The organism is Pseudomonas sp. MYb60 (assembly GCF_002979555.1).
Classification (GTDB): Bacteria; Pseudomonadota; Gammaproteobacteria; order Pseudomonadales; family Pseudomonadaceae; genus Aquipseudomonas.
This window is the reverse complement of sequence record NZ_PCOZ01000022.1, coordinates 1-57,671: the sequence shown is the minus strand read 5'-3', so window position 1 is coordinate 57,671 and position 57,671 is coordinate 1. Positions and strand designations below refer to the sequence as shown.

The following is a 57,671-nucleotide window of genomic DNA, read 5'->3' as shown; positions in this document are numbered from 1 at the left end:
GAAGCGGCGTACAGGGAAATGGTCATGGCAGTCTCATGGGTAATGGCACGGTTTGAACAGGCGACGATTATAGACGCGCCAGGCGCTTGTCTTTTAAATTTTCAGGATTACGCTAGGTGGCTCACTGCATAGGGAAAGCGCGATGACCGCCGAGCACGACACCGACACTCCTGAGCCGCGCCTGAACGGCACGGAAATCCGCATCCTGGGCTGCCTGATCGAAAAACAGGCGACCAACCCGGAAACCTACCCCCTGACCCTCAACGCACTGGTGCTGGCCTGCAACCAGAAGACCAGCCGCGAGCCGGTGATGAACCTCAGCCAGGGCCAGGTCGGCCAGAGCCTGCGGGCGCTGGAAGGCCAGGGTTTCACGCGCCTGGTGATGGGCAGCCGGGCCGACCGCTGGGAGCATCGCGTGGACAAGGCGCTGGAACTGGTGCCCGCCCAGGTGATCCTGACCGGATTGCTGTTTTTGCGCGGCCCGCAAACCGTCAATGAACTGCTGACCCGCAGCGGGCGCATGCACGATTTTGAAGACGCCGAGCAGGTCGTGCATCAGCTGGAGCGCCTGATCGCGCGCGGGCTGGCGTTGTTGGTGCCGCGTCAGGCTGGACAACGGGAAGATCGCTATACCCACGCGTTGGGGGATCCGGCGGAGATCGAGGCGATTATCGCAGCGCGTGGGAGCCCGGTTGAACGGGCGACGGCAGGTGTTTCAGTGGATCGCATCGAGGAGCTGGAAGCGCGGATTGCCGCCCTGGAAGAGCGGCTGACGCAGTTGGAACAGGCATAACGCAGTCAACGCTGGGCGCTGGCTGGCCGGCGATGGCGGTTTGACAGGCTAAACATCGGTGCCTGATAGACCGCCATCGGGTCAAGCGCCCTCCCACACTGGGTTCGTGCACGCATCAGGTGCGGGCGAAGGCGACTGCTCTCTCGAACTGCTCATGCGTGGGCCGCACTCCGGTGTAGAGCACGAACTGCTCAAGGGCCTGGATGGCTATCACTTCCAGCCCAGTGATCACCCGCTTACCCTTGGCCCTTCCGCGCACGATCAATGGCGTTTCAGCGGGGATCGCCACTACATCGAATACAGTGTCGGCAGCATCCACCACCTCTGCATCGAATGCCAATGCATCCGCCTCTGCCCCGCCGGTCATGCCGATGGGCGTCACGTTGATCACCATCTGCGGGCGCAACTCGGCCACTTCAGCCCGCCATTCATAGCCCAGGTTCTGCGCCAATGCCCGGCCCGCCGCCTCGTTGCGCGCAACGATCACGCCATTGGCATAGCCGCCATCACGCAACGCGCTGGCCACGGCCTTGGCCATGCCGCCGCTGCCGCGCAGGACGAAGGAAAAATCCTTCGGCACCTGGTGTGTTTTCAGCAATTGCTCGATGGCGATGTAGTCGGTGTTGTAGGCCTTGAGGTGGCCATTGGTGTTGACGATGGTGTTCAACGAGTCGATGGCCTGGACCGAATCGTCCAGTTCGTCCACCAAGGCAATCGCTGCTTCCTTGAACGGCATGGAAACCCCGCAACCCCGCACCCCGAGGGCGCGAATGCCGCCGATCGCGCCGGGCAAATCCTGGCTGCTGAAGGCTTTATAGTAGAAGTTCAGGCCCAACTGTTCGTACAGGTGGTTATGAAAACGCAGGCCAAAATTCCCGGGACGCGCCGACAGTGACATGCACAGTTGGGTGTCCTTGTTGGGGTGCATCTGCATGGATAACTCCTTGAAGTAAGCAAATCGGTACAGACCTTACACAACCTTTACCCAGCGGCTGTGCTGTTTTTCAGAAATACGTTGTCTTAAAAGTATCCCCGCGACAATCCTTGAGTCGATTTGATTGCAGACCACAAGCGCAGGGGCTAACCGAGGAATGACCATGATTCGTAAAATCCCCAAGATTGCCTTGCTGATCGGTGCACTCGCTATGGCAGGCCAGGCCTCCGCCCACGGTGGTGGTGGATGGGGTGGCCCGGCCGTCCTGGGTGCGTTGGTCGGCGCCGCTGTCGTAGGCTCCGTGGTAGCCAACCAACCCCGTGAAGTCTACGTGCAACAGCAGCCGGTGTATGTGCAGCCGCAACCGGTGTACGCCGCGCCGCCGCCGGTCTACTACGCACCGCCACCGCCGGTGTACGTGCAACAACAGGTCTACTACCGCCCGGCACCGGTGTATTACGGCCCGCCTCGCGGTTACTACGGCCCGCCCCACGGCTATTACGGTCGCGGCTGGTAACCCGGGCCGCACCGTCTGATACAGGCCTCGCTGACTCGCGAGGCCTTTTTTTTGCGGGAAAAAGACCGATTTTATCGCGTCAATGTCGTTTTGAGGACAATGGAGAAGTCGCAATCGCACATCATCAACACCAATGTCTACTTGCCCGAACCGCCCTTGCGCTGTCATGTTTGTGTCACGCGATGCTTCCACTATCGAATAACAATAAGGACGACTGACCATGCCCACGCAAAACCCGCACCGCACCGCTGGCCTGTGTACGTCCAGCAAGGTCTACAGTGCGCTGACCGAACTCAAGCACCTGGAAGGCCACCGCAGCGCCAAGTTCCTCGCCTTGCTGGCGGAAAACCTGGTGCGCAAAGGGTTGCTCAATGAACAGGAAGTAGTGGCGATGCTCGATCAAGTGGTGGACTGACGCTTGCGTCAATGTCCACTATCGACCCAGGTGATTTTTCCTACGCGCCTCGGCCCCGTAAGGTAACCCCCATAGCAATTGGAGGTCCTTATGCCTACTGTACACATCATGTCCGTCATCGGCAGCGCCGTTCCCGCCCCGCTTCGTGAGCTGGGTCTACTTGCCTGCTGGTACCTGGTCAGCGATGGCGAGCCCATCAGCGGCCCGCTCACCTCGTTGTCCGCCGCCGAGCAACAACTGCGTCAGGCGTCGACGTTCAGGCTGCACGCCTAAGCATCATGGCAGCTAAGCATCATGGCAGCGGCAACTTGACCCGCGGCTTGCTTTCCACAAACAGCGCCCAGCTGGAAATGAACAACGCGGCCACCAGCGGCCCGATCACAAATCCGTTGAGGCCGAACACCGACAACCCGCCCAAGGTCGAGATCAGGATCAGGTAGTCCGGCATTTTGGTGTCCTTGCCCACCAGGATCGGGCGCAGCACGTTGTCCACCAGGCCGATCACGAACACGCCGAACAAGCCCAGCACCACGCCCTGCCAGACCGAGCCGCTCAACAGGAAGTAGACGGCCACGGGCCCCCAGACAATACCCGCCCCCACCGCTGGCAACAGTGACAGAAACGCCATCAGCACCGCCCAGAGCAACGCGCTGGGGATGTCCAGGAACCAGAAAATCAAGCCGCCCAGCGCACCCTGGGTGACGGCGACGAGTACGTTGCCCTTGACCGTCGCACGCACCACCCGATTGAACTTGAGCTGCAGGCGACGCTTTTGCGGTTCGGCCAGCGGCACCGCCAGGCGCACCTTGCGCACCAGTTCCGGGCCGTCACGCAGCAGGAAAAACAGCAGGTACAGCATGATGAAAAAGCTCACCAGAAAATCGAACGTCCCCTGCCCAAAACTGAATGCTTGAGTGGCGAAAAACTGGCTGCCCTGCATCGCGCTCTTGACGATCTTTTCGCGCAGCCCTTCCAGGTTACCCATGCCAAAACGGTCCAGCAGGTGCTGGAAGTAAGGCGGCAGGAAGTTCTTGAATTGCTCGATGTAGGCCGCGACGTCCAGCTTGCCGCTTTCGACGTTCTTGTAGAGCGTCGCCCCCTCCTGCACCAGCAACGCGCTGGTGATGATCACCGGCAAGATCGCGATGATCAGGCACACCATCAAGGTGGTCAGGGACGTGAGGTTGCGGTTCCAGCCAAAACGCTGCTGCAAGCGGCGCTGCATCGGGGCAAAGATGATGCCGAGGATGACCGCCCAGAACACCGCGCCGTAGAACGGCAGCAATATCCAGATAAAGGCGACGGTCACCAGCGCCAGCAACAACAGCAGGGTCTTGAATTGCAGGTTGGTTTGGTTCATGTCCGGTCCATGTCAAAAAAGCAAAGGGCCCTCGTCGGCCCTGATGCTTAGTCCGCAGCCAAACCCGGGAGTGCCCTTGTTTATCGAACAAGCATAGACCGCTTCACTCAGACGCCCGCGCCTGGTCCCTGACGTTGTCGCTGATGTGCTCGTAGTCGTATTCCGGGGTGTGTACGCCGATGACCACAAGCCCTTCTTTCGCGTACTTGCTGGCCCACGCCTTTACATAGAGAAGGCTGCGACAGGGTTCAGATCCTGAACTGCCCGACCAACTGCCCCAACCGCTGCCCAAGCTCCGCCAGACTGCGAGACGTCTGCGCGCCGAGTTGGGTTTCATCGGCCACGCTGTCCACCGCCACGGCAATCTGATGCACGCTGCGGTTGATCTCTTCGGCCACGGCAGTCTGCTCTTCGGCAGCACTGGCAATTTGCGCGTTCATTGAGTTGATGGTGCCAATCAGTTGGGCCATGGTGTCCAGCGACGCGCCAGCCTGGTTGGCCTGGGCCGACGTGCCGTCGCCGGCATCGCTGGAACGGCGCATCGCCTCCACAGCGGCGAGCGTGCCTTTTTGCAGACGGTCGATCATGCCCTGGATTTCCTGGGTACTGGTCTGAGTGCGGCTGGCCAGGGCGCGGACTTCGTCGGCCACCACCGCAAAACCACGGCCGGCCTCCCCTGCCCGCGCGGCTTCGATCGCCGCGTTGAGTGCCAGCAGGTTGGTCTGCTCGGCAATGGAGCGGATCACCCCGAGCACACTGACAATCGACGACACGTCCTGCTGCAAGCTGTCCAGAGACACACCGCTGCTGCGGATATCGCTGACCAGCGCATGAATCTGCGCGATGCTGCCGTCGACCACGCGCTTGGCCGCCTGGCCTTCGGCGTCGGTCTGTTGCGCGGCGACGGCAGCGCCCTGGGCACTGCGCGCCACTTCGTGGGCAGCGGAAGACATCTGGTTGATCGCCGTCGCCACCTGATCGGTCTCTTGGCGCTGGCGCTCCATGGCGTGTTCGGAGCGCTGAGCCTGATCGGAAACCTGGCTGACCAGCCCGGTAAGCTGGCCGGTCATTTCAGTGATCTGGCGGACCAGACCGTGGATCTTGTCGACAAAGCGGTTGAATGCGCCGGCCAAATCGCCCAGCTCGTCCTGGCTGCTGATCACCAGGCGGCGGGTCAAATCGCCTTCACCGGCGGCAATGTCGTCAAGGTTGGCCTTCATCAGGTGCAAAGGCCGCAGGATGGCATTGGCCAGCAGCATGCCCACGGCAGCGATCACCAGCAGGACCACCGCGGCCACCCCAAGGATGCTCAACAACACCCCTTCCATGCGCGCCTGCACCTTGGCCTCGACCACCGCCACCTGGGCTTCGATGCCGTCCAGGTTCACCGAGGTGCCGATCACCATGTCCCATTTGGGCAAGTATTCGGTGTAGCCGAGCTTGGGCACCAACTCGGTTTGACCCGGCTGGGTCGAGCTGTATTGCAGGTAGTGCGTGCCATCCTTGCCGACCTTGACCAGGTCGCGGTTGACGTAGACGCCGTTGGGGTCGCGGTTGTCCTTGAAGCTTTTGCCCACGCCGTCAGGGCTATTGCCCTTGAACAGGCGGATGGTCTCGGAGTCATAGCCGAAGAAATAACCGTCCTTGCCGTAGCCCGTGTTGGACAGCAACTTGACCACTTGGGCACGTGCGGCGGTATCGCCAGGGGCAGCAGCGTCGTAGAGCGGCTTGATGGTGCTCATGGCCACTTCGACATAACTTTGCAGCGTGGCCTTGGCGTCGTTGAGCAGGCGCTGCCGGGTTTCTTCCACCTCATTGCGCGCCTGGCCCTGGAGCATCCACACCGTGGTCAGGCTGATGACCACGGCGAACAGCAATACCGGCACGATGGCCAGCGACAGGACTTTGGCCTTCAGACTCAGACGCATGGTTTTCTCTCTTATTGGTGGCGACTTGAGAGGTTAACGGCTGCGCAGGACGTTTCTGTAGTGGGCTGGCTTGCTGTTCAGGAGGCGCTACAAGGTCATCGCCGCCAACCAGCCAAACGCCAGCAACGGGATGTTGTAGTGCAGGAAGGTCGGTACCACTGTGTCCCAGATGTGGTGGTGCTGGCCGTCGATATTCAGGCCGGAGGTCGGGCCGAGGGTCGAATCGGATGCCGGAGAACCGGCATCCCCCAGGGCGCCCGCCGTACCGACGATGCACACGATGGCCACCGGGCTGAAACCCAGTTGCACACACAGCGGTACGAAAATCGCCGCGAGAATCGGTACCGTGGAAAACGACGAGCCGATGCCCATGGTCACCAGCAGGCCCACCAGCAACATCAGCAACGCCCCCACGCCACGGCTGTGTCCGATGAACGCCGCCGAGGTTTCCACCAGCGAACGCACGTCGCCGGTGGCCTTGAGGACTTCGGCAAAGCCTGAGGACGCGATCATGATGAAGCCGATCATCGCCATCATCTTCATGCCTTCGGTGAACAGGTCGTCGGTGTCGCTCCAGCGCACGATGCCCGACACCGAAAAAATCAGGAAGCCCGCCAGGGCGCCGATGATCATCGAGTCCAGCCACAACTGGATAATGAACGCCGAGGCAATCGCCAGTCCGGCCACCAGCAGGGTCAGGGGGTTGTATTGCACCGCCACTTGCTCGACCCGCTCGATTTTCTCCAGGTCATACACGCGTTTCTTGCGGTAGCTGACAAATACCGCCACCAGCAGGCCCACCACCATGCCCAGCGCCGGCAGGCTCATGGCATGGGTGACGTTGACGGCGCTGATGTCCACGCCGCTCTTGGCCACGTTGGCGAGCAGGATCTGGTTGAGGAAGATGTTGCCAAAGCCCACCGGCAGAAACATATACGGTGTGATCAAGCCGAAGGTCATCACGCAGGCGATCAGGCGGCGATCCAGTTGCAGCTTGGTCAGCACATACAGCAACGGCGGCACCAGCAGCGGGATGAACGCGATGTGGATCGGCAGGATGTTCTGCGAGGCAATCGCCACCACCCACAGCAGACCGATCAGCAGCCATTTGACGTGGCTGCCGCCGCTGGCTTCCTGGCGGTCGACCAGCAGCAGCGCCTTGTCCGCCAGGGCGTGAGCCAGGCCGGACTTGGCAATCGCCACCGCGAAAGCACCGAGCAAGGCGTAGGACAAGGCCACGGTCGCGCCCCCACCCAACCCGCCGTTGAAGGCAGTGAGCGTGGCTTCGATACCCAGGCCACCGGTAAGCCCGCCCACCAGCGCGCCGACAATGATGGCGATGACCACATGCACGCGGGACAGGCTGAGCACCAGCATGGTGCCGACCGCGGCAATGACTGCGTTAATCATGTTTACCTCAAGCAGAAACAATAAAAACAGGCATGCCCGCGCCCGGGCAGTCCATGGATGGTTGCCAGCGTGCAGGCTTGAAGGAGGTCTTATTAGAGGGCGCGCACTGTGCCGGACGCGGGTTCACATGTCAAAACCCCGGGACAGCCAAACAAGATTAAATTGAATGTTTGAACAATAAAGAACCCGGAAAATCGGCCGATAACCTGACTCTTTGTGGTTTTCAAGTAAGGATGCTCCTCGATGTCCCTCAGACAGCTCTCCATTCAATGGAAAATCACCCTGCTCGCCGGCCTATGCCTGCTGGGAATCGTGACCCTGCTGGTGGGTCTGTCGCTGTATCGCATGGCGCAGAGCTCGGAACAGGTCAAGGCCTCCAGCATGCAGATGCTCAACGAGAGCGCCCAGGCGCGTATCGAGGCGCAAGGCGAAGTGCAGGCACTGGGCATTCGGCGACAGTTCATGGACGCCTATCAATACGGCCACGGTTTTTCCCGCCAGGTGCTGTTTCTGCGCGAACAGGCCGAGAAGCGCTTTCTCGATGCCTTCGACACCCGTGAAGACCTGACTCGTCAGGTCAAGGCCGCACTTCAGGCCAACCCTGACCTGTTGGGCCTGTCCCTGGTGTTCGAAGCCAATGCCCTGGACGGCAAGGATGAGCTGTTCGCCGACCAGGGCGAACTGGGCAGCAACGATAAAGGCCGCTTTGCCCTGTATTGGTCACAACCAGCCCCGGGCACGCTGAGTTCGATGGCCCTGCCGGAAAGCGACATGTCCGACACGCGCGTCGGCCCCAGCGGAGAAAAGGCCAACACCTGGTTCACCTGCCCGCGCACCACCCTCAAGCCGTGTGTGATCGAGCCGTACTTTTACGTGATTGACGGGCACAACGTGCTGATGACCAGCATCGTCTTCCCCCTGATGGTCAACGGCAAAGTCATCGCGTCGTTGTCGGTAGACATCAACCTCAACAGCCTGCAGGCCGTGAGCCAACAGGCCAGCCAACAGTTGTATGACGGTCAGACCCAGGTCAGCATCCTCAGCCCTACCGGTTTGCTCGCCGGCTACAGCCCGGATGCCAGCAAGCTCAGCCAGCACCTGGAACAGGTCGATCCCGTCAGCGGCGCGCAATTGATCACAGCGCTGAACAGCAGCGCGCAAATCCGCAGCCTACGCGCCGGCCAGCAACTCAAGGTCCTGGCGCCGTTCGCGCCGATTCCGGATGGCAAGCCGTGGGGCGTATTGCTGAATGTGCCGGAAAAAGTCCTGGTAGGCCCGGCCGAAACCCTCAAGGCCAAACTGGACGCCGACAACACCCGCGGCACCCTGCTGGAACTGGGCTTGGGTCTGCTCGCAGCGGTACTCGGCCTGGTGCTGGTGTGGCTGATGGCACGCAGCGTGACCCGCCCAATCCTCGGCGTGGCGCACATGCTTGAAGACATCGCCAGCGGCGAAGGCGACCTGACCCGCCGCCTGGCCTATGACAAAAAAGACGAATTGGGCCAATTGGCCGGCTGGTTCAACCGCTTCCTCGACAAGCTGCAGCCGATCATCAGCGAAGTGAAGCGCTCGGTGCAGGATGCCCGTGGCACCGCCGACCAATCCGCCGCGATTGCCACCGAAACCAGTGCGGGCATGGAGCAGCAGTACCGCCAGGTCGACCAGGTGGCCACCGCCTCCCACGAAATGAGCGCGACCGCGCAAGACGTGGCGCGCAGCGCAGCCCAGGCCGCGCAAGCCGCACGCGATGCCGACCAGGCCACCCGCGACGGCCTGACCGTGATCGACCGCACCACCACCAACATCGGTCACCTGGCGGCCGACATGAGCACCGCCATGACCCAGGTTGAAGGCCTGGCCGCCAACAGCGAAAAAATCGGTTCGGTGCTGGAAGTCATCCGGGGCATCGCCGAGCAGACCAACCTGCTGGCCCTCAACGCCGCCATCGAAGCCGCCCGCGCGGGTGAGGCCGGCCGTGGGTTTGCAGTGGTGGCCGACGAAGTGCGCAACCTGGCGCGACGCACTCAGGAATCGGTGGAAGAAACCCGCGTGGTGATCGAACACTTGCAAGCCGGCACCACGGACGTAGTCGACGCCATGGGCAACAGCTATCGCCAGGCCCAGGGCAGCGTCGAGCAGGTCGGCCAGGCGGTCACCGCCCTGCGCCAGATTGGCGACGCGGTGACGGTGATCAGTGACATGAACCTGCAAATCGCCAGCGCCGCCGAAGAGCAGAGCGCGGTGGCCGAGGAAATCAACAACAACGTGGCGACGATTCGGGATGTGACCGAATCGTTGTCGGAACAAGCCAATGAATCGGCGCGGGTGAGCCAGGCGTTGAACAGCCTGGCGAACCAGCAGCAGGGCTTGATGGACCAGTTCCGCGTATAACCCGGTGCAGGGTCAGTGCCTGGGCAGCTCGATCAAGACTTTCAAGCCGCCCAGCTCGCTTTCCTGCAACTGCAACACCCCGCCCCACACCTCGACGATATCCCGCACGATCCCCAGCCCCAGGCCATGGCCGTCGATCTGCTCGTCCAGGCGCGTGCCTCGGCTGAAAACCTGGTCGCGCTGGGTTTCGGGAATGCCGGGGCCATCGTCTTCGACTGCCAATTGATAGCCGTGCGCCGTCTCGCCGATGCTCAGGCGCACGTCGGCGTCGGCCCATTTGCAGGCGTTATCGAGCAGATTGCCCAGCAGTTCCAGCAGGTCTTCACGGTCCCAAGGCAGTTGCAGGCCGGGGGCGGCATGGTAAGTGAGGTCCAGGTGCTCGCCGTGGATCATGTTGAGGGTGGCCAACAGCCCGGGCAGTTCCTTGTCACAGTCAAACAGCGCCCCCGGCAGGGTTTCACCGGCCAGACGGGCGCGGTTGAGCTCACGATTGAGGCGCTGCTGCACCTGCTCAAGCTGATCGCGAAAGAGTTTGCTCAACTCAGGATGATCCTTGAGTGCGTCGTTCGACGCAGCACTCAACAGCACCGCCAGCGGCGTCTTGAGGGCATGCCCAAGGTTGCCGAGGGCATTGCGCGAACGTTTGAGACTGTCTTCGGTGTGAGCAAGCAGGTGGTTGATCTGTGCCACCAGCGGCTCCAGTTCCAGCGGCACCTGAGTGTCGAGCTGCGAGCGCTGACCCTGTTGCAGTTGGGCGATCTGGTTGCGCGCGGTTTCCAGCGGGCGCAAGGCGCGGCGCACTGTGACCCGTTGCAGGATCAACACCAACAGCAACGCTGCCAGCCCCAGCACCAGACCGATCTGACGCATCAGGCGAAAGCTTTCCCGCACCGGTGTGTAGTCCTGGGCCACGCTGATGGAAATCGACTGGCCAAAGCGCTTGTAGTCCGAGCGCAACACCAGCAATTGCTGGCCTTCCGGGCCCAGTTGCAGGTTGCCCTTGATTCCGGCTTCGGGCAGTTTCGGCAATTCCTGGTCCCACAACGAGCGCGAGCGCCAGTGATTGTCGGCAAAATCGATGCGGAAGTAATGCCCGGAAAACGGCCGTTGATAGGCGGGCGACAGGCGCTGTTCGTCCAGTTGTACACCGTTGGGCCCGCGCACCAGTGCCACCAGCAGGTTCTCGGCATCATTGCGCAGCCCGGCTTCGAGGTAACGTTGCAGGCCGGCTTCGAACAGCCACAGGCTGGTTTGCGCCAGCACCACGCCGACGATCACCATCACGCTGATCAGCCCTAGGCTCAAGCGTCGCTGGATGGACCTCATGCAGGGCTGGCGCCAAACCGGTAACCCTGGCCGCGCCGGGTCTCGATCACACTGCGGCCCAGTTTGCGCCGCAGGTGGTTGACGTGGACTTCCAGCACGTTGGAATCGCGCTCGGTCTCGCCGTCGTAAAGGTGTTCGGCCAGATGGCCTTTGGACAGGATCTGCTCGGGGTGCAGCATGAAATAGCGCAACAGACGGAACTCGGCGGCGGTCAGCTGGATTTCATCGCCATCACGCAGGACGCACTGCCGGCCCTCGTCCAGGTGCAGGCCGGCGGCTTGCAGGGTGGGCTGGTTGGCCTGGCCGTGGGAGCGGCGCAGCAACGCCTGGATGCGCAGGTGCAGTTCTTCCGGGTGGAAGGGTTTGGCCAGGTAATCGTCGGCGCCGGCCTTGAGCCCTTCAATCCGCTCGGCCCAGGAATCCCGGGCGGTAAGGATCAGAACCGGGGTGGCCAGCGCGGCGGCACGCCACTGTGCCAGCACCTCGAGCCCGGGCAAGCCGGGCAACCCAAGGTCGAGGATGATCAAGTCATAGGGCTCGCTGCGGCCCTGGTACGCGGCGTCGCGGCCGTCGGCCAGCCAATCGACGGCGTAGCCCTGGCGTTGCAGGCCAGCCAGCAATTCGTCGGCCAGGGGTACGTTGTCTTCCACCAGGAGCAGGCGCATCAGTCTTCCTCGTCTTTGATCAGCACACCGGTGCTGGCGTCCAGCTTGATCTCGCGCACCACGCCTTCGGTGGTCACCAGTTCGACTTCATAAGCATATCGGCCGTGCTTTTTTTCCAGCTCGGCCTCCAGCAACCGGGAGCCTGGGTAGCGCGCCATGGCCTGCTGCAACAGTTGCTCCAGCGGCAGGATCACTCCCTGCTGGCGCAGCGCCAGGGCTTCATCCTGGTTGAGGTCACGGGCCGCCAGGCTTGAGCAGAACGCCATGAGCACTAAGGCCACACGACCGCTGGCGCGTAAATTTACCTTCATTACGTATCCTGATGATTCTTGAGCACGCGCCCGGTAAGCGCGTCCAATTCAACGTCCCATTCGACGCCATGGGCATCTTCCAGCTCGACTTCATAGACGTACTTGCCGTACTCCTCGTCCAGGTCGGTGTCCAGCAAGGTCGAGCCGGGATGCAGGGCCAGGGCCGCCGCTTCCAGTTGGTCGAAGGCGACAATGGTAACAGTGGCGGGCACTTTCAGGCGCTTGTCGGGGTCAACGGCTCCGGCCTGGTTCGCCGTGCAGGCGATGATAGCGGCGGCGACCAGGGCTGTGAGGCGTTTCATGATAAGTCTCCGTTACACGATGTTTTTCCTACGCCAGCCACGGTACGCCCTGCAACTTAACTGAAACTGAATTGCCACCATGGCAATTTCCCAACTCATTGTTCCAAGGTTTTTCTTATAATCGCCCGATCGCTGCAACAGAGGCCGCCATGACCGCCATCCAGATCAAATTCCCCGCCCTGACGCTCAAGGCAGGCAAGCGCGCCTTCACGCGCATTCGTGAACAAGGCCTCACACCCTCCGACGTGGGCATCCTCCCCGGTGCTGCCGGCGGCCCCAAGGCGCTGGGTATTCAGGGCCTGGACCTGGCGCTGTTCGGCGACTGGCTGCCCCGTGCGCCGCGGGAGCGCGCACTGATCGGCGCGTCCATTGGATCCTGGCGGTTCGCCAGCGCCTGCCTGCCGGACCCGGTGCAAGGCCTGCTGGACCTTGGCCGTTTGTACAACGAACAACGCTTCGCCAAGGGCGTGACGATGGCCGAGGTCAGCCGCAGCTGCCAGCGCATGCTCGACGACCTGTTGGCCGGCCGTGACGCCCGCGTGCTGGACAACCCCGGCTATCGCCTCAACATCATGGTGGTCAAAAGCCACGGTTTGCTCGCCGACGACCACCGCGGCCGCCTGGGCCTGGGTTTATCGTCGGTGATCGCCGATAACCTGCGGGGTCGCGCGCGGCTGTCGCGGCATTTCGAACGGCTGATCATCCACGACCCGCGCCAGGCACCGCCGGTGCATCCGCTGAAGGACTTCCCGTCGCGCTTCCTGAACCTCGAGCTGGGCAACCTGCGCCAGGCGTTGCTCGCATCGGGCTCGATCCCCATGGTGATGCAGGGCGTGCGCGACCTGCCCGGCGCCGGTGCCGGCACCTACCGAGATGGCGGTCTTCTGGACTATCACCTCGACCTGCCCTACCACGGCGATGACATCGTGCTGTACCCGCACTTCACCGACCGGGTCATCCCTGGCTGGTTCGACAAGGGCCTGCCGTGGCGCCGCAGCAGCCAGCAAGGCTTGCAGGATGTGTTGTTGCTCGCGCCGTCCAGGGACTACCTGGCCCGCCTGCCCCACGGCAAACTGCCGGACCGCAGCGACTTCAAGCGCTTCATGGGCGACGACCGCAGCCGCAACAAGTACTGGCAAACCGCGATGAGCGAAAGCCGGCGGCTGGGGGATGAGTTTCTGGAGTTGGCCGATAACGCAAAGTTGGGCGAGCGATTGCAGGTCCTGTAGGAGGGACGGTATGCGCGGCGAGGGATCAAGCTGTTAAACTCGCCGCCTGCCAGATACTGACCGAGCTGAAAACACTGTGGAAATCTTCAAAGAATTTACCTTCGAATCCGCCCACCGCCTGCCCCACGTGCCGGAGGGCCATAAATGCGGGCGCCTGCACGGGCATTCGTTCAAGGTGGCCATCCACCTGAGCGGCGACCTGGATCCCCATACCGGCTGGATTCGCGACTTTTCGGAGATCAAGGCGATTTTCAAGCCGCTCTACGAGCGCCTCGACCACAACTACCTCAACGACATCCCTGGCCTGGAAAACCCGACCAGCGAAGTGCTGGCCAAGTGGATCTGGGTCGAGTTGAAACCCCTGCTGCCAGAACTCAGCGCGATTCGCATCCACGAGACCTGCACCAGCGGCTGCATCTATCGCGGCGAATAAGCCAGCGTTGTGAAAAAACCACCCTTGCGGTGGTTTTTTTGTGCCCGGCCAATAAACCGGCCTGCGTCGTGCATATATGATCAAGTGTCTCCAACAAGCAGGAATGCCGGCGCCGAACGCCGAGGCATACGAGAGGCCTGCCCGTTTTTCGCCCAAGAGGAACTTGACCATGCACATCATCAACGCCCGCCTGCGCAACCGTGAAGGCCTGCATGATCTGCACCTGGAACACGGCCGGATTGCCCGCATCACAGCGCAGACCAGTACGCCGGTTCTACAGGCGGATGACCTGGACGCCGCCGGCAACCTGGTCATCCCCCCTTTCGTGGAACCGCACATCCACCTCGACGCCACCCTCACTGCGGGCGAACCACGCTGGAACATGAGCGGCACGCTGTTCGAAGGCATCGAGTGCTGGGGCGAACGCAAGGCCACCATCACCCACGAAGACACCCTGGTTCGCGCCAAGAAAACCATCCAGGCCCTCGCAGCGCACGGCATCCAGCATGTACGCACGCACGTCGATGTCACCGACCCCGACCTCACTGCACTCAAGGCCATGTTGCAGGTGCGTGAGGAAAGCTCGCACCTGATCGACCTGCAAATCGTCGCGTTTCCCCAGGAAGGCATCGAGTCCTACCGCAATGGCCGCGCACTGATGGAGGAAGCCATTCGCCTGGGCGCGGATGTCATCGGTGGCATCCCCCATTTCGAATACACCCGCGACCAAGGCGTCAGCTCAGTGAAATTCCTCATGGACCTGGCCGAACGCACCGGCTGCCTGGTGGATGTGCATTGCGACGAAACCGACGACCCGCACTCGCGCTTCCTCGAAGTCCTCGCCGAAGAAGCCCGCAGCCGCGACATGGGCGATCGCGTCACCGCCAGCCACACCACCGCCATGGGCTCCTACGACAACGCTTACTGCGCCAAACTGTTCCGCTTGCTGGGGCACTCCGGCATCAGCTTCGTCTCATGCCCGACCGAGAGTATTCACCTGCAGGGCCGCTTCGACAGTTTCCCCAAACGCCGTGGCGTGACCCGGGTCAACGAACTGCTGGAGGCCGGCATGAACGTGTGCTTCGGCCAGGATTCCATCGTCGATCCCTGGTACCCCCTGGGCAATGGCAATATCCTGCGCGTGCTGGAAGCCGGCCTGCACATCTGCCACATGCTCGGCTATCGCAACTTGCAAAGCGCCCTTGACCTGGTCACCGACAACAGCGCGAAGGCCATGGCCCTGGGTGACCGTTACGGCCTGGAAGCCGGCCGACCTGCGAACCTGCTGATCCTTTCCGCCGACAGCGATTACGAGGTCATCCGCAGCCAAGGCTTGCCGCTGTACTCAATCCGCCATGGCAAAGTGCTGATGAAACGGCAGCCGGCACAGGTGGAGTTTGTGTAACGCCTGCCCCTAGACAATCGACTCGACCTCCAGCGCTTGCACCCTCCCCGGTTTGTCGTGCAGCGGGGGGGAATGCTGGCGACCTGGGACCGGTCACGAACATGCGAGTTCATCGATCAGGCGAACGCTCACCCAGCACCCTCGCAATGAACAGGCCGGTTTGTCGTCACTGAAAAAGGCCTGCTCCAGTACCTGCGTCAGCCAGCTTCGCGCCTCCTGAAACGCCAACAGGGCCGCCAGTTCCTCACTGTGATCGGTCAGCATCAGCCGTTAATTCAACTCAGATTTGCGGCCGCGCAGCCCCGAAAAGGCTTACGCCCAACAATTCTCGCGCCTGCGTATGCAAACGCACTGGCGCGGTGCCTCCGGGCATGACCACCGCCACCTCCCCACCGTCTACCCAACCCGCTCGCCACGCCGCGCACGCCACTGCCGAGGCACTGGTTCCGGAGGACGCCGTGGGCCCTTCGCCTCGTTCGAACACCCTCGCCAGTATCCGATTGCAGGACTCCCGAACCGCCCACTGCAGATTGATACCGCTGACACAGGGTCGGCCGCCGCCCTCTGGAGGGGCAAACGCGATCGCTTTCAACGGTTCGTACAACGCCTGCTGCATCTGCAAGTTATCCGGCAGCGCTGAAGCCCGCTCGAGCAAGGTGACGCAATGGGGGTTGCCCACCCGCACAAACTGGCTGTGTGACCACTGTGCATGGATCGCCACCAGCGCGCTCAGGCGGTTCAACTGCGTATCACCCAGGAACACGGGATCAGCGCCTTGCGCGCCCACCGCAGATGGCCCGAACCCCGGCACGCCCAGGTCCAGCCAAAATCCCGCAGTGTCGTCGTAAATCGCAGGTTCTACCCGGGTACAGACGGGTGAGGCGGTATCCGGCTTATCGTGATGCACCCGCAGCTCACAGGGGGCGCTCACCAGTCCCTGGTCAGTCAGGGACTGGGCGAAGATGGTCAGGCCGTTGCCACTGCGTTCGGCCAGCGAGCCGTCGGTGTTGACGATCAATAGGTCAAACGGCGGTTCGGCCTGGAACGGCCCAACCAGCAAACCATCGCAGCGATGGGCCTTGGCGCCTGGCGGACGCGGTACCGTTCCCCATTCGCACTCCGACGCTATCGCGGCGCGGGTCCAGGCTTCACGGGAACAGGCTGCCTGGGCGGCGCTGCCCGCGACAGCAATGCCCTTCTCTTGCAATTGCGCCGGACTGACGACGCCGTAGATATTGCCGCGGGCATCATAGAACAGGGTCATGTCGCTGCCTGCTTGTGAATCTTCATCGGGTGATACGCTCGTTCGCCTACACACAGGGACGACAGCGTATTACAGGTGGGAAGCGGTCTGGAAGGTGGTAATCCCCGGGAGAAACCTGGGGGTCGACCATTTCCCCAAGGATTACACACCTTCCCGAACGCCTCCTACACATTCGATAACCCTTGGGTGGCAACCACCGTCCGTTGCGTTCCATGCGGGTAAAAATAATCTTCGCTGCGGCAAATCCCAAGGGGTCCCGGCTCGCACCCCACGGCCTGATGTGCAAGGATGTCGCGCCGGACATCGTTCGTTGAACGCAAGACCAAGGACTTTTCATGACTGCCATCCCCACCTCCGCACCCGTGGTTCCCGGGCGCCTGGAGCAAATGTCGACGCGTATTGCATTTTTTATCGCAGGCTTCGGTATTGCCGCCTGGGCGCCGCTGGTTCCGTACGCCAAGGCCCGCGCACAACTCGATGAAGGAACACTCGGCCTGCTGCTGTTGTGCCTGGGGGTGGGCTCGATTATCGCGATGCCGGTTGCCGGCGTGCTGGCCTCTCGCTTCGGCTGCCGACGGGTGCTGAGCGCCGGCACAATCCTGATCTGCCTGGCGCTGCCGATGCTGGCCACCGTCAGTTCAATTCCGCTGCTGATGGCGGGCCTGTTCCTGTTCGGCGCAGGCCTTGGCTCGGTGGACTCCACCGTCAACCTGCAAGCGGTGATCGTCGAGCGTGCCAGTGGCAAAACCATGATGTCGGGGTTTCATGGTTTGTTCAGCCTGGGGGGGATTGTCGGCGCGGCGGGTGTTTCCGCTTTGCTGGGGCTGGGCCTTACGCCGTTGCAGGCCACTTTTGTGGTGATCGTCATCATGGTCGCAGCCCTGCTCAAAGCGGCACCGCATTTATTACCCTATGGCAGTGAAAGCTCTGGCCCGGCGTTTGCCGTACCCCATGGCGTGGTGCTGTTTATCGGGTGCCTGTGTTTCATCGTGTTCCTGGCCGAGGGTGCCGTGCTGGACTGGAGCGCCGTGTTCCTCAGCGCCGAACGTGGCCTGGATGAAGCCTACGCAGGCCTGGGCTACGCCGCCTTTGCCTTGACCATGACAGCCGGGCGCTTGACCGGTGACACGATCGTGCGCCGGCTGGGTGCGACCCGGGTGATTGTGGCCGGAGGTACATTGGCAGCCGCGGGGATATTCCTTGCGACCTTGTCTGCGGCGTGGGAAATGTCGCTACTGGGTTACGCACTTGTGGGGGCGGGCTGTTCCAACATTGTGCCGGTGCTTTACACCGCTGTGGGCAAACAGAACGTGATGCCAGAGCACATCGCCGTGCCTGCGATTACCACGTTGGGATACGCCGGCATTTTGGCCGGACCCGCGATGATCGGTTTCATCGCCCATGGCAGCAGCCTGGCCACCGCCTTCCTCTTGATTGGCGTGTTACTGGCGATGGTGGCAGCGAGCGGAAAAATACTGCGGGCCTGAATCTGCGCTGCCTGTGTGACCCAAGCAACGCACGGGCGCAGAATGGACTCAGTAGCCCTTTTCTTTCCTGTTGTTTTTTTGCCATCGATCAATGCTGAAGTTCTTCAGCAAGCCATCGTCGTTATGGCTACCGAAAGGGTTGGTGCCATTGGCTTTATTACTGTCGAGCGAGGCCAACAGCCCGGTGCGCTCGACCAGATTCTTGGCCAGATACACCTCGTGTTCACTGTATTTCTTCTTGGGGAACCCGGTGGCGGTATCTCGAACCACCTCGCCTTTCTTGGTGGTTTCATCGGGATCCTTGGCCATCTCCAGAATTTTTTTCGTCCTGACATATTGATGCTTTCCGAAAAGCCAATAGTCCAGGGATTTGTCCCGCCACTCTGGAAATTTCCCCCTCAATACCTCGACAACCTGGTGGTTTAATTTAGAGTGGAAGGGGTCTGCGCTATGCACATTGGGGTTGGTGTTGCCCATCATGGTATTGGCGGCCTTCTCCAGACTCGCCAGGGTGATTTTGCCGCCATCGACCAGGATCTCATCGTTCAAGCGCGGTCGGTTGATAATCTCCTTGACCAGCTTTCTGACTCGCTCATCAACCTTGTCGGCGTTCTCCTCTTTTCCGATTTCCTCTAAACTTTTTTGGGTCAAATGACCTTTTTTCTTGAATTCATCCAGCAATGGAAAGAAGTTTTTCAGGGCCGTCGCCAGAAGGGCGTCATCCGAGCTCACATACGGGTTGCCGACTTCCTTCACGCCGCCAAATGCGTTCTGAGCGTCGAAGTGCGGATTATTCAGGCCCGGGAACAACGTACTGGTGGTAAACCCCGGCGGAAAGAGCGGGTTCTGCACCGGTGCGCCAATGCTTTGCCGGGAATACCCGGATCCCGAGGTGCCGGTAGTCGGCGCAGGGGCTCCAAGCGCATTCGGCATATTCAAATGCCGAAGCAACCCAGGGGGCAAGTTATTGATCCCGCTCATGTCTTATCTCCACCTTATCTAGATTCTGATGCCTGACACTCGTCTGCCCAGTGCGCCAGACGTCACCAGACTCAACGCGCGTCAAGCGTCAGTTATGTGGTTGTACAACCGTTACGGTTCCGGCAAAGGCCAATGTTCCGCACCATCCAGCTTCGATAAACCGTGAACGTATGTAACCGAAGCGCTGAATCACACTACCCACCCGCCACCTTGCTCCAAAAACTCGCGATCCTTGAAAGGACCGTGCGCGACAACGGCTCATCGTTATGCGGACGAGCCCCCTTGTCGAAATCTTCCGTGGTAGGCGCTTTGAAGCTGCACTTGGGTGAGGAGGTAAGAATGAGCACCGGACTGTGGCGTTGAGCATCAGGCGCCAAATGGCATCGGGGGGAGACGACGCACTGGCCGTGACGGGATGCAGAGGATGTCGAATTCATGGACTTGCCCCAGTGGATGAAGGCACCCACGGTCAGCAACGATCCGTGGATACCCTCTACGTGGTAAAGCTTGGCGGATAGTTCCTCCATCACTCGCTTCACGCGTTTCAAGCGTTTGAACACACCGCCTTCAACCGAGTAATCGGAGCAGCGTTTTCAGCTCCTTGCGGGTAATTTCGCCATCGCGCTTTGACCCGAACACGTTATCCATCATGTCCCGCAGTTCTTTGCGCTGAGGGTCCATCACGGTTCTTGCCAATCGAATCAGTGTATTTTTGGCAGGATCATTGGTGAGGGGGTGCTTGGCGAGTGCTTCGAACTCGCTCATCTTGATGGAACTGCTCCAGAACCCACCCTTCAGCGCACCGAAGTGCTTGAGCATCATATCGACAAGTGCCTTGTCGCTTCCCGGTTTGGACAGCGTGTCCGTGTCGATGAAATTCTGGATGTCCGCCTTGGAGAAACGACCATTCGTGGCGCCCGTGTGTCGGTTTTGGTCAAGACTGGCCAAGAGTCCCGGACGTGCCAGCAACTCCTTGGCCAATTTGATATTGGCATCCATATGAGGGTCTGCATTGGGGAGTGGCTGCCTGGCCATTCGCTCCACACTCTTTTGGGTAACGCCCTCCCACGGTAATTTCCCTTTGAAGGCACCGAGGTTGTCGAGGAAGGTCTGTGCCAGCTGCCTGTCACTTCGTTTTGAGTAGTGCGGGTCGCGCTCCGAAGGATTGGGACGTGGGGGTGGGCTGGAATGAGAAGCTGACGGGCAGGATTGAGGGCAGTAACCCGGCACTTTCCCCTGTGACACCGTATCGAACATCGGACCGGACTGCCGCCCCTGCGCGTCTCCCAGCCTCGGTGAATGCCGGGTAAGCGGTGTATTCCCAGACCAGGCATCGGGCGCATGGGTGGTGTTTGGGGAAAACTGAGTGACGTTCGAGTTCGACGCGGATGTTGGCATAGGTATCTCCAGTTCGGGTTCAGGCAGCTCACCTCACTGGTCCGGACTGACCGATGATCAGGAAATCATGGCGGGAACCAGTGTAAGCACACATGTCCTGAGTGGCAGGACCAACGTTGTCAGTTCCTGACGAACACTGAAAACCTCCTGCCACCGGTAGGAAGAACCGCCTACCCTAAGGTGAAAACGCCGCTCCTCTGACAGGATGAGCGGCGTGGGTGAACGTCACGGTTGGATCAGAATCCCACGCTGGCTTGCACAAAGAATGTGCGTGGCTCACCCAGGTACAACCCCGCGTTGTTGTCGCTGGAACGGGTGTAGTGCTGCTGGTCAAACACGTTCTTCACCCCCACGCCCAGCTTGAGGTTGGACAACTGCGCGCCAAAGTCGTAGCCGCTGCGCACGTTGACTGAGACATAGCCTGGGATGTCACCGTACTGGCCGTCTGCCGTGCCCTGGGTGATATAGGTGCGGGTGGTGCCCGGTGCGCGCTGGCCTGACTGGGCGTACACATCTAGGTTATGAGTCCAGCGGTTGACGTCGTAGCGCAGCCCCAGGGTGGCGACTTCACGGGAGTACAGCGGCAAGTCGCGGCCCTTGAAGGGCACATCGCCTTCCGAAGTAGCCTTGGTGTAAGTGAAACCGGCGTTGGCGGTCAGCCCATCCAGGCGTGCGTCCAGGTTCGCCAGGTCATAATGGGCCGACGCTTCAATCCCGGTGTGTTTGGTGGCACCCAGGTTGGTCCAGCCTACGGCGTTGCTGACGTATTGCAGTTCATCGGAGAAGTCGATGTAGAAATACGTCAGTTCACCACCCCACACGGCGTCGTTGTAGCGCGTGCCGATCTCGTAGGTCTTGGCTTTTTCCGGTTGCAGGCCATTGGCGGTCTGGTCACCCGTGCCGCCCTGGCCCAACTGGAAATATTGCAGGCTGCCGAAGGACGTTTCGTAGTTGGCAAACAGCTTCCAGGCGTCAGACACGTGGTACATCACGCTCAGCGCAGGCAGCGGCTCGTTGTTGTGAATTTCGCGGCGTTTTTCGGTGGTAAGCGCACCCATCAGTGGGATCACGGGATGGTCGTGCCACTCGGTGCGGATTTGCTCAAAGCGGACGCCGGGGGTGACGGTCCACTTGCCGATGTCAATCTTGTCATCGATGTAGAACGAATTCGCTTCGGTGCCGCCGGTGCGATCCTGATAGACGTGGCCGTCACTGCGCCCACCCGGGGTCGGCACGTTATTGGTCAGCAACAGGCTGGTGGCTTGCTCATGCATGCCTTCCTTGAGGTAACGATACCCCACGCTGACTTCCTGGGTGCTTGGGCCCAAGTCAAACACGTGGGATACCCGCGGCTCGATGCCGAAGGTGTAATAGGTGCGCGGGTAGGAGCCGACCGTTTGCAACAAGCGGTCGGCGATGGTGCTGCCACGGAAGCTGTCGGAATAGTAGGTGAGCACTTCGGCCTGGGTCCGGTCGTCGATCTGGCGAATGTACTTGAAGGACACGTCTTTGCGCCGGCCGCTGAAATTGTCCCAATCACGTACCGATTGGTACGGGTTGGCATCGAACTGCGCCTGAGTCAGGCCGCCGGGCATGTCGGCGCTGGCATCGTAGTAGTGGAAATTCAACGAGAAGTCGTCTTGATCGGTCGGTGCCCAGTGGGTCTTGAGGATCACGTCATCGATGTCGTTGCCATTATTGCTGCTGCGATAGCCGTTGCCGTTGACCCCGGAGTACAGCAGCGCCACGCCGATACCGTTGTCGGCCGTGCCGCCGATGAAGGCGTTGTCGATGTGTTTCCAGCCGCCGTGGGCGGAGGTTTGCAAGGTCGTGCCGACTTCGCCGGAGAAGGTCTCGGGAATCGCGCGGGTCACGAAGTTGATCACGCCACCCACGTTTTGCGGCCCGTAGCGCAGAGAACCGGCGCCGCGTACCACATCGATGCTGTCCAGGTTGCCGGAAGAAATCGGTGCCATCGACAGCTGTGGCTGGCCGTAGGGTGCAAAGGCTGCCGGCACGCCGTCGATCAACACCGTGGAACGTGGCGACAGGCGCGACGTAAGACCACGCACACCAACATTGAGGGAAATATCGCTACCGCCGGTGCCGTTGGATTCCTGCACCTGCACCCCCGGCACCCTGCGCAGCACGTCACCGACGTTCATCGCGCCCTGCTCCACCATGGTTTCGCGGCGGATGACCGTCCGGGCCCCGGGGTGGTTCTGCACCACTTCGGCGTTGGCATCGCCGAGCCAGTCGCCGACGACCTTGATGTCGGTGGCCCCCAATTCCAGCGGCGAACCGGCTTCCCCGCTGCCACTGGCCAGCGGTCGCAAGGTTACGGAGCCGGCGTCGATCTGGTAATCCAGGCCGCTGCCTTGCAGTAATTGGCGCAAAGCGTGTTCCGGCGACAGGTTGCCATCGACCGCAGGCGCCTGCTTGCCGGCCACCAGCGCGGGGCTGAAGAACACTTGCAAGGCGGTTTGCTGGCCCAATTGGCTCAGCGCTGCACCCAGGGGTTGGGCCTGGATGTGAATGGCATCGGCGTTCGCCGCGGTACTGACAGCCAGCGCCAGGGCCAACGGCACCCATCGGGAGATTTTATTGTTGTTGAGGGCGAGTTTTTTCACGTCGAGCCTTGTCCTGTCATCGCACATGTAAGCAGCTGTTAATGCAAACCAGTTGCAGTTGGAGGAGAAGACGAAGAACTCGACAAAAACCTGAATGTCAGCGTGAAATAATTTCCTGGCTGCCATCCGGCAGGGTCCGCAAGGCGACCGGCAAGATGTGTGGCAAGGCCTTGAGCAAGGCATCGGTGTCATTGGCCTTGAACACGCTGGTCAGGCGCAGATTCGCCACCCCAGGTGTACTGACCCGCAGCGGTTGCTCGCGGTAGCGCGACACTTCCCGCGCCACTTCGCCCAGCAAAGCGTTGTTGAACACCAGCTTGCCGGTACGCCAGGCGGTCAGTTCTTCGGCATTCACTGCGTAGGCCACCGCCACCGTGCCGTCGTTGTTGACATGGGTGCCGCGGCCCGCAGTGAGAGTCACTGCCGGCTCCGACCCACGCCCCTGCACCTTCACGGTTCCAGCCTCGACTGCCACGCGGGCCTGATCGTCGTCACGGCGCACGTCAAAACGTGTACCGGTCACCGTCACCTGCCCTGCCCCGGCAGTCACGACAAAGGGCCGACGGGTGTCATGTTCAACACTGAACATCGCCTCGCCCTGCTTGAGTTCAACGCCGCGCCGGCCCTTGTCGAAATGCACCGTGACGGCGCTGCGGCTGTTCAAGTGCAGGGTCGAACCGTCGGGCAATTGCACCTGGCGATGCTCACCGAGGCGCGTGCTGAAGTCGGCGCTGTAGGATGTTGACCGACCCAGCCCACTGAACAGTCCGACGCCTACGGCAACCGCCAGCACACCCGCCGCCACAGCGTAGCGCAAGACAGCGCGGCGCTTGGTGTGCCCCTCGGGCGCTTCGCACAATGCCTGCAATCGCGCCTTGGGCAGCCACTCCGTGGCACTCCAGATGCCTTGCAACACATCGAATTCATATTGATGCGCAGGGCTTTCCTTGCGCCACACCTCGAACTGCTGGAGCACGTCGCTGCTCGGCTCGGCGTCCTGCAAGCGTACAAACCATTGCGCGGCTTCGTCGCGAGCACGGCTATCCATCATGGAAGGTCCTGTTTCAAGGCGGGCTTGGGTCATGGGGCTATCGCGTCCAGGCGGTCACGCAGATGCCGCAGGGTGCGGATCATATACTTTTCCACCATGTTCTTGGACAAACCCAGGCGTTCGGCGATTTCCTGTTGGGTGAGGCCTTCGATTTTCTGCCAGATGAAAATTCTGCGGCAGTTCAGTGGCAACTCCGCCAGGGCCCGTTCGACGGAGTCCGCCAGTTGCACGGCATGCATGAAGTGCTCCGGGTCGCCGCTGTCGAGTGGGGCCTGATCGAAGGTGTGCTGCGCCATGGCGTCGCGCCGGTCATCGCGGCGATAGCCGTCCACCGCGATATTGCGTGCCGTCTGGTGCAGGTAAGCGCGCGGTTGCTCCACGTGGGCGGATTTGGACTCGAGCACGCGCACAAAGGTGTCATGGGCCAGGTCTTCAGCCTGCTGACGGTTTCTCAGGCGGCGCGTCCAGGTTCCGATCAACTCTTCGTAGTGCTCGAAAAAGCCTGTCTTGCGGGGCGGCTGGGGAATCATCGCAGAGGCACTGGGGAGGCGGGGCGTGAATAGTAATGCTTCCTATTAAGTCGAGCAATTGCTGCCCGTCGTCTCATAGCAGCTCGAAACGTTGCTCAATGACGTCGTGAGCGTCCAACCCCACTTGCACCCGAAACTCACCGGGCTCGGCAATGTGTCGCAACTGGGCGTCATGGAATTTCAAATCCTCCTCGCCCACGCTGAATTCGATACGCCGACGCTCACCGGCCTTGAGCAGGATTTTCTGGAAGCCCTTGAGTTCCTTGACCGGACGACTGATGGAGGCCACCGGATCGCGGATGTACAGTTGCACCACCGTTTCGCCGTCGCGGGTGCCGGTGTTGGACAGCATAATACTCACGTCCAGGCGTTGCCCTCGGCGCAGCAAGGCGCTGGAGAGGCGCAGCTCCGACAATTCGAAACGGGTGTAACTCAGGCCAAAACCGAACGGAAACAGCGGCCCTTCCAGCTCATCGATGTACTGGCTCATGTACTTGCGCGGCGCCTGAGCGTTGAACGGATGCCCGGTGGCGAGGTGGTTGTAATAGATCGGGATCTGGCCGACCGAACGGGGAAACGTCATGGGTAATTTGCCCGAGGGGTTGTAGTCCCCGAACAACACATCGGCGATGGCATTCCCGCCTTCCGTGCCGCTGAACCAGGTTTCGAGTAACGCATCGGCCTGCTCGTGCACCTGTCCGAGGGTCAAGGGACGACCGTTCACCAATACCACCACCAGCGGCTTGCCCAACGCCTTCAAGGCATGGACAAGCCGCTGTTGGCTGTCTTCAAGATCCAGACGCGTGCGGCTGATGGCCTCATCACTGAAGTTCCACGCCTCCCCCACCACTGCCACGATCACATCGGACTGGCGTGCCACCGCCAGCGCTTCTTGCAACAACGTGTCGGGCGATCGCGGGTCAAGGTCCAGCGGCGAACCGTAGTCCGCCAGACGCGCGGACAGCGCCCTGTCGTCCGTCACATTGGCCCCCTTCGCATAGAGCAGGGTCGCGCGACCATCCACCGCACGCGCCATACCCGCGCGGATACTCACCACCCGCTCCTGTGCGCAATCGCCACAATAACTGCCGAGCAGATCGCGCCGACTGTCGGCCAGTGGGCCGATCAGGGCGATGCGCCCTTGTTTGCGCAAGGGCAACGTTTGATCGGCATTTTTCAACAGCACCAGGGTCTTGCGCGCCACCTCCCGCGCCACGCCGCGCTGCAGCCGGCTGTCGATAGGCGCCAGGGGCACGCGGGCGAGGTTGCGGTAGGGATTCTCAAACAGGCCCATCTCGTATTTCAGCCCGAGCACTCGGCGCACCGCCTGATCCAGCACCTCGACGCTCACCTCCCCAGCCTCGACAAGAGCGGGCAAATGCCGCGCATAGGCGTCTTCACTCAGCGCCATGTCCAGGCCCGATCGAATCGCCAGTGACGCCGCCTGCCGCTGATCCCGGGCAACGCCATGGGCCACCAGGCCGCTCACGGCATTCGAGTCGCTCAAGGTCATCCCGGCAAACCCCCACTCCTGTCGCAGCACCTGCTTGACCAGCCAGGGGTTGGCGGTTGAAGGAACCCCGTTGATCGTATTGAAGGCAAGCATGGCGACTTGTGCACCCGCCTCCACCGCAGCGCGATAAGGGCCGAAATAATACTGATACATCTGCCCGTGGCTCATATCGACACTGTTGTAGTCTTTGCCGCCCTCCACCGCCCCATACAGCGCCACATGCTTGATGCCCGCCATGAGACTGTCGGGCGCGCGCAGGTTGTCGCCCTGATAAGCCTTGACCATGACGCGAGCAATACGTGACACCAGATAGGGATCTTCGCCATACCCCTCCGACACTCGGCCCCACCGAGGGTCGCGAGAAATATCCAGCATCGGCCCGTAGGTCAAATGCACGCCATCGGCACTCGCCTCCTGGGCACTGACCCGTCCCGCAAGCGCCAGTGCCGTCATGTCCCAACTCGCCGCCAGCGCCAGGCTGACCGGAAACACCGTGTGCACGCCATGGATGACATCCGTGCTGAAGAACACTGGAATCTTCAACCGGCTGCCCTCTACGACCCTTTGCTGCAACGCATACCCGAAGGGCGCGGGCGCGACGACGGACACGCCGCCAATCAGTCCGCCGGCCAGCCTCTCGCGGGTTCGCGCATCGGGCGTCTGAGGGTTGAGATAGACCATGTCCAGTTGCCCGACTTTTTCCTCAAGGGTCATTTTTTCCAGCAACTGTTCGATAAACACGGCTTTGTCCGGGGGCGTCTGTGCCACTGCGCCAACGCAGCCGAACCCCGCCATCAAGACGATTAGCCAGTGGGTGCTCATGCCCCCTCCTTTAAGCCGATTCCTGCCCATAGCGTTATCCTGAGCGCGCGGCAGGTCTACTGTCAGAATTGACAGTGGGGCCGGGCGTGGCGCGCGATGGCTCGCCCTAATCCGTCCTGAACTTCCGCGCAGGCCCACCAGTCAGCTAACTGAACGCTCAGACAAAGGTGGTTGGCCGATGCATCTCTCGTTGCAGCAACAAGTCGCCCTGGTCACGGGCGCCAGCTCGGGTATTGGCGCGGGCGCCGCCAAGGCCCTGGCCGACGCGGGTGCCGCCGTGGTACTGAACTACAACCGCCAGGCCGCGCCCGCCGAAGCCCTCGCCGCGCAGATCAACGCTGAAGGCGGCCGGGCGATTGCCATCGGCGGTGATGTGTCAAAGGAGGCCGACGTGGAGCGGCTGTTCGCCCAGACCCTCGATGCCTTCGGCCACCTGGACATCTTGGTGGCCAACTCCGGCTTGCAAAAAGATGCCAATCTGGTGGACATGAGCCTGGACGACTGGAACGCCGTGATCGGCGTCAACCTCACCGGCCAGTTCCTGTGTGCACGTGCGGCGGTGCGCATCTTCAATCGTCAGGGCGTGCGGGAAGGCGTGTCACGGGCAGCGGGAAAAATCATCCACATGAGCTCGGTGCATCAGTTGATCCCTTGGGCCGGGCATGTGAATTACGCCGCGTCCAAAGGCGGTGTCGAGATGCTCATGCGCACCCTCGCGCAGGAGGTCAGCGAGCAACGCATCCGCATCAACGGCATCGCGCCGGGGGCAATCCGCACGGCGATCAACCGCGACGCCACCGAAGGCGACGCGGCCGAAAAGCTACTCGAATTGATTCCTTACGGCCGCATCGGTGACGTTGAAGATGTGGCCAATGCCGTAGTGTGGCTGGCCAGTGACGCCTCCGACTACGTGGTAGGCAGCACCCTGTTCATCGATGGCGGCATGAGCCTGTATCCGGAGTTTCGTGGCAATGGTTGATTTGAAAAACGAACGACAAAGCGCCATCGATGCCCACGGCATCATCGGCGACATGCGCAGTGCGGCACTGGTGAATGACAACGGCAGCATCGACTTTTTCTGCTGGCCGGAATTCGACAGCCCGTCGATCTTCTGCGCCCTGCTGGACAGCCCCGACGCGGGCATATTCCAGCTCACCCCCGACTTGCCCAACGCTCGTCGCGAGCAGATCTACCTGCCCGACACCAACGTGCTGCAAACCCGCTGGCTGAGCGATGAGGCCGTGGTTGAAATCACCGACCTGCTCAGCATCAGTGACGAAATCGACGACCTGCCGCTGCTGATCCGCCGCGTGCGCGTGGTCAGTGGCAAGGCCGATATCCACCTGCGCTGCGCCGTGCGCCACGACTACGCGCGCGCGCCGACACACGCCACTCTCGACAACGGCACAGTGTGCTTCAGCGCTGAAGACCAGCCCGGCCTGCGCTTGTCCGGCAGCCACCCGCTGCATGTCAAGGACGGCGCTGCGTGGGCGAACTTCACATTGAATCAGGAAGAAGACGCCGAGTTTGTCCTCGGCGGCCGGGACGATGAACGTGTCGACAGCGGCTGCACCGACCTGGCACTGGCGCACACCCTGAAGTTCTGGCGCGGCTGGATCGCGCAGTCCAATTACCGCGGCCGCTGGCGTGAAATGGTCAACCGCTCGGCCCTTGCGCTGAAGCTTTTGACCTCACGCAAACACGGCGCAATCATCGCCGCCGCAACCTTCGGCCTGCCGGAAACCGCTGGCGGCGAGCGCAACTGGGACTACCGCTACACCTGGATCCGCGACGCCTCGTTTACCGTCTACGCCTTCATGCGCCTGGGTTTTATCGAAGAGGCCAACGCCTACATGCGCTGGCTCAAGGGCAGGGTCAGCGACTGCTGCGGGCAGCCGACCAAGATCAACATCCTCTACGGCATCGACGGTCGCCAGGAATTGCCCGAGACTCATTTGGACCACCTCGGCGGCCATGGTGGGGCCCGGCCGGTGCGGATCGGCAATGAGGCGGTCGACCAGATCCAGCTGGATATCTATGGCGAGTTGATGGACGCGGTGTACCTGGTCAACAAGTACGGCGAAGCCATCTCCCACGAAGGTTGGAAACACACGGTGGAAGTCGCCGATCAGGTATGTGAGATCTGGAATACCAAGGACGTAGGCATCTGGGAAATGCGCGGCGAGCAGCACCACTTTTTGCACTCGCGGTTGATGTGCTGGGTGGCGCTGGACCGTGCGATCCGCCTGGCGTCCAAGCGCTCACTGCCGGCACCGTTCGTGCGCTGGGACCAGACCCGCCAGGCGATCTATGCCGACATCTGGGAAAATTTCTGGAACGAAGAGCGCGGGCATTTTGTACAGCACATCGGCAGCACTGCGCTGGACGGTTCGATGCTGTTGATGCCGCTGGTGCGCTTCGTCGCGGCCACTGATCCGCGCTGGCTGAGCACCCTTGAAGCGATCCAGAAAAGCCTGGTGCGCGACGGCATGGTCTACCGCTACCGCAACGACGACAGCCAGATCGATGGCCTGCAGGGCACCGAAGGCGCATTTGCCGCGTGCTCGTTCTGGTACATCGAATGCCTGGCTCGCGCTGGGCAGGTGGAGAAAGCCCACTTGGAATTCGAACAGCTGCTGCGCTACGCCAACCCCTTGGGCCTGTACGCGGAAGAATTCGACAGTCAGGCGCGCCATTTGGGTAACACCCCCCAGGCGTTGAGTCACCTGGCGTTGATCAGCGCCGCGACCTTCCTCGACCGCAAGCTCAGCGGGGAGAAGACCACCTGGCAACCCTAGCCAAAGGCCACGCCTCTACCAGTGGCTTGAAAGACGGGGGGTATTTTTCCAGATGCCTCAGGTCACCGGCGCGAATCGCTCGCGGTAGGCCTGCGGCGTCACTGCCAGGGCCCGCAGGAAACTGCGGCGCAAGGTCTCTTCACTGCCAAATCCACACTGCATGGCGATGCGTTTGATCGACGCGTTGCTGTCGGCCAATTGCCGGCGTGCGGTTTCGACGCGGATCAACTCGACGGCGCGCGCCGGGGTCTGGCCGGTTTCGGCGCGGTAATGGCGCACGAAGCTGCGTTCGCTCATGCCGGCCTGGGCGGCCAGCGTCGGGATGCTCAATTCCAGGCTGAGGTTTTCGGCCATCCAGGCGTGGAGCTCGGCGAAACGGCTGTCACCCTTCTGCAGGGAGAGCGTCACGCTGAATTGCGACTGCCCACCCGGGCGTTTGAGGAACACCACCAGGTGCCGGGCGACCTCCAGGGCGACATCGCGGCCCAGGTCTTCCTCCACGAGGGCCAGGCACAGGTCAATGCCGGCGGTGACGCCGGCGGACGTCCAGACCCGGCCTTGCTGGATGAAAATCGGGTTGGCCTCCACTGTCAGCGACGGAAACTTGCGCGCCAGTTCTTCGCAGCGCGTCCAGTGGGTGGCCACGCGGCAGCCGTCGAGCATGCCGCTGGCGGCGAGCAGGAAGGCGCCGGTGCACACCGAAGTCATGCGTCGGGTATGACGGGCTTTTTCGCGTACCCAGTCCACCAGTGTCGGGTCCTCGGCGGCGCCGTACACCCCCCAGCCGCCGGCGATCACCAGGGTGTCACAGGCGGCTTTGGCGGCGGGTAGCGGCTCGGCCACCAGCGCCAGGCCCGCCGAGGTCATCACCGGGTCTTTTTGCGCGGCAATAACTGAGACGCTATAGGGCAGCGGCAAGCCGCGCTGGCGCGCCAGGTCATTTGTGGAGGCAAACACCTGCAACGGCCCGGTCACGTCGAGTACCTGGGCGTTATCAAAAGCGAGGACGTGGACAATTCTGGGCATGATTGGCGTGATTCGTGGGCTCAATGGCGTATTCGCCAAAGCCTAGGCCTCTAAAGTGAAGCCGTCCACCCCTTTATCGGAGCGCTATCCATGACCTTGCAGATCGGCTTTGTGTTGTTTCCCGGCATCCAGCAACTGGACCTGACCGGCCCTTATGACGTACTGGGTTCATTGCCGGACGTGAAGTTGCACCTGGTGTGGAAGGACCTCGCGCCGATTACTTCCAGCACCGGGCTGGTGTTCACCCCTACCATCACCTACGCCGATTGCCCACCGCTGGATGTGATCTGTGTGCCTGGCGGTTCCGGCGTCGGCCCGCTGATGGAAGATGAGCAGACCCTGGATTTTCTCAAGGACCAGGCGCAGACCGCACGTTACGTGACCTCGGTGTGCACCGGCTCGCTGGTACTGGGTGCGGCGGGGTTGCTGCGTGGGCGCAAGGCCACGACGCACTGGGCGTATCACGACATGCTTGCGCCCCTGGGCGCCACGCCGGTGAAGGATCGTGTGGTGCGTGACGGCAACCTGTTGACGGGCGGCGGGATTACCGCCGGGATCGACTTTGCCCTGACGCTGGCAGCGGAGTTGTATGGCGAGGCGACGGCGCAGTTGGTGCAGTTGCAGATTGAATACGCGCCGGCGCCACCGTTTGATTCGGGCAGTCCGGAGACTGCGCCGCACGCGGTGTTGGAGGAGGCGCGTAAACGGACGGTGGAGTCGCGCAGGATGCGCGGGGAGATTACGGCGCGGGCGGCGGCGCGGTTGGGGTGAGTTGGGTGAGTACATATCCGTTATTTGGGTGATGGCGGGTATTGGTTCCGCTCTTACAGCGGGTCACTTTTGGAAAAGAGCCCGGAATGCCGGCCCAGCCAAAAGTAACCAAAAGGGCTCTTGCCCCAACACTCGGCACCTCGCTCACGCTCGGTGTGCCCGTAATTCGCCATGGAGTTGGGGGGCCGCCGCCACGCGCCATCCATGGCGCGAGGCGGCTAACCCGGCGTCCTGCCGGGTTACCCCCCAACTCCATGCCGAATTCCGGCCAGCGTGTTTGACGGGGCGCCTAAGATCAAAATCAAAAACAAAGCCAGAGCCAGAGCCAGAGCCAGAGCCAGAGCCAGAGCCAGAGCCAGAGCCAGATCAGACCACCATCTACCTGATGTATGGGAGCCAAATGTGGGAGGGGGCTTGCCCCCGATAGCGGTGGGTTCGCTACAAATGCAGTGACTGACACTCTGCCATCGGGGGCAAGCCCCCTCCCACCTTTGACCGAGTTCAATCACACAATACCGGTCGGCTCTAAGGCCGCCGCGCTTTTGCTCCTGATCTGGGGCGCCCCGTCAAACACGCTGGCCGAACGCAGGCTTGTGAATCCGTGGGCAACCCGGCAGGACGCCCACGGATTCAAGCCGGAGTGAGGGCACACCGAGCCCAAGCGAGGTGCCGAGTGTTGGGGCGATGTTTGGTTACTTTTTGCGCTTTTAAAAAGTGACCCGCTGTAAGAGCGGAACCCTAAGCCGCCGTTACCCAAATAACGGATATGTACACCGACAACCCGCCAGCCCCGCCCACAACAACCTGTCTGATACCCCCCCCTGCAACACCATCAACACCGCTCCCTGAGACAACTTTTACGGTGAACCGCGAAATTTTACAGTTAGTTCGAAAGTTAACTTCCAACTGGACTAAACCCCAAGCAGCACGGCACTAAGTGCACCTGCCACCCACACTTCACCGGCCTGTCGCGAAAAAGGTTTTACGTTTAAGCAGGCAAAATCCAATATTTGTTCCTACACTCAAACGCACAGCCCAGCACCGAGTGTCCAGACAAGGAACGTCAACAAAATGTCGCACACAACCTTTGATAAATCGCCAAGCTTGACACCTCCGCACCACCGTCAATTCATTGACTGAGCATTACCAGGGAAACACTCCTTTACTCACTACCCCGCAAATTCCCTTCAAATGGATAGCAACACTGGCGTTATGCATTTGGATTGATAGTTGCGTTTTAACCAGCACCACTAGTTGTAAATTGCCACTAACGCGGCATCGCCGCCTTATTGAACGAGCAATCAACTGTGGAGTATGGCGTGCAATGAGGGATGTTTTATGCGAGAGAAGTCGTCCGTCGACAGCCTGTTTCTGACACGCGCCGGATTTGTTGAATTTTTTGTTGTTTTCGTCAAGTTTATCCATGGCCTCACTGCCATTTTTCCCGCCCTGGTCCTGGTATTCATCCTGGACCCGGTCGACCCCGCGCAGCGTCCGCACTTTATCGGGCTGCTGCTGTTTTTCGCAGTTTTGACAATCATCCTGTTCCAGGCCCTGGGCATTTATTCCGAAGAATTGTTCAGCAACGGCCTGCGCCTCAAGGCCAAGATCAAGGCATGGACCGCCGCGTTCTGCATCCTGCTGTTCATGTACCAGATCCTGCAGATGTTTCCCCAATTGAGCCCCAACGACCTGGTCACCTGGTACTTCAGCAGCCTGGGCCTGTTGTGCCTGGAGCGCCTGATGATGCTGCGCCTGTATCGCAACCTGATGCGCAGGGGTAAATACCTGCAACGCACAGTGATCCTGGGCTTTACCGACACCGCCGTGCACGTCGCCGACCACCTGCAACGCAACGGCGACATACGCTCCGGCCTGATCGGTTTCATCGATGACCGTACCGAGCGCATCCCCAAGGAGCTGAGCAAGTTGCCTCTGCTGGGCAACACCCGCGACCTGGAAAAGCTGATCCGCGCCCAGCAGGTCAATCAGGTGATGATCTGCCTGCCGTGGGCCGCCGAGCAGCGTATCCACGGGCTGGTCAACCGCCTGCGCCAGATGTCGGTGAACGTGATGCTGGTGCCGGACATGGCAGCCCTGCGCTACGGCCACAGCAAGATCACCGACGTGGGGGGCATCCTGATGTTCAACACCTCGCAGTTGCCGCTGCGGGGTTGGTCGCCGGTGATCAAGCGCCTGGAAGACCTGGTGCTGGCCAGCCTTGCGCTGGTGGCGTTGTCGCCATTGATGGTGGCGACGGCCATTGCGATCAAGCTCGACTCCAAGGGCCCGGTGCTGTTCCGCCAGAACCGTTACGGCTACAACGACAACGAGATCCGCGTGTTCAAGTTCCGCTCGATGTTCACCGACCAGAGCGACTTCACTGCCGAACGCCAGACCACCCGCCAAGACCCGCGCATCACCCGTGTCGGGCGGATCATCCGCAAGACCAGCATCGACGAGCTACCGCAGCTGTTCAACGTGCTGCTGGGCAACATGTCCATGGTCGGCCCGCGCCCGCATGCCACTGCGACCAAGGCGGCCGGCGTTCCCTTTGAGGTGGCGGTGAGCGAATACAGTTCGCGCCACCGCGTGAAGCCGGGCATTACCGGCTGGGCGCAAATCAACGGTTACCGGGGTGAAACCGACACCCTGTTCAAGATCCAGAAACGTGTCGAGTACGACCTGGAGTACATCTCCAAGTGGTCGGTGTGGTTTGACTTGTACATCGTCTTCATGACGGTCCCGGCCGTCCTGTCCACCAAGGAGGTCTATTGATGAATACCCTCAACGGATTGATTCCCTGCATCATTTCCGGTGGCTCGGGCACACGGCTGTGGCCGGTGTCGCGACAGAACATGCCCAAGCCTTTCATGCGCATGCGTGACGGCCAGAGCCTGCTGCAAAAGACCTTCCAGCGCGCGGCCAAATTGCCGGGCGTGGAAAGCGTGCTGACGGTGACCAACCGCGACCTGCTGTTCCGCACCCTGGATGACTACCGTGGGGTCAACAAGGGCCGACTGCCCCTGGACCTGCTGCTGGAGCCCTTCGGCCGCAACACCGCAGCGGCCATCGCCATGGCGGCGCTGCATGTGCAGGAGCACTTCGGCGGCGAGGCCCAGTTGCTGGTGATGCCGGCCGACCATTTGATCCTCAACGAAGTCGCATTCGCCGACGCTGTGACCCAGGCCCGCGAGCTGGCGGAGGCCGGCTACCTGGTGACCTTCGGCATCCAGCCCGACCACCCGGAAACCGGCTTCGGCTACATCGAACAAGGCGAAGCGCTGGGCACCGGCCACCGGGTCAAGCGCTTCGTCGAAAAACCCGACCTGGCCACCGCCCAGGCCTACCTCGCCGGTGGCCAGCACCTGTGGAACGCCGGCATGTTCTGCTTCAAGGCCAGCACACTGGTGGACGAACTGGCGGCCTACGCGCCGGACGTGCTCAGCGCCGCCAGAGCTGCGCTGGAGCACAGCCAGAGCCTGCAAAACCCCACCTCGCGCCAGCGTGAACTGGACGCGGACGCCTTTGGCAGCGCACCGGACATTTCCATCGATGTGGCGCTGATGGAAAAGTCCCGGCAAGTGGCGGTAGTGCCCTGCGACATCGGCTGGAGCGACATTGGCTCGTGGGAGGCGCTGCGCCAGCTCACGCCCAGCGATGCCCATGGCAACCAGGTCAACGGCGAAGCGATACTGCATGACGTGCACAACTGCTACATCGACTCGCCCAAACGCGTGCTCGGCGCAGTCGGCGTGCGCGACCTGATCATCGTCGACACCCCCGATGCCCTGCTGATCGCCGACGCCCATCGCAGCCAGGATGTGCGCTACATCGTTGCCGAACTCAAGCGCCTCAATCACCCGGCGTACAGCCTGCACCGCACCGTTACCCGGCCGTGGGGCACCTACACCGTGCTGGAGGAAAGCAGCCGCTTCAAGATCAAGCGCATCGTGGTCAAGCCACTGGCATCGCTGTCGTTGCAGATGCACCACCACCGCAGCGAACACTGGGTGGTGGTCAGCGGCGCGGCGCAGATCACCAACGGCGAGCGTGAATTCCTGATCAACGCCAACGAATCCACCTACATCCCTGCCGGGCACAAACACCGGCTGACCAACCCCGGCATCATCGACCTGGTGATGATCGAGGTGCAGAGCGGCGAGTACCTGGGCGAAGACGACATCGTGCGCTTCGATGACATCTACGGCCGCGCCCCGGCCGAAGTGAAAAAATGACATGCGCACCTCGCTGATCATCCCGACCCGCAACGCCGCCAGCCATCTGGATCGGCTGCTGCCGGCGCTGGCCCGGCAAACCCTGCAACCGGACGAGATGCTGGTGGTGGACAGCGCGTCCAGCGATGACACGGTGGCGCGTTTTCGTGCCTACGGCGCGCGGGTCGAGGTGATCGACGCCCGTGACTTCAACCACGGTGGTACGCGGCGCTGGGCCAGCGAACAGGTGGGTGGCGACGCCTTGATCGTGATGACCCAGGACGCCATCCCCGCCGACACCGAGACCTTCGCCAACCTGATCGACGAATTGCAGCAGGACCCGCTCAACGGCGTGGCCTACGGGCGCCAGTTGCCCCACCCCGACGCCGGCGTGCTGGGCGCGCAGTCGCGGCATTTCAACTACCCGGCCCACAGTCGTAGCAAGAGCCTGGCCGATGCACCGGAACTGGGAATCAAGACCTGCTTCAGCTCGGACTCGTTCTCGGTCTACCGGCGCAGCGCCCTGGCGGCAGTGGGCGGTTTTCCCATCGATGTGATCGGCAGCGAAGACGCCTACGTCGCCGCCCGCCTGCTGCTCGACGGCTACAAGGTGCGCTACGCCGCGACGGCACGGGTGCACCACTCCCACGATTACAGCCTGATGGATGAGTTTCACCGCTACTTCGACATTGGCGTGTTCTACGGTCGCGAGCCGTGGATCCGCGAGGCCTTCGGCGATGCCGGTGGCGAAGGCAAGCGCTACGTGCTGGCGGAACTGGCGGCCCTGCGCACCGCTGGCGCCCTGCACCGCGTTCCCGAAGTGCTGGTGCGCAGCGCATTCAAATTGCTCGGCTACCGCCTGGGCCATCTGGAGCGCCACCTGCCGCTGACGCTCAAGCGGCGCATCAGCATGTTTCCCGGTTATTGGAGGTAAGCAGCATGATCGACAGCAAGTCCCCCGTGTTAAGACGCAGCGTATTGGTCATCGCCCTGCTGGCCCTGGCCGCCTGCAATACGCCGGCGCGCATCGAAACGCCGGACGACCAGGCGATTGAAGACGGCAAGCGCGCCCTCGACCAGTTGGCGCTGCTGCCGCCGGCGGTGGAACGCATCCGCATCGGCGATCAGTTGCGGATCGTGCGCGATGCCGGCGAAATGCCGACGCTGTCGGCGTTCAACGTCAGCACCATCTATGAGCTGACGCTGTACACGGTGCAGAACGACGGCAAGATCAACTACCCGTTCCTGGGCCCGATCCAGGTAGCACGGCGGACCCCGGCCGAGGTCGCGGCGGACCTGAGCAAGAGCCTCGCCCCGGTGTACCGCGAGCCGCGCGTGACCGTGAATATCAACCAGGCACCGGGCAATTCGGTGATTGTCGGCGGCGCGGTGAACAACCCCACGGCGGTGCAGATCGCCACGGCCAACACCCTGGAGCAGGCCATCATCGGTGCCGGCGGCGTCAGCCAGGTCGGCAATGCGAGCACGGTCGCGCTGCTGCGCGAAGATGCCCAGGGCGCCTACCACGCGTACTTCCTGGACTTCAGCCAGTTCCTCAAGACCGGCGCCAGCGGGCGCAAACCGGTGCCCCTGCAACGGGGTGATGTGGTGTTCGTACCCAAGTCCAACGTGGGCGAGCGCATCCAGGGAGTGGATACCTACATGAACCAATTGATCCCGTTCACCAAGTCCATCGGGGTGGGCTACAACTACACCCGAACCAGCGGCGGAACCAACTGAAGGAGCGACATCCCATGATCGAGATCCGTTCTTTTCGTGATCTGCTGCGCCTGTTTTTCATCTTCCGGCGTGAGTTCAAACTGGCGGCGCTGGCGGCGCTGGTGATCATCGTGCTGGGCGCGTTCCTGCTGCCGGCCAAATACGAGTCCACCGCGCGCCTGCTGGTCAAACCGGGCCGCGATTCGACGCTGCCGATCGAGATCAGCAACCGCCAGGCCCTGGTGATGCCCAGCACCCAGCGCGACCCGATTGTCGACGAAGAGCGCCTGCTCACCGGTCGCCCGATTGTGCGCGCAGTGGCCGAGCACTACCTGGACGTGATCAACAACGCGCCGCCGCCGGAAGGCTTCTGGAACCGCACCAAGCACTACCTCAAGAGCGCTGTCGGTGCAGTCTTCGATGGCCTGCGCGTGGTCCTGGAAAGCGTCGGCGTGATCGAAGAAAGCACGCCAGTGGAGCGCCTGGCGGCAGGCCTGGAAAAGAGTTTTGACGTAAGCCACGCCGCCGGGTCCACGGTCATGGACATCAGCTTCACCTGGAGCGACCCGCAAATCGCCCAGGCGGTGGTCAAGGACTGGGTGCAGACCTACATCAACGAACGCACCCAGGCGCTGGGGCGCAAGAGCCTGTACGCCTTTTACGAAGGCCAGGTGAACACCAGCGCCAAGGAGATCGACGGCTTCAAGCAGCAGATCCTTACTCACCTCAATGAAATCGGCGCGGCGAGTATCACCGACCGCCTGGAAGATTTGTCCGAGCGCATCAACGTGTTGCGCGGCGAGACCTTCAACACCACACGGCTGATCGCCTCATCCGACAGCGCCATTGCCAGCACCCGCGAGCAGCTCAAGGGCCAGCCCAAGGAAGTCACCACGGTGCGCCAGATCGCACTCAACCCACAGCAACAGGACTTGCGTCGCCTGCTTAACCAGAAGCTGCTGGAACGCGCCGACATGATGCGCACCTACACCGACAATGCGCCGCCGGTCAAAGCCCTGGACGCGTCGATCCGGGCGATGCAGGCCCAGGTCGCCAGCGAAAGCAACACGGTGCAGGCTTCGGAAAACCGCGCGCCGAACACCCTGGAAATCCACTTGCAGCGGGTGCTGCTGGATGAATCGAGCAACAACCAGGCGCTGCGCACCCAACTGGTCCAGCAGCAAAAACAACTGCTGAACCTGGAAGCCCAGCGCAAGCAGGCCCTGGAGATCGAACCGGAGCTGTCGCGCCTGGCCCGTGAGCTGAATGCGACCGAGCGCAATTACGCGCTGTATGCCGACAACCTGGAAAAATCGCGCATTGACCGCGAGCTGGACAACAGCCAGATCAGCAACATTTCGGTGATCGAAGAAGCCACGCTCAACAACGGGCGCATCTTCCCGAAAACCCTGCTGATGCTGTTGCTGGCCATTCCGTTTTCCATCGTCGTCGGCCTGCTGGTGATCTACCTGTGCTACCTGATGGACCAGCGCATCCACGATGGCGGCCTGGTGGAACGCAAGTTCGGCCTGCGCCTGTGGACCACCCTGCCGGAGCTGGACAACACCACCGCGCAGAGTGCCAACGCATTCAACGCGAGCATCTACCGGCTGTACAACCTGCTCAAGCCCGACCGCATCGCCGAGCACGGCCTGACCTTGGGGCTGACCTCGGCGCGCCACGGCGAAGGCGTGACCTTCGTGGTGGAGCAACTGCGCCATCTGCTGTTGGAAAACGGCGTGAACGTGCGTGTCGGCGGCCTGGCCCCGGCGGAGCCAGGCGAAGTGGTCCTGCTCGATGCCTCGGCGCTGCTGGATAACCGTGAGGCCTTTGTCACCTTGCGCCGCGCCGACCTGATCGCACTGGTGGTCGAAGCCCACAAAAGCACGATACCGGTGGTGGAGCATGCGCTGTCGATCCTCACCACTGCGTTCGGCAAGGTGGATGGCATCATCATCAACCGTCGCAAACTGTTGGTGCCGAGCAAGGTGCTGGAAACCCTCGCCAAATACCGGGGAGCGTTCTGATGCGTATCGCGTTGCTCGCCCCCCTGCCTCCGGAGAAGAACGGCATCGCCGACTACGCCAACCACTTTCGCACGGCGTTGCAGCAGCTCGGTGTGACCGTGGAGACGCCCCTGGCCGGGGTGGCGGGCAACACGCCAGCCATCCAGCAGGCGATCGCGGGGTTCGACTGGCAGTCTGTAGACCTCGTCCATGCTGAACTGGGCGGCGGCCGCCTGGGGGAATTCCTGGCCCTGCGCGAGCTGCGCAAAACCAGGCCCGCGCTGCCACTGACCGCCACCGTGCACGACCCGGAACGCATGGTCTGGCGCCGCGAGCAACTGCCCTTCCCGCTCAACCTGCTGGAACGCCTGCCCAGCCCGCTGCCACAGGCGGCGGTGGTGCTGGCCGACCCGCTGACCCTGCGCGAAGAACGGCGCGTGGCCCAGGGCCTGAACCGGCTGATCACCCTGACGCGCCTGGGCGCCGACTGCCTGAGCCAACGGATGCAACTGGCGCCCGGCCAAGTGACCGTCATCCACCATGCGAACCTGGCCATTGCACCGGCCCCCTTGCCCGCCCTTGAGCCGTTGCGCCTGCTGTACTTCGGGTTTATCTACCGAGGCAAAGGGATCGAGGACCTGGTGCAGGCCTTGGCCGAGGTGTTCAAACAAGCTCCCGAACTGCGCGACCGCGTGCGCCTGACCCTGGCCGGCGGCACCGCGGCCGAAATGGCCTTCGGTGCAGGCGGCAATTACCTGGAGCAATTGAACAGCCAGATTGCCGCCTTGGGCCTGACCGGCTCCATCGACTGGCGCCTGAACCTGCCTGCCGAAGAGATCGCCCAGACCATCCAGGCCCACCACGTGATGGTGCTGCCTTACCGCGAATCGAAAAAACTCGGCCTGCTGGGGCGCCAGCGCGGCACCAGCGGCGCGCTGTCCTGGGCCACGGCGTGCGGGCGCGGCGCGATTACCTCAGACGCGCGGGCGTTTGCCGAGGAAGTCGCCAGCGGCAACGGTGCCATCTACCCCGAAGGCGATGTCGCCGCGCTGAGCGCGCAACTGCTCCGCCTGGCACGCACGCCGCTGCTGGCGCGGGACTGGGCCGAACGCGCCGGAGAAATCGGCCGCGAACGCCTGTGGCCGCTGACCGCGCAGCAGTTCGTCAAGGTGTTTGAGCAGGCTATCGCCGGAGTTCGCCATGGCGCGTAGACACGTGGTTCTGGTCAGCATGGCAGTGGTCGTGGCCTTGGGCCTCAGCAGCTTCTTGTGGGGGCGCCAGCCGGATGCGCAGAGCCATGTGCTCAAGGCCAGCAAGGCGGTGGTGTGGAAGGATTTCCTGGGGGTGAACGCACAGTTTTTGTGGTTCGACCCTGCGCTGTACCAGTTGCAGATCGATCGCCTGAAGGCACTGGGGCTGGAGTGGGTGCGCCTGGATCTGCATTGGGACCAGTTGGAGCCGGTGCAGGACCAGTATCAGGTCGCGGCCCTCGATCAGCTCGTCGGCAAGCTGCAACAGAGCCAGCTCAAATCGGTGTTCTACCTGGTAGGGTCGGCGCCGTTTGCCACCACCGCGCCGGTGGGTGCGCCCTATCAGGACCAGTACCCGCCCAAGGACCCGAATACCTTTGCCATTCGCATGGCGCTGTTGGCCCAGCGTTATCCCAGCGTGAACGCGTGGCAAGTGTGGAACGAGCCGAACCTGCTGGGCTTCTGGCGCCCCGTTGCCGACCCGGCCGGCTTTGCCAACCTGCTGACGGCCAGCGCCGCCGCATTGCGCGCTGTAAACCCCGGTACCCCGGTGGTGGCCGCCGGCATGGCGTTCTTCAGCGAGATGCCCAACGGCCAGACCATGTTCGACGCCCTCGGCGCACTCGGGGTGGCCAACCTGAACACGGTGATCAGCTACCACCCCTATACCCAGCTGCCGGAGGGCAACGACCCGGCGAACCTGGACTTTGTCGCCAAGACCACCCAGCTCAACCAGGCCCTGCGCTACGGCGGCGTGAACACGCTGTGGAGCACCGAGTGGGGCTGGTCCACCTACCCCGGCCCCAAGGAGGCTCAGGACCTGATCACCCCGCAGCAACAGGCCGACTACATCCTGCGTCGCCTGGCGTTGATGAGTGCGCTGGATTTCGAGCGGATCTTTCTGTTCACCTTGAGCGACCTCGACCAGCGCGCCAGCGTGCGCGACCAGTTCTATGGCCTGCTGGACCTCAACGCCAACCCCAAGCCGTCCTACACCGCGTTGAAAAATTTCCTCGAGGTCAGCGGAGCGACACTCACCCCCGCCGACCCGCCTGCTGCCGACCAGGCGCCCGACGGTCTGTTCAGCATCGGTTGGCGCCGCGAAGACGGCAAAAAACTCTGGTTGTTCTGGTCAGCCCTGGGCGGCAATGCGCACTTGCCGGGGCTCGCCGCCGCCACGCTGTATGACCCGCTGCTGGGCACGCAAACCCCGTTGAGCGGCACCCACGGGCTGACTGTCGCGGTCAAGTCCAACCTGCAAATGCTGATATGGGAGTAGTGAGCGCCATGCGCATCCTGTGGATCCTGCCCTACTCGCCCTGGCCCGCCACCAGCGGCGGCAAGACGCGCCAGTTTCACCTGTTGCGCAGCCTGGCCGCGCGCGGGCATCGCATCACCTTGTTGCTGCATGACAAACAATCGGTGGCGGCGGCCGACCGCCAGGTGCTGGAAGCCATTGCAGAAAAACTCATCGTGCTGCCGCGTCGCCCGCTGCGCAGCGCCAAGACCCTGCTCGCCGGGCTGTTCGCGCCCTATCCGCTGCTGGCCAGTGTGAATGGACTGTCGAGTGGCTTGCAGGATACGTTCGAGCAGTTGCTCAGCGAACCCTGGGACGTGGTGCAGATCGAACACACCTACAGCTTCCAACCCTACGAGCAGGCACTGGCACGCAAGGGCCAGCCGTTCGTGCTCACCGAACACAATGTGGAATCAGCCCTCGGCGCCGCGACCTATGACCGTTTGCCGGGTTGGGCGCTGCCGTTCATTCGCTACGATCAATGGCGCTACCGCCGCTGGGAACGCCGGGTGATGCGCCAGGCCACTCAGGTCGTGGCGGTCACCGACAGCGACGCGCAAACCCTGGAAACCATTGCCGGCAAACCCGTGCCGGTGGTGGTCAACGGCGTGGACTGTGATCACTTCGCCGCTGCCCGCCCCGACCCGTCCGCCCAGCGCGTGCTGTTCCTCGGCAACTATGAATATGCACCCAACGTCGATGCGATCGAATGGGCCCTGGATGACATTCTGCCCAAGGTCTGGGAGCGCTGCCCGCAGGCCCGCATGAGCGTGTGCGGCTTCGGCATGCCGGGCAGTTGGCGCGAACGCTGGAAGGACCCGCGCATCGAATGGCAGGGTTTCGTGCCGAATCTACTGGCCCTGCAGTCGAGCAGTTCGGTGTTTCTCGCCCCGTTGCGCCATGGCGGTGGCTCCAAGCTCAAGGTCCTCGAAGCCCTGGCCGCCGGCCTGCCGCTGGCCAGCACCGCGCAAGGCGTGTCGGGACTGGACCTGGTGGAAGGCCTGGACTACCTCGGCGGCCAGACCGCCGCCAGCCTTGCCGATGCCGTGGTGCGCCTGCTGCAATTTCCCGACGCCGCCACACCCATGGGCGAAGCCGGCCGCGCCTACGTGCGCCGCGCTCATGACTGGAGCGTCGCCGCCAGCCAGTTGGAGCAGGTCTACGCCAGCCTTGCGCCGCTCGATCAAAAGGAGCCTGTATGCGTGTAGGCCTGGATTACCGCACTGTCGGCACCTCGCCCCAATCGGGAATCAGCCGCCAGGTCTACGCCCTTGAAGAGGGCCTGCGCGCCCTGCCGGGCGTCGAGCTGGAACGCTTCGGCGTGGCGCCTCTGGGCGATGAAGCCCGCTTGCAGGCCCACTGCCCGGCCTGGGGCTGCGCGAAAACGGCGATGCACCAGCCGCACAATCGCCTGCGTTTCGAAGCCGGTTTTTTGCCTCGCGCCTTGCGCGAGCAGCACATCGACCTGTACATCAGCACCTTCAATATGGGCCTGCCCCTGCCGCCAAAACCCAAGGGGTTGCGCACCGTGGTGCTGTTGCATGACCTGTTCCAGATCACCCTGGACAACTATCACGCCAACCGCCTCAAGGCGCTGATCTACAAGACCAGCGATCGCTTGTCGATTGCCTGGGCGGTGCATAGTGCCGACCGCGTGTGGACACCGTCGCAGTACAGCGCCGATGAAACCGCCCGGTTGTTTCCCAAGGCGGCAGGCAAGATTCGCGTACTGCCCAATCAGGTGAACGGTTTTGTCGAACCGGCGGCGGACCTCGGCGCACGCCAGTTGCCTGAGCGTTACTGGTTGCTGGTGGGCACCCGCGAGTTGCGCAAGAACGTGCCGTTCCTGGTGGACGCCTGGCAGCAGGCACGCCGTCAGTCGACCGACGTGCCGGAGTTGGTGCTGGTGGGCAGCCTTGAACACTTGCCCGAAGCCCAGCGGACCTTGCCGGGCATCCGCGCCCTCAGCGGCGTGTCGGATGCTGAACTGCACGCGCTGTACCGCCAGGCGGCGCGCCTGTGGCAGCCGTCGTATGCCGAGGGCTTCGGCCTGCCAGTGATCGAAGCGCTGAGCGTCGGCACGCCGGTAGCCGTGGCCAGTGGCACCTCGCTGGACGAAATCACCCCGCCGCTGGCCCCGCGTTTTTCGCCCACTGATGGCCCGGCGCTGGCGCAGTTGATGGTAGGCCTGGCCACGCGGCCGGAGGCTGAATCCGCCGAGCAGCGTCGCCTGTGGGCGCAGCGTTTCAACCAGCAAGCCTACCGCCAGCGCCTGGCCGAACTGATCGAGGAGCTTACGTGAGAGTGAACCTGGCAAGCCTCGTCGCGATCCTGCTCGGCCTGCTGTTTGGCGCCGCTGCGTTGCTGCTGTCGCCGGCCAAGGCGTTTGTCGCGGTGGTCGGCCTGGCAGGGGCGGTGACCATCCTGCGGTTTCCATTCTGGGGGCTGTTGCTGTTTGCCGGGGTGGCCACGTTCATGCCGTTTTCCACGGTCAACCTGGGCATTCGCAGTACGGTCAGCGAAGCGATCCTGGCGCTGACCTGGGGCGCGATCCTGTGGCAGCATTTTCTTTCGCGGTTGCCCGACGCTCCCCGTTTCGCACTGCGCCCCACCGACCAGATGCTGCTGTGGCTGATGCTGTTCAGCGTGTTCCCGTTTGTCGTCGGCCAGGTCATCACTCACGCTGACAGCAGCGGCGTAGCCAACTGGCTGCGCTGGTTGCTGAACCTGTCCGGGGTGTTCCTGGCCGCCAAATTGCTGGTGGAGCAAAAACACCGCGAGTCCCTGGTGATCGCCCTTTTGTTGGGGACCCTGGCCATGTTGGTGCTGTCGATCGGCGTGTTCGTGCGCACCCGCTCCGGCGCCGGAATTGCACCGATCCTGGGGATGTTCAACTACGCCAACTTCGACATGTTGAAATTCGGCCTGGAGGCGATGTCATCGCGCATGGGCTCGCCCTGGACCCACCCGAATGCCATCGGCGGGATCATGGCGTTGCTGCTGCCGTTGGCGTTCTGCTTCGGCATGACCGAACAAGGCTGGAAACGCGCACTGGGCCTGAGTGTGGCGTGCCTGGGCGCCGCTGCGTTGCTGCTGGCCAGCAGCCGTGGCGCGATGGTCAGCCTGGCGTTGGTGTTGCTGTGGATGGCCTTGCGCGGCGTGCCGTACACCGGCCGCCTGCTGATGATCGGCGCGGCGCTGACCGTGGCGCTGGTGATGGCGTATCCGCCGCTGCAGGAGCGCCTGGCGACGATCTTCTCGTCGGACAATGCCAGTACCGAAGTGCGCTTCGACGAATACCGCATGTTCCCCCAGGCGGTGGCGGCGTATCCGTTCGGCATCGGCTTCAAGGTCGACCCGCCGGTGCCGGGCACGCAGTTGTTGGGGATCTCCAACCTGTGGCTGAACTACGTGTACAAGATCGGCATCCTCGGCATGCTGCTGTTTGTGGCCGTGACCGTGCGCTGGTGGCGTGAGGCGCGCCCGCAACCCGGGCCGATCCGCCTGACCAAGGACACCGCGCTGTGGCTGGGGACCACGGCGGGCATTCTGTCGGCGCTGGTCAGCGGTTTGTTCGACCACTACTTCAGTTTTGCCGTGGTGATGGTGGCGCTGTTCTGGTTGATGGTGGGGATCAATGTGCTGGAGGCGCGGCGGTTGTTTCCGGCGCGGGTGCCGCAGGTCAAGCGTGTGGCGGCAGATGAACCGCTGCTTGATGGCGTGGGGCGCTGATGCTCGGTTCGGCCGTGTGGCTGACCCTGGCGACCCTGCTCGGCCTGTGCCTGGGCTTTGCGCGGGAGTGGTTGCTGGTGGCGGCCTGGGGGGCCGGTGAACGCAGTGATGCATTCCTGATAGCGTTGTTTTTACCTGAGGCACTGCGCATGTCCCTGGCCGGAGGCGTGCTGAGTGCCGCTGCGCTGCCGCTGTATTTGGCACGCAAGGATAATGAGCGCTTGGGTTGGCTGGCGGTGCTGTTCCCGGCGTTGCTGGTGGTCGCACTGGTGACGAGCCTGGTGCTGACGCTGCTGGCGCCGTGGCTGGTGCAGGTGCTCGGCCCCGGGTTGGCAGCCAGTGCCACGGTGCTGGCGGCGAGCAACTTGCAGGTGGTCGCCTGGTGCGTGCCGGGGCTGATGTTGCATGCGCTGTTCAGCATTCCGTTGCAGGCCAGTGAACGCTTTGTGCTGGCGGGCCTCGGTTCGCTGTTGTTCAACCTGCCGCCGGTGATGTACCTGGCCCTGGCGGGTACCGCAACGCAGCCGCACACCCTGGCCCTGGCGTGCCTGGCCGGCAGCCTGTTGATGCCGCTGGCGTTGTTGCCGTCGGTGTGGCGCCAGGGTTGGCGGCCGTGGCACTGGCAACGCTCGATGACGCCCCTGCGGGAATTGGGCCAGCGCATCGGCCCGCTGCTGCTGAGTAATGGCGCGAGCCAGGGGCTGGCATTGATCGAACGTTTGGTGGCGTCGCTGCTGGGAGAAGGCGCGGTGACTTGGGTGAACCTGGCGCGGAAACTGATGAACCTGCCACTGATTGCGTTGATGAGCCTTAATCAGGTGCTGCTGGGCATGATGAGCCGCCGCCAGGGCGACGAGCGCCTGGCCCTGCTCAAGCGGGGCCTGGAAACCGCCAGCGTGCTGACCCTGCCCGCAGGGGTCGGGCTGGTGGCCGCGGCGCCGAGCCTGGTGGCACTGCTGCTGCCCAGGCAATCGGCGGATTCGCCGCTGCCGCTGCTGCTGGCGTGGTTTGCCGTACCGCTGGTGTTCGGCGCCTGGAATGCGTTGCTGGCGCGCTACGCCTACGCCGCCGGCGATACCCGCCAGCCGTTGCGTTGTGAACTCCTGGGCAGTCTGGTGAATGTGCTGTTGCTGGGTGCACTGCCGTTTGTGTTCGGCCTGGCGGGCATACCGTTGGCGGCGCTGGCGGGCGTGATGTGCACCGCGTTGTTGTTGATGCAGCGCCAGGCGTTGCTCGACACCCTGCCGTGGCTGCGCCAGTGGCTGCTCAGTGCGGGAACGATGGGCGTCGCGGCGCTGGTCCTGTTTCACATTGACGCTGTATGGCTGCAACTGGGGTTGAGCACTTTGGCCGGTGCCGTCGTGTTGGTGGGGATGGGGTTGTGGCTGAAGCCGTGGCGCAAGGCATGAACGGGTTATGGGGAGTGGTCGGGTGAAAAATCGCTGGATTCAGATGGATATCGCCAAGGGCATCGGCATCCTGGTGATCGTGTACGCCCACGGTTGGTTCGTGGCCACGTCGCCGGACGTGTTGTACCCGATCCTGGCATCGTTCGTGTTGCCGCTGTTCTTCTTTTTGTCCGGGGTGTTGTTCAAGCCTGAACAGCCCTTTGGCGAGATGGCGGTGCGCAAGGCCGATGGGCTGCTCAAGCCATTCTTCTTCACCATGCTGCTCTACGTGATCGTGCGCGATGTGCTGCGCGGCCAGCCGTTGCTGCCGGATATCGGCGGCGTGCTGTATGCCTCGGTGGACACCATCCCGTGGCAGGCGCTGTGGTTCCTGCCGCATTTCTGGGTGGCGATCCTGTTCAGTTGGGCGGTGTTGCGCGTGATTCAGCGCCTGCCGCTGGCGGTGAACTGCGCCCTGATGGCAGTGCAGTTGTTGATCGGCATCTGGCTGTTGCCGTTGTTCTGGCAACTGCCAGTGACCATTGGCGGGCAGACCTGGGTCCTGCCGGGGCTGCCGTTCAGCCTGGACATCACCTTGATCAGCAGCGCCTGCTTCATCCTCGGCTACTTGCTGCGTGACTGGCTGCGCCGCCATGAAGGTTCACTGCTGACCCTGGTGGTCTCGGTGGCGCTGTTCACCGCAGTGTTCATCTACAGCCACGAAAGCATGGACCTGGCACAACGGCGCTACGGCCACTGGTTGTGGTCCAGCGTGCTGGCAGTGCTGGGGGTGTATGTGAGCTGGGCGCTGGCGCGGGTGATCATGGCCTCGGCGGTGCTGACACGAGTGATGACCTATATCGGCCAGTCCACCTTGATCTTGCTGATCTTCCACGGGGAGATCCAGCACAAGACCTTTGACTTGATGGAGCGCCTGGGGCTGCCGGCGTTTGCGGCGGCGAGCGTGGGGTTGGTGGTGGCGGTGGCGGCACCGTTGCTGATCGGGGAAGTGATCAAGCGGGTGGCGTTTTTGCGGTTTTTCTACTTTCCGTTTCCGGTGCGAAAAACATCAGAGGCTCGCCACTGAGCCGGCCTGCCTACGTGACGCGCCTGCTTGCCCCCGCACGGGGCTGCAGAGCAGCCCTAGAGCCTATGAACGCGGTTTGACTGGAAAAATGCGCTGCCGGGTGAATCAATCATCCAGTTGCTGCGGGGCGGGTTTGCTGCCGGCCTTGACGGGTTTTGCGCCCTTGGCTGGCGCGGGCGCGGCAGGCTCGGGTTCTGCGGCGGCGGCGGCTTCTTTTTCTGCCATGGGCATGGCATCGATGGTGCTGAAGAAGGCTTTCAGGTCGAGCGTATCCGGTGGCACGGTCTTCTCGAGTTTCTTCTCGCCGTCCTTGCCCACCAGGATCACCTTGGTACCACTGCCAGCGCCGAGCTTGAGGGCACGGATAAGCGCATTGGTTTCGGGCGGCGTGAGTTTTTTGTTGTCCTTGGGGTCCTTGGCGAACTTCTCGCCTTCGGCGCCAATGCTGCCGAACTTCACGGTGTAGAACACCATGGCGCGCTCTTCAAACGCCTGCTTGGTGGCGGGTTCGTCGAGCTGTTTTTTCAGCTCCGTCAGCGTGGCGTTTCCGGAATCAAGCTCCACCACCACCAGCGGCCGGGCCTTGCCCAAGTCCTGCTTGAGCGGGTTGATATCGTCAGCAGCCAACAGCGGCCCCGTAAAAGCCATCAAGGTAGCCAGGGTCAGCGACCGGATGAGCATGCGCACCTCCTTTGAATTCCATGCAGGGTTCTTGAGTTTCATGTCTGCGACAGTCAAATTCAAGGATGATTCCTACACCACTTTAAGAAAGCGTAGGTCAGGACGCCCGCTACGCAAGGGGTTGGAGCCACTCTGCCATCATTGTTTCCACTGATTGCGGAAACATCAGGATACCTCCCACGCCGGCCAATGCCGTGCGAACACGGGGGCCACGATGGGGTCTGCGTCTACGTGCGTCAGGCTTTGGGCAAAGCTTGGGGCCAGGCTGTGCAACGCCTCCCGCGCATCATCCCATCGCGACACTGCTGCGGCCATCAGGCCCAGCGCGTTCGGTGCCAGGCTTGGTGCAAACAGCTGGTCGGCAAACTGATCGGCAAACACCACCCAGGCCTGGTGCAGATAACGCCGGGTTCCCATGACCAGTTGGGTGTGCACCGCCTCATTCACGTCGCCCAGCCAGCGTTGCGGGTAGTCGATGATGCCGATGGCCGAGTAGCAATTGGCGGCGATGTACACCAGGCCTCGCAGGATCTGCGCGCGGTTGCCGGCCAGCAGTTCGGAGGCGGGAAACTCAAGGCCCAAGTGAATGAGGATGGCCGCGCTTTCGGTCAGCACCTGGCCGTCCGGGGTGACCAGGGTGGGCACCTGTTTGAGCGGGTTGATGCGCGCCAGCTCGTCGCTGCCCTCGCCCTCGGCCCAAGACGCGGCGTCGACGCGCTGCCACGGCACCGCGCAACGCTGCAGGGCGATTTCGATCATGCAGGAGCCGGATTCGTCGATGCCGTAGAGCGTGTACATAGCGGTGTTCTCCTGACGCTGCACTTGGGGTCTTCACCTGCGGCCATGTCTAATCAATGAAGCGCAAGCGTATGCTCGAATAGTGGTCAGCGTGCAGGCTCGATGCGGGTCGGATCAAGCGTTTTAAAACAAGCCCATTTGCCCGCCCACCAGCGTGCTGAAGTCGTCATCCACGAACGGCAGGATCGCGTCGGCCACCGGCTGCAATTGGCGGGTCACGTAGTGGTCGTAGTCGATGGGAGCCTGGCGCACTTCCAAGGGTTCCGGACCGTTGACGCTGATCACATAGCTGATCCAGCCACCGCGCTGGTACTGACGCGGGCGCCCCAGGCGATCGTTGTAGTCATCGGCCAGGCGCGCGGCGCGCACGTGGGGCGGCACGTTGCGTTCGTAGTCGTCCAGGCGCCGGCGCAGGCGCTTGCGGTAGATCAGCAACTCATCGAACTCACCGCTGAGGGTGCGGCGCACATAGTCGCGGACATAGTCTTGATGCGGCTGACGATGGAAGATGCGCTGGTAGAGTTCCTGCTGGAATCGACGGGCCAGGGGCGACCAGTCGCTGCGTACCGTTTCCAGGCCTTTGTAGACCATTTCTTCAGTGCCATCGCTGCGCACCACCAGGCCGGCATAGCGCTTTTTGCTGCCCTCCTCCGCGCCTCGGATAGTGGGCATGAGAAAGCGTTTGAAGTGAGTTTCGTATTGCAGCTCCAGGGCGCTGTGCAGGCCGAGTTCGTTCTGCAGGTGCGCTCGCCACCAGTCGTTGACGTGCTGCACCAGCGCGCGGCCGATGCGGCTGGCGTCGTCCTGGGAATGCTGGCTGCCGAGCCAGACGAACGTGGAGTCGGTGTCGCCGTAGATCACCTCATAACCCTGGGCCTCAACCAGCTCGCGGGTCTGGCGCATGATCTGGTGGCCACGCATGGTGATCGACGAGGCCAGCCGCGTGTCGAAAAACCGGCAACCGCTGGAGCCGAGCACGCCGTAGAAAGCGTTCATGATGATTTTCAGCGCCTGGGACAGCGGCGCGTTGTGTTCGCGCTTGGCTTCTTCACGGCCTTCGGACACGCGGGCGACGATGGCGGGCAAACAATGCCGGGTGCGGGAAAAGCGCGCACCGCGAAAGCCTTCCACCGAGGCGCTGTCCTCGGGGTGCTTGAGGCCTTCGATCAGGCCGACCGGGTCGATGAGGAAGCTGCGGATGATCGACGGGTAGAGGCTTTTGTAATCGAGGACCAGCACCGATTCGTAGAGGCCGGGCCGCGAGTCCATGACGAACCCGCCGGGGCTGGCCTGCGGCGGCTTGTCCCCCAGGTTTGGGGCAACGAACCCTTGGCGATGCATCAGCGGCATGTACAGGTGGGTAAAGGCCGCGACCGAACCGCCGTTGCGGTCCGCGGGCAGCCCGGTGACGCTGGCCCGCTCCAGCAGGAACGTGAGCAGCTGGGTCTTGGCGAAGATCCGCGTGACCAGCTCGCAATCCTTGAGGTTGTAGCGCGCCAGGGCGGGCTTGTCCTCGGCGAACATGCGGTTGATTTCGTCCATGCGCTGGTACGGCGTGGAGATGTCCTTGCCTTCGCCCAGCAGGGTTTGCGCGACGTTTTCCAGGCTGAAGGATTCGAAGCTCCAGGTGGCCGAGCGCAAGGCCTCGATGCCGTCGATGATCAAGCGCCCTGCAGCGGCGGCGAAGTAGTGGTTGCGGCTGCCGTGTTCGCGCCAGGTCATCGGCTCGTCACCCCGGCCAAGCATCAGCGGCACGTTGAGCCGCTGGGCGTGTTCGTGCAGGACCCGCAGGTCGAATTGCACCACGTTCCAGCCGATGATCGCGTCCGGGTCGTGCAGGGCGAGCCACTGGTTGAGACGTTCGATCAATTGGGCACGGGTGTCGCAGTAGTCGAGCTTGAAGTCGACGGTATCGGGCTTGTTCGGCGGGCCGAGCATGTACACCTGGCGCTCGCCACAGCCTTCGAGGCCGATGGAATACAAGTCGCCCTGGGCGGTGGTTTCGATGTCGAGGGACACCAGCTTCAGTGGCGGGCGGTAGTCGGGCGCCGGTTTCATCTGGGCGTCGGACAGCACGCCGGATGCGTCGAGGCTGCCGCCGAACCACACGGGCGCGGTGATGAAGCGTTCCATCATGTAGCGTTCGGGCGGGCGTACATCGCCCTCGTAGACGTCGACACCGGCCGTGCGCAGACGTTTTTCCACGTCCATGGCCTGGCGGTGCTGGCGGGTGTAGAGGCCCAGCACCGGACGGTGATGGAAGTCGCAGAGCTGCAGCGGGCGCAACTCGATGTCGCGCTCGCCTTTGAGCAGCCAGTCGAGGTGCTTGCGGTGGTCCTCGGGGATGAACATCACCGAGGTCTGCACGGGGAGACGGACGAATCGGGGGCCTTGGTCGGTAGCCAGCCAGAAGCTGACCTCGGTGCCCGCCGGGGTGTCACGCCAATGCCGGGTCAGGACAAAACCCTGCTGTAGATCCACCGTGCCGCACCTCAGTCATAACGTTCAGGGCGTGATTCTACCCGGCATCTGCAGCGGCCGACCTGAATCTCACATTTTTGTTGCAAGACGTTAATAATAATTACTATCATTCGCGCCCGGAGTCGTATCCGCGCAGTGAGGACGCGCAACGTTGTTGCCCTTTTCCTCACCAATGACGCCCTGCCGTCAGGATCGACCATGCCCACCCTGTCCACCGTGCCGTTTCGTCCGACGCTGCTCACCCTGTGCTGCGCCCTGAGCCTCAGCGCTCACGCCGCAACCCCAGCCACCTCGCAGGATGCGAACACCCGTCAGGACGACGCCACGCTGGAACTGGGCGCCACCAATATCAACGCCGAAGCCCCCGCGCCCAGCGCCCTGCCCCCGGTGTACGCCGGCGGCCAGGTGGCACGCGGTGGCCAACTCGGTGTGCTGGGCAACCAGGACATCATGGACGTGCCCTTCAGCATGGCCGCCTACACCGAACAACTGATTCGTGACCAGCAGGCCGAAACCGTCGGCGACGTACTGCTTAACGACTCGTCCGTGCGCCAGGCGTCCGGGTACGCGAACCAAGCGCAGACTTTCATGATTCGGGGCCTTCCGCTGAACGGCGACGATATTTCCTACAACGGTTTGTACGGCATCCTGCCACGCCAGATCATCTCCACGGACGCGCTGGAACGGGTCGAAGTGTTCAAGGGGCCGAATGCCTTCATCAACGGCGTCAGCCCTACCGGCTCGGGAATTGGCGGCGGCGTGAACCTGCAACCCAAGCGCGCCGATGACGTGCCGTTGCGGCGCTTCAGCACCGATATCAGCAGCGATGGTCGGGTTGGCGAGCACCTGGACGTGGGCCAGCGGTTTGGCGAGGACAATCGTTTTGGCGCGCGGGTGAACCTGTCCCAGCGCGAAGGTGATACCGGCATCGATGACGAGAATCAACGCTCGAAACTGTTCGCCGTGGGGCTGGACTACCGTGGCGATGCGTTGCGACTGTCCAGCGACTTCGTGTACCAGAAGCAAAGGATCAACGGCGGGCGCAACTCGGTGTTCCTGGGCACGGCGACCCAAGTCCCGAATGCGCCTTCGGCCGACACCAACTACGCGCCAAGCTGGAGCAGCACCAACCTGGAAGACACCCTGGGGATGTTGCGTGCCGAGTATGACCTGAACGAAAACTGGACGGCCTACGCCGCCGCCGGGGCCAAACACAGCCGTGAAATGGGACGCTACTCGTCGGTCACGCTCACCGACAACCTGGGCAATGCCCAAGCCAGCGGCTCGACCATTGCCCACGAGGAAGACAATCGCAGCTTGATGACCGGGCTCAATGGCAAGTTCCAGACCGGCGCCGTCAGCCACCGCTTGAACGTCGGCCTGGCCGGCATCTGGACACAGGCACGCAACGCCTATGTGTTCGCCAGCGCAACCACGGCGACCTCTCTCTATAACCCCGTGACAGGGGCACCACCGGCCTTGAACAATCCACGCAACACGCCGGGCACAGAGTTCAGCGATCCCAAGATTACCGCCAAGACATTCGTGCGCAGCGCAGCGGTGTCCGACACCCTGGGGTTCTTCGATGATCGCCTGCTGGTGACCGTCGGCGCACGTCGACAGCAGATGGTGGTGCAGGGTTACAGCTATACGAGCGGCAGCCGCACGGCCAATTATGACGAGTCGATCACCACGCCGGTCTACGGCATCGTGTTCAAGCCGTGGGACCATGTGTCGCTGTATGCCAACCGCATCGAAGGCCTGGCCCAGGGCCCGACCTCTCCCCTCCAGGCTGGCGTGCGCACCATCATCGGCGGTGGCCAGGCCTTCGCACCGGCGCGTTCCAAACAGATCGAGGCTGGCGTGAAGGTGGACATGGGCACCTATGGCGCAACGCTGGGGGTGTACCGCATCGAGCAACCGGGTGCTGGGTACTCCGAGGTGATCGACGCGACCACGGCGCGCTACGTGCGTGAAGGTCTGCAGATCAACAAGGGCGTTGAACTCAATGTCTTTGGCGAACCGCTGGAGGGCCTACGCCTGCTGGGCGGTATCACGCTGATGAAGACTGAACTCAAGGACACGCAGAACGGCGCCAATGACGGTAACCGCGCGATTGGCGTGCCTTCATTCCAGCTCAACGCCGGCGTGGACTGGGATGTGCCGGGCCTGCAAGGCGTGAGCCTCAATGGGCGCATGCTGCGCACGGGTGGCCAATATGCCGACGCGGCCAACAACCTCAGCCTGCCCGCCTGGAATCGCTTCGATGTGGGTGCACGCTATGCCTTCAAGGTGGCTGAACACGACGTGAACCTCGGACTCACCGTAGAAAACGTCGCCAACGAGAAGTACTGGGAATCGGCCCAGGGCGGTTTCCTGAGCCAGGGTGACCCGCGTGTGGCCAAGGTGTCAGCGTCGGTAGACTTCTAAGCCTGCTAACGAGCATCAAGCCTGCCGGGCCTGTGCCAGGTAGGCTTCGATGTTGCTCATCTGCTCATCCCAACCACGGGAATTCATCTTGAAGGCCTTTTGTCGGCGGGCTTCGGGCACCGCGTCAAAACCGGATTCGACGACTCGCAGCAGAATGCCCGGCGCGTGGTCTTCAAGGGTGAATTCCACCAGGGTCGGGGTTTCGTTGTCATAGTCGACGCCCTCCTCCACCGCGAAGGGATGCCACCAGAATGAAAACAGGGTTTGTGGCAAGACCCGTTCGATCCTGGCCTTCCACACTACGTGTTCGTAACCCGGATAAGTGATCGGCGCTTCGAGGGTTTCCCCCGCAACAAAATGCTTGCCCTCAAGGGCGATGCCAAACCAGCTGCCGAATTGCTCGGCATTCGTCAGTGCTTCCCAGACTTCCGTGCGCGGAGCGTTGAGCAGGGCTTTTCGTTCGATGCGATCCAGTACGTGCATAGGTCACCTCCTCCATTGACAGTAGGCGACATCGACCAATGCGCAACCTCTTCGGCCCTGCATTGGTGTTGCTACTTGTCTCATGGTTTCCAGTGGTCCGCCCACGATGTGCCATGGCTGGCACATGAGGGCTTGGAGCAGTGGGAGTAATGGAAGGTGTGACTTAAACGCGGGGGTCGCCGGGGGCTTTCGACGGCGTCGCGTACTGCGGTTTCAAATGACCCTCCTGGTCGAGCAACCAGGCGTCCATGATCTGGCGCACGACGGGGCCTGCCACGCGGCCTCCGGCTTCACCGTTTTCGATCATCACCGAGATCACGATTTTAGGGTGTTCCGCAGGCGCGAAACCGACGAACAACGCGTTATCCCGGTGACGCTCCAGGGTCTTGTTACGGTTGTAACGCTCGCCCTGTTTGATCGCGACCACCTGCGCGGTACCACTTTTGCCGGCGATGCGGTATTGCGCGCCTTGCGCGGCTGCACGGGCAATGCCGCGCGGGTCGTGCATCACCAATTGCATGCCGTGGTTGACCTGTTCCCAATCACGCGGATCTTTGAGGACCACATTGGGCATTGGGTTTTCATCCACGGGTGCTACGCCGTTGATGGTCTTGGCCAAGTGCGGTCGGTTCCACACCCCCTTGTTGGCGATCAGCGCGGTGGCCTGGGCCAGTTGCAGCGGGGTGACCTGCATGTAGCCCTGGCCGATACCGAGGATCACGGTTTCGCCAGGGAACCACGGCTGGCGTCGGGTGGCGCGCTTCCAGGCCTGGGACGGCATCAGGCCGGCTGACTCCTCGAACATGTCGAGGGAGACCTTCTGGCCAAGGCCGAACTCGGCCAGATAGTCGTGCAGGCGGTCGATGCCGAGCTTGTGGGCCAGGTCATAGAAGTAGGTGTCGTTGGAACGCATGATGGCGGCGTCCATGTCGACCCAGCCATCGCCGCTGTGGTTCCAGTTGCGGTATTTATGATCGAAGTCAGGCAATTGGTAGTAGCCGGGGTCGAACACGCGGGTTTGCGCGGTGACGACACCGCTGTCGAGACCGGCGATGGCGACTTCGGGCTTGATCGTCGAGCCTGGTGCGTAAAGCCCTCTGAGCACGCGGTTGAACAGTGGCCGGTCGATGGAATCGTGCAGCGCGGCGTACTCCTTGAAGCTGATGCCCGTTACGAACAGGTTCGGGTCGAAGCTCGGCTTGCTGACCATGGCCAACACTTCGCCGGTTTGCGGGTCGAGCGCAACGACCGAGCCGCGGCGGTCACCGAGGGCTTCTTCGGCGGCTTCCTGAAGGTGTATGTCGAGGCTCAGGACGATATTTTTGCCGGGAATCGGGTCGGTGTGCTTGAGCACACGCAGTACACGGCCTTGGGCGTTGGTCTCGACTTCTTCGTAGCCAACGTGACCGTGCAGCTCGGATTCGTAGAAGCGCTCGATGCCGGTCTTGCCGATAGACTGTGTGCCGCGGTATTCCACCGAGTCGAGGGCCTTGGATTCTTTCTCGTTGATACGCCCCACGTAGCCTATGGAGTGGGCAAAGTGCGCACCCAGCGGGTAATGACGGACAAATTGCGGCTCGACATCCACACCCGGCAGGCGAAATTCATTGACGGCCAGCAGCGCGATTTGCTCTTCGGTCAGTTCGTAAAACAATGTCACGGGGACAAAGGGATGGCGGGCCTGCTTGAGCGCCTTGTCAAAGACCGCGCGATCTTCAGCCGGCAGATGCAGCAGATTGACGATGGCGTCCAGCTCACCGTTGAGGTCGGTGGTACGCTCGCGGGTGATCGTCAGGTTGTAGCTTGGGCGGTTGTCGGCCAAAACCACACCATTGCGGTCATAGATCAGCCCGCGTGTAGGCGTGATGGGCAGGACGTGGACCCGGTTGTTTTCAGAAATGGTGGAGTGGTAGTCGAACTGGACGACCTGCAGGAAATACATCCGCCCCACCAGGGCGCAGGTAATACCCATCACCAACAATGCACACGCAAGCAGGCGCTTGTTGACCAGGCGGTTTTCTTTTTCGTGATCCTTGATCGGTATCGCTTCAGGCATTTCTACAGCATCTCGTTGAAGAAGATCGACGCCGCTTCCTGCGAATGAAAGATCAGTCCTTGTGAAAAGGTGCTGCACCATACCAAAAATGCAGAAACACTTTGTATCGAATTGCCCCAATGGCAATCGATTAAGTGCTTAGGGGTGTGCCCAGATGCGAGATGAATTTTCTCGCGCCCAAAACAAAACCCCATCTGCTTTCGCAAATGGGGTTTCGGAATTTAATCTTGACGATGACCTACTCTCACATGGGGAAACCCCACACTACCATCGGCGATGCATCGTTTCACTGCTGAGTTCGGGATGGGATCAGGTGGTTCCAATGCTCTATGGTCGTCAAGAAATTCGGGTACTGA

Annotated in this window: 48 protein-coding genes, 1 rRNA gene and 3 pseudogenes (1 of these 52 running past the window's edge); 26 read left to right on the top strand and 26 right to left on the bottom strand. The window is 62.3% G+C overall.

Annotated features, from left to right (window positions below; all coding sequences use genetic code 11):
* A protein-coding gene (locus tag CQ041_RS23680) for a DUF1993 family protein (RefSeq protein WP_105524776.1) crosses the window boundary here: on the bottom strand, positions 1-26 show its 5' end (the start). Its footprint begins 484 nt before the window's first position; the window shows 26 of its 510 coding nt (coding positions 1-26); its start codon is at positions 24-26; its stop codon lies off the left edge, out of view.
* 116 nt (positions 27-142) lie between these two features.
* Between CQ041_RS23680 and CQ041_RS23675 the strand changes: the two genes are divergently transcribed.
* Positions 143-793 carry a YceH family protein gene (locus CQ041_RS23675; RefSeq protein WP_105524777.1) on the top strand — a complete coding sequence of 217 codons (651 nt, stop codon included), beginning with the start codon at positions 143-145 and terminating at the stop codon, positions 791-793.
* A gap of 115 nt (positions 794-908) precedes the next feature.
* Here CQ041_RS23675 and CQ041_RS23670 read toward each other — a convergent pair whose 3' ends face one another.
* Positions 909-1,727, bottom strand: a complete 819-nt coding sequence (locus CQ041_RS23670) for a shikimate 5-dehydrogenase (RefSeq protein ID WP_105524778.1) — start codon at positions 1,725-1,727, stop codon at positions 909-911.
* A gap of 157 nt (positions 1,728-1,884) precedes the next feature.
* Here CQ041_RS23670 and CQ041_RS23665 point away from each other — a divergent pair, with 157 nt between their 5' ends.
* The 3 genes from CQ041_RS23665 (at position 1,885) to CQ041_RS23655 (ending at position 2,932) form a co-directional block, all read left to right on the top strand.
* A complete protein-coding gene (locus CQ041_RS23665; RefSeq protein WP_105524779.1) occupies positions 1,885-2,244 on the top strand; it encodes a hypothetical protein in 360 nt (119 codons plus the stop codon).
* A gap of 220 nt (positions 2,245-2,464) precedes the next feature.
* Positions 2,465-2,659: a hypothetical protein gene (locus tag CQ041_RS23660; RefSeq protein ID WP_105524780.1), complete on the top strand. Its 195-nt coding sequence runs from the start codon at positions 2,465-2,467 to the stop codon at positions 2,657-2,659.
* A gap of 90 nt (positions 2,660-2,749) precedes the next feature.
* On the top strand, positions 2,750-2,932 hold the full coding sequence (locus CQ041_RS23655) for a hypothetical protein (protein ID WP_105524781.1): 183 nt from the start codon (positions 2,750-2,752) through the stop codon (positions 2,930-2,932).
* Positions 2,933-2,951: 19 nt separating this feature from the next.
* Here the strand turns inward: CQ041_RS23655 and CQ041_RS23650 are convergent, their stop codons facing one another.
* The 5 genes and pseudogenes from CQ041_RS23650 to CQ041_RS23635 form a co-directional block, all read right to left on the bottom strand.
* Complete coding sequence (locus CQ041_RS23650) at positions 2,952-4,019, bottom strand: AI-2E family transporter (protein WP_105524782.1); 1,068 nt, start codon at positions 4,017-4,019, stop codon at positions 2,952-2,954.
* Between the two features lie 115 nt (positions 4,020-4,134).
* A pseudogene (locus CQ041_RS26655) lies at positions 4,135-4,257 on the bottom strand (cytochrome c biogenesis protein DipZ); the annotation flags it as partial.
* Positions 4,258-4,267: 10 nt separating this feature from the next.
* Positions 4,268-5,023 carry a methyl-accepting chemotaxis protein gene (locus CQ041_RS26950; RefSeq protein WP_371923040.1) on the bottom strand — a complete coding sequence of 252 codons (756 nt, stop codon included), beginning with the start codon at positions 5,021-5,023 and terminating at the stop codon, positions 4,268-4,270.
* A gap of 102 nt (positions 5,024-5,125) precedes the next feature.
* Positions 5,126-5,857: pseudogene (locus CQ041_RS26945) on the bottom strand (cache domain-containing protein); the annotation flags it as partial.
* A gap of 177 nt (positions 5,858-6,034) precedes the next feature.
* Positions 6,035-7,354, bottom strand: coding sequence for a Na+/H+ antiporter family protein (locus tag CQ041_RS23635; protein WP_163001930.1), 1,320 nt, complete (start codon positions 7,352-7,354; stop codon positions 6,035-6,037).
* 246 nt (positions 7,355-7,600) lie between these two features.
* On the opposite strand from CQ041_RS23635, the pseudogene CQ041_RS26940 reads away from it, so the two are divergent.
* Positions 7,601-8,890: pseudogene (locus tag CQ041_RS26940) on the top strand (HAMP domain-containing protein); the annotation flags it as partial.
* 102 nt (positions 8,891-8,992) lie between these two features.
* Entirely contained in the window at positions 8,993-9,748 is a 756-nt protein-coding gene (locus tag CQ041_RS26935; RefSeq protein ID WP_371923038.1) for a methyl-accepting chemotaxis protein, read from the top strand.
* 12 nt (positions 9,749-9,760) lie between these two features.
* On the opposite strand, the gene CQ041_RS23625 is transcribed toward CQ041_RS26935, so the two are convergent.
* From CQ041_RS23625 to CQ041_RS23610, 4 genes are read right to left on the bottom strand one after another with little or no spacing between them, the layout of a single operon-like run.
* A complete protein-coding gene (locus CQ041_RS23625; RefSeq protein ID WP_105524786.1) occupies positions 9,761-11,074 on the bottom strand; it encodes a sensor histidine kinase in 1,314 nt (437 codons plus the stop codon).
* The gene (locus CQ041_RS23620; RefSeq protein ID WP_105524787.1) at positions 11,071-11,739 is read right to left on the bottom strand and encodes a response regulator transcription factor; all 669 of its coding nucleotides are present in this window, start codon (positions 11,737-11,739) and stop codon (positions 11,071-11,073) included. Before CQ041_RS23620 ends, CQ041_RS23625 begins: the two co-directional genes overlap by 4 nt.
* The gene (locus CQ041_RS23615) at positions 11,739-12,050 is read right to left on the bottom strand and encodes a PepSY domain-containing protein (RefSeq protein WP_105524788.1); all 312 of its coding nucleotides are present in this window, start codon (positions 12,048-12,050) and stop codon (positions 11,739-11,741) included. The genes CQ041_RS23620 and CQ041_RS23615 overlap by 1 nt, the downstream gene beginning before the upstream one ends.
* Positions 12,050-12,352 (bottom strand): PepSY domain-containing protein, encoded by a 303-nt coding sequence (locus CQ041_RS23610; protein WP_105524789.1) that lies wholly within the window; start codon positions 12,350-12,352, stop codon positions 12,050-12,052. Before CQ041_RS23610 ends, CQ041_RS23615 begins: the two co-directional genes overlap by 1 nt.
* A 149-nt stretch (positions 12,353-12,501) precedes the next feature.
* Here CQ041_RS23610 and CQ041_RS23605 point away from each other — a divergent pair, with 149 nt between their 5' ends.
* From CQ041_RS23605 to codA, 3 genes are all read left to right on the top strand, one after another.
* Entirely contained in the window at positions 12,502-13,581 is a 1,080-nt protein-coding gene (locus CQ041_RS23605) for a hypothetical protein (RefSeq protein ID WP_105524790.1), read from the top strand.
* A gap of 76 nt (positions 13,582-13,657) precedes the next feature.
* On the top strand, positions 13,658-14,014 hold the full coding sequence (gene queD, locus CQ041_RS23600; RefSeq protein WP_008025299.1) for a 6-carboxytetrahydropterin synthase QueD: 357 nt from the start codon (positions 13,658-13,660) through the stop codon (positions 14,012-14,014).
* Positions 14,015-14,183: 169 nt separating this feature from the next.
* The gene (gene codA, locus CQ041_RS23595) at positions 14,184-15,419 is read left to right on the top strand and encodes a cytosine deaminase (protein WP_105524791.1); all 1,236 of its coding nucleotides are present in this window, start codon (positions 14,184-14,186) and stop codon (positions 15,417-15,419) included.
* 93 nt (positions 15,420-15,512) lie between these two features.
* Here codA and CQ041_RS26325 read toward each other — a convergent pair whose 3' ends face one another.
* Both CQ041_RS26325 and CQ041_RS23590 read right to left on the bottom strand, forming a co-directional pair.
* The gene (locus CQ041_RS26325; RefSeq protein WP_156088634.1) at positions 15,513-15,683 is read right to left on the bottom strand and encodes a hypothetical protein; all 171 of its coding nucleotides are present in this window, start codon (positions 15,681-15,683) and stop codon (positions 15,513-15,515) included.
* A gap of 16 nt (positions 15,684-15,699) precedes the next feature.
* Positions 15,700-16,683, bottom strand: a complete 984-nt coding sequence (locus CQ041_RS23590) for a diaminopimelate epimerase (protein ID WP_105524792.1) — start codon at positions 16,681-16,683, stop codon at positions 15,700-15,702.
* A 335-nt stretch (positions 16,684-17,018) separates the two neighbouring features.
* Here CQ041_RS23590 and CQ041_RS23585 point away from each other — a divergent pair, with 335 nt between their 5' ends.
* On the top strand, positions 17,019-18,170 hold the full coding sequence (locus CQ041_RS23585) for an MFS transporter (RefSeq protein ID WP_105524793.1): 1,152 nt from the start codon (positions 17,019-17,021) through the stop codon (positions 18,168-18,170).
* A gap of 48 nt (positions 18,171-18,218) precedes the next feature.
* Here the strand turns inward: CQ041_RS23585 and CQ041_RS23580 are convergent, their stop codons facing one another.
* The 6 genes from CQ041_RS23580 to bglX all read right to left on the bottom strand — a co-directional run bounded on the left by CQ041_RS23580 (position 18,219) and on the right by bglX (position 27,095).
* A complete protein-coding gene (locus CQ041_RS23580) occupies positions 18,219-19,151 on the bottom strand; it encodes a hypothetical protein (protein ID WP_240995321.1) in 933 nt (310 codons plus the stop codon).
* A gap of 567 nt (positions 19,152-19,718) precedes the next feature.
* Positions 19,719-20,549 carry a hypothetical protein gene (locus CQ041_RS26650; protein ID WP_240995320.1) on the bottom strand — a complete coding sequence of 277 codons (831 nt, stop codon included), beginning with the start codon at positions 20,547-20,549 and terminating at the stop codon, positions 19,719-19,721.
* Positions 20,550-20,785: 236 nt separating this feature from the next.
* Positions 20,786-23,179 (bottom strand): TonB-dependent receptor, encoded by a 2,394-nt coding sequence (locus CQ041_RS23565; protein ID WP_177429417.1) that lies wholly within the window; start codon positions 23,177-23,179, stop codon positions 20,786-20,788.
* Positions 23,180-23,276: 97 nt separating this feature from the next.
* Positions 23,277-24,230, bottom strand: a complete 954-nt coding sequence (locus CQ041_RS23560) for a FecR family protein (protein ID WP_105524796.1) — start codon at positions 24,228-24,230, stop codon at positions 23,277-23,279.
* A 29-nt stretch (positions 24,231-24,259) separates the two neighbouring features.
* Positions 24,260-24,760, bottom strand: a complete 501-nt coding sequence (locus CQ041_RS23555; protein ID WP_105524797.1) for a sigma-70 family RNA polymerase sigma factor — start codon at positions 24,758-24,760, stop codon at positions 24,260-24,262.
* A gap of 73 nt (positions 24,761-24,833) precedes the next feature.
* On the bottom strand, positions 24,834-27,095 hold the full coding sequence (gene bglX, locus CQ041_RS23550; protein ID WP_105524798.1) for a beta-glucosidase BglX: 2,262 nt from the start codon (positions 27,093-27,095) through the stop codon (positions 24,834-24,836).
* Positions 27,096-27,273: 178 nt separating this feature from the next.
* Here bglX and CQ041_RS23545 point away from each other — a divergent pair, with 178 nt between their 5' ends.
* Positions 27,274-28,074: a glucose 1-dehydrogenase gene (locus tag CQ041_RS23545; protein WP_105524799.1), complete on the top strand. Its 801-nt coding sequence runs from the start codon at positions 27,274-27,276 to the stop codon at positions 28,072-28,074.
* A complete protein-coding gene (locus tag CQ041_RS23540) occupies positions 28,067-29,893 on the top strand; it encodes a glycoside hydrolase family 15 protein (RefSeq protein WP_105524800.1) in 1,827 nt (608 codons plus the stop codon). Before CQ041_RS23545 ends, CQ041_RS23540 begins: the two co-directional genes overlap by 8 nt.
* A 57-nt stretch (positions 29,894-29,950) precedes the next feature.
* Here the strand turns inward: CQ041_RS23540 and CQ041_RS23535 are convergent, their stop codons facing one another.
* A complete protein-coding gene (locus CQ041_RS23535; protein WP_105524801.1) occupies positions 29,951-30,919 on the bottom strand; it encodes a GlxA family transcriptional regulator in 969 nt (322 codons plus the stop codon).
* 90 nt (positions 30,920-31,009) lie between these two features.
* On the opposite strand from CQ041_RS23535, the gene inhA reads away from it, so the two are divergent.
* The 13 genes from inhA to CQ041_RS23460 all read left to right on the top strand — a co-directional run bounded on the left by inhA (position 31,010) and on the right by CQ041_RS23460 (position 48,386).
* Positions 31,010-31,690, top strand: coding sequence for an isonitrile hydratase (inhA, locus tag CQ041_RS23530; RefSeq protein ID WP_105524802.1), 681 nt, complete (start codon positions 31,010-31,012; stop codon positions 31,688-31,690).
* Positions 31,691-33,028: 1,338 nt separating this feature from the next.
* Positions 33,029-34,468, top strand: a complete 1,440-nt coding sequence (locus CQ041_RS23515) for an undecaprenyl-phosphate glucose phosphotransferase (protein ID WP_105524805.1) — start codon at positions 33,029-33,031, stop codon at positions 34,466-34,468.
* Positions 34,468-35,928, top strand: coding sequence for a mannose-1-phosphate guanylyltransferase/mannose-6-phosphate isomerase (locus tag CQ041_RS23510; RefSeq protein ID WP_105524806.1), 1,461 nt, complete (start codon positions 34,468-34,470; stop codon positions 35,926-35,928). The genes CQ041_RS23515 and CQ041_RS23510 overlap by 1 nt, the downstream gene beginning before the upstream one ends.
* A gap of 1 nt (position 35,929) precedes the next feature.
* Positions 35,930-36,841 carry a glycosyltransferase family 2 protein gene (locus tag CQ041_RS23505; protein WP_105524807.1) on the top strand — a complete coding sequence of 304 codons (912 nt, stop codon included), beginning with the start codon at positions 35,930-35,932 and terminating at the stop codon, positions 36,839-36,841.
* Positions 36,842-36,846: 5 nt separating this feature from the next.
* Complete coding sequence (locus CQ041_RS23500) at positions 36,847-37,647, top strand: polysaccharide biosynthesis/export family protein (protein ID WP_105524808.1); 801 nt, start codon at positions 36,847-36,849, stop codon at positions 37,645-37,647.
* Positions 37,648-37,661: 14 nt separating this feature from the next.
* Positions 37,662-39,653 (top strand): exopolysaccharide transport family protein, encoded by a 1,992-nt coding sequence (locus tag CQ041_RS23495; RefSeq protein ID WP_105524809.1) that lies wholly within the window; start codon positions 37,662-37,664, stop codon positions 39,651-39,653.
* Positions 39,653-40,843, top strand: coding sequence for a glycosyltransferase (locus CQ041_RS23490; protein WP_105524810.1), 1,191 nt, complete (start codon positions 39,653-39,655; stop codon positions 40,841-40,843). Before CQ041_RS23495 ends, CQ041_RS23490 begins: the two co-directional genes overlap by 1 nt.
* Before the next feature lie 19 nt (positions 40,844-40,862).
* The gene (locus tag CQ041_RS23485) at positions 40,863-42,161 is read left to right on the top strand and encodes a beta-xylosidase (protein WP_371923036.1); all 1,299 of its coding nucleotides are present in this window, start codon (positions 40,863-40,865) and stop codon (positions 42,159-42,161) included.
* A gap of 8 nt (positions 42,162-42,169) precedes the next feature.
* Positions 42,170-43,387: a glycosyltransferase family 4 protein gene (locus CQ041_RS23480; RefSeq protein ID WP_105524812.1), complete on the top strand. Its 1,218-nt coding sequence runs from the start codon at positions 42,170-42,172 to the stop codon at positions 43,385-43,387.
* The gene (locus CQ041_RS23475) at positions 43,378-44,481 is read left to right on the top strand and encodes a glycosyltransferase family 1 protein (protein WP_105524813.1); all 1,104 of its coding nucleotides are present in this window, start codon (positions 43,378-43,380) and stop codon (positions 44,479-44,481) included. The genes CQ041_RS23480 and CQ041_RS23475 overlap by 10 nt, the downstream gene beginning before the upstream one ends.
* A gap of 2 nt (positions 44,482-44,483) precedes the next feature.
* Positions 44,484-45,911, top strand: a complete 1,428-nt coding sequence (locus tag CQ041_RS23470; protein WP_105524814.1) for an O-antigen ligase — start codon at positions 44,484-44,486, stop codon at positions 45,909-45,911.
* A complete protein-coding gene (locus CQ041_RS23465; protein ID WP_105524815.1) occupies positions 45,911-47,320 on the top strand; it encodes a lipid II flippase MurJ in 1,410 nt (469 codons plus the stop codon). The genes CQ041_RS23470 and CQ041_RS23465 overlap by 1 nt, the downstream gene beginning before the upstream one ends.
* 22 nt (positions 47,321-47,342) lie before the next feature.
* Entirely contained in the window at positions 47,343-48,386 is a 1,044-nt protein-coding gene (locus CQ041_RS23460) for an acyltransferase family protein (RefSeq protein ID WP_105524824.1), read from the top strand.
* A 105-nt stretch (positions 48,387-48,491) separates the two neighbouring features.
* On the opposite strand, the gene CQ041_RS23455 is transcribed toward CQ041_RS23460, so the two are convergent.
* The 3 genes from CQ041_RS23455 to CQ041_RS23445 form a co-directional block, all read right to left on the bottom strand.
* Positions 48,492-49,067: a DUF4174 domain-containing protein gene (locus CQ041_RS23455; RefSeq protein WP_105524816.1), complete on the bottom strand. Its 576-nt coding sequence runs from the start codon at positions 49,065-49,067 to the stop codon at positions 48,492-48,494.
* Between the two features lie 165 nt (positions 49,068-49,232).
* Positions 49,233-49,865, bottom strand: a complete 633-nt coding sequence (locus CQ041_RS23450) for a glutathione S-transferase N-terminal domain-containing protein (protein ID WP_105524817.1) — start codon at positions 49,863-49,865, stop codon at positions 49,233-49,235.
* A 123-nt stretch (positions 49,866-49,988) separates the two neighbouring features.
* On the bottom strand, positions 49,989-52,346 hold the full coding sequence (locus CQ041_RS23445) for a DNA polymerase II (RefSeq protein WP_105524818.1): 2,358 nt from the start codon (positions 52,344-52,346) through the stop codon (positions 49,989-49,991).
* A gap of 198 nt (positions 52,347-52,544) precedes the next feature.
* On the opposite strand from CQ041_RS23445, the gene CQ041_RS23440 reads away from it, so the two are divergent.
* Positions 52,545-54,776, top strand: coding sequence for a TonB-dependent siderophore receptor (locus CQ041_RS23440; RefSeq protein WP_105524819.1), 2,232 nt, complete (start codon positions 52,545-52,547; stop codon positions 54,774-54,776).
* Between the two features lie 15 nt (positions 54,777-54,791).
* On the opposite strand, the gene CQ041_RS23435 is transcribed toward CQ041_RS23440, so the two are convergent.
* The 3 genes from CQ041_RS23435 to rrf all read right to left on the bottom strand — a co-directional run bounded on the left by CQ041_RS23435 (position 54,792) and on the right by rrf (position 57,656).
* Positions 54,792-55,259, bottom strand: a complete 468-nt coding sequence (locus CQ041_RS23435; protein WP_105524820.1) for an SRPBCC family protein — start codon at positions 55,257-55,259, stop codon at positions 54,792-54,794.
* A 163-nt stretch (positions 55,260-55,422) separates the two neighbouring features.
* The gene (mrdA, locus tag CQ041_RS23430) at positions 55,423-57,315 is read right to left on the bottom strand and encodes a penicillin-binding protein 2 (RefSeq protein WP_105524821.1); all 1,893 of its coding nucleotides are present in this window, start codon (positions 57,313-57,315) and stop codon (positions 55,423-55,425) included.
* Between the two features lie 225 nt (positions 57,316-57,540).
* A 5S ribosomal RNA gene (gene rrf, locus CQ041_RS23425) occupies positions 57,541-57,656 on the bottom strand.
* Between the last annotated feature and the right edge of the window lie 15 nt (positions 57,657-57,671).

Coding starts and splice junctions, on each gene's coding strand:
- CQ041_RS23675 (WP_105524777.1), top strand. CDS start 143: ATGACCGCCGAGCACGACACCGACACTCCTGAGCCGCGCCTGAACGGC.
- CQ041_RS23670 (WP_105524778.1), bottom strand. CDS start 1,727: ATGCAGATGCACCCCAACAAGGACACCCAACTGTGCATGTCACTGTCG.
- CQ041_RS23665 (WP_105524779.1), top strand. CDS start 1,885: ATGACCATGATTCGTAAAATCCCCAAGATTGCCTTGCTGATCGGTGCA.
- CQ041_RS23660 (WP_105524780.1), top strand. CDS start 2,465: ATGCCCACGCAAAACCCGCACCGCACCGCTGGCCTGTGTACGTCCAGC.
- CQ041_RS23655 (WP_105524781.1), top strand. CDS start 2,750: ATGCCTACTGTACACATCATGTCCGTCATCGGCAGCGCCGTTCCCGCC.
- CQ041_RS23650 (WP_105524782.1), bottom strand. CDS start 4,019: ATGAACCAAACCAACCTGCAATTCAAGACCCTGCTGTTGTTGCTGGCG.
- CQ041_RS26950 (WP_371923040.1), bottom strand. CDS start 5,023: ATGGAGCGCCAGCGCCAAGAGACCGATCAGGTGGCGACGGCGATCAAC.
- CQ041_RS26935 (WP_371923038.1), top strand. CDS start 8,993: ATGGAGCAGCAGTACCGCCAGGTCGACCAGGTGGCCACCGCCTCCCAC.
- CQ041_RS23625 (WP_105524786.1), bottom strand. CDS start 11,074: ATGAGGTCCATCCAGCGACGCTTGAGCCTAGGGCTGATCAGCGTGATG.
- CQ041_RS23620 (WP_105524787.1), bottom strand. CDS start 11,739: ATGCGCCTGCTCCTGGTGGAAGACAACGTACCCCTGGCCGACGAATTG.
- CQ041_RS23615 (WP_105524788.1), bottom strand. CDS start 12,050: ATGAAGGTAAATTTACGCGCCAGCGGTCGTGTGGCCTTAGTGCTCATG.
- CQ041_RS23610 (WP_105524789.1), bottom strand. CDS start 12,352: ATGAAACGCCTCACAGCCCTGGTCGCCGCCGCTATCATCGCCTGCACG.
- CQ041_RS23605 (WP_105524790.1), top strand. CDS start 12,502: ATGACCGCCATCCAGATCAAATTCCCCGCCCTGACGCTCAAGGCAGGC.
- codA (WP_105524791.1), top strand. CDS start 14,184: ATGCACATCATCAACGCCCGCCTGCGCAACCGTGAAGGCCTGCATGAT.
- CQ041_RS26325 (WP_156088634.1), bottom strand. CDS start 15,683: ATGCTGACCGATCACAGTGAGGAACTGGCGGCCCTGTTGGCGTTTCAG.
- CQ041_RS23590 (WP_105524792.1), bottom strand. CDS start 16,683: ATGACCCTGTTCTATGATGCCCGCGGCAATATCTACGGCGTCGTCAGT.
- CQ041_RS23585 (WP_105524793.1), top strand. CDS start 17,019: ATGACTGCCATCCCCACCTCCGCACCCGTGGTTCCCGGGCGCCTGGAG.
- CQ041_RS23580 (WP_240995321.1), bottom strand. CDS start 19,151: ATGAGCGGGATCAATAACTTGCCCCCTGGGTTGCTTCGGCATTTGAAT.
- CQ041_RS26650 (WP_240995320.1), bottom strand. CDS start 20,549: ATGCCAACATCCGCGTCGAACTCGAACGTCACTCAGTTTTCCCCAAAC.
- CQ041_RS23560 (WP_105524796.1), bottom strand. CDS start 24,230: ATGATGGATAGCCGTGCTCGCGACGAAGCCGCGCAATGGTTTGTACGC.
- CQ041_RS23555 (WP_105524797.1), bottom strand. CDS start 24,760: ATGATTCCCCAGCCGCCCCGCAAGACAGGCTTTTTCGAGCACTACGAA.
- bglX (WP_105524798.1), bottom strand. CDS start 27,095: ATGAGCACCCACTGGCTAATCGTCTTGATGGCGGGGTTCGGCTGCGTT.
- CQ041_RS23545 (WP_105524799.1), top strand. CDS start 27,274: ATGCATCTCTCGTTGCAGCAACAAGTCGCCCTGGTCACGGGCGCCAGC.
- CQ041_RS23540 (WP_105524800.1), top strand. CDS start 28,067: ATGGTTGATTTGAAAAACGAACGACAAAGCGCCATCGATGCCCACGGC.
- CQ041_RS23535 (WP_105524801.1), bottom strand. CDS start 30,919: ATGCCCAGAATTGTCCACGTCCTCGCTTTTGATAACGCCCAGGTACTC.
- inhA (WP_105524802.1), top strand. CDS start 31,010: ATGACCTTGCAGATCGGCTTTGTGTTGTTTCCCGGCATCCAGCAACTG.
- CQ041_RS23515 (WP_105524805.1), top strand. CDS start 33,029: ATGCGAGAGAAGTCGTCCGTCGACAGCCTGTTTCTGACACGCGCCGGA.
- CQ041_RS23510 (WP_105524806.1), top strand. CDS start 34,468: ATGAATACCCTCAACGGATTGATTCCCTGCATCATTTCCGGTGGCTCG.
- CQ041_RS23505 (WP_105524807.1), top strand. CDS start 35,930: ATGCGCACCTCGCTGATCATCCCGACCCGCAACGCCGCCAGCCATCTG.
- CQ041_RS23500 (WP_105524808.1), top strand. CDS start 36,847: ATGATCGACAGCAAGTCCCCCGTGTTAAGACGCAGCGTATTGGTCATC.
- CQ041_RS23495 (WP_105524809.1), top strand. CDS start 37,662: ATGATCGAGATCCGTTCTTTTCGTGATCTGCTGCGCCTGTTTTTCATC.
- CQ041_RS23490 (WP_105524810.1), top strand. CDS start 39,653: ATGCGTATCGCGTTGCTCGCCCCCCTGCCTCCGGAGAAGAACGGCATC.
- CQ041_RS23485 (WP_371923036.1), top strand. CDS start 40,863: ATGGCAGTGGTCGTGGCCTTGGGCCTCAGCAGCTTCTTGTGGGGGCGC.
- CQ041_RS23480 (WP_105524812.1), top strand. CDS start 42,170: ATGCGCATCCTGTGGATCCTGCCCTACTCGCCCTGGCCCGCCACCAGC.
- CQ041_RS23475 (WP_105524813.1), top strand. CDS start 43,378: ATGCGTGTAGGCCTGGATTACCGCACTGTCGGCACCTCGCCCCAATCG.
- CQ041_RS23465 (WP_105524815.1), top strand. CDS start 45,911: ATGCTCGGTTCGGCCGTGTGGCTGACCCTGGCGACCCTGCTCGGCCTG.
- CQ041_RS23455 (WP_105524816.1), bottom strand. CDS start 49,067: ATGCTCATCCGGTCGCTGACCCTGGCTACCTTGATGGCTTTTACGGGG.
- CQ041_RS23450 (WP_105524817.1), bottom strand. CDS start 49,865: ATGTACACGCTCTACGGCATCGACGAATCCGGCTCCTGCATGATCGAA.
- CQ041_RS23440 (WP_105524819.1), top strand. CDS start 52,545: ATGCCCACCCTGTCCACCGTGCCGTTTCGTCCGACGCTGCTCACCCTG.
- CQ041_RS23435 (WP_105524820.1), bottom strand. CDS start 55,259: ATGCACGTACTGGATCGCATCGAACGAAAAGCCCTGCTCAACGCTCCG.
- mrdA (WP_105524821.1), bottom strand. CDS start 57,315: ATGCCTGAAGCGATACCGATCAAGGATCACGAAAAAGAAAACCGCCTG.